This window comes from Sphingomonas cynarae (assembly GCF_039537815.1).
Classification (GTDB): domain Bacteria; phylum Pseudomonadota; class Alphaproteobacteria; order Sphingomonadales; family Sphingomonadaceae; genus Sphingomonas; species Sphingomonas cynarae.
The window spans coordinates 115,344-173,014 of record NZ_BAABBF010000005.1 but is presented as its reverse complement, the minus strand read 5'-3'; the positions used below and the strand labels follow the sequence as shown (position 1 = coordinate 173,014).

General features: G+C 63.6%; 44 protein-coding genes (2 of these 44 cut by a window edge). 19 read left to right on the top strand and 25 right to left on the bottom strand.

All coding sequences use genetic code 11. The annotated features are described in order from the left end of the window. On the top strand, positions 1 to 330 hold the 3' portion of the coding sequence (locus ABD719_RS11945) for a carbonic anhydrase (RefSeq protein ID WP_192126831.1). Its footprint begins 303 nt before the window's first position; only the last 330 of its 633 coding nucleotides appear in the window; its start codon lies off the left edge, out of view; the stop codon is at positions 328 to 330. A gap of 46 nt (positions 331 to 376) precedes the next feature. Here the strand turns inward: ABD719_RS11945 and aspS are convergent, their stop codons facing one another. Further along, positions 377 to 2,200, bottom strand: a complete 1,824-nt coding sequence (gene aspS / locus ABD719_RS11940; protein WP_344693808.1) for an aspartate--tRNA ligase — start codon at positions 2,198 to 2,200, stop codon at positions 377 to 379. A gap of 119 nt (positions 2,201 to 2,319) precedes the next feature. Between aspS and rnd the strand changes: the two genes are divergently transcribed. Together rnd and ABD719_RS11930 are read left to right on the top strand one after the other, a co-directional pair. Continuing rightward, positions 2,320 to 3,495 (top strand): ribonuclease D, encoded by a 1,176-nt coding sequence (gene rnd / locus ABD719_RS11935; protein ID WP_344693601.1) that lies wholly within the window; start codon positions 2,320 to 2,322, stop codon positions 3,493 to 3,495. Next, a complete protein-coding gene (locus ABD719_RS11930; protein WP_344693600.1) occupies positions 3,492 to 3,779 on the top strand; it encodes an I78 family peptidase inhibitor in 288 nt (95 codons plus the stop codon). Before rnd ends, ABD719_RS11930 begins: the two co-directional genes overlap by 4 nt. Positions 3,780 to 3,801: 22 nt before the next feature. Here the strand turns inward: ABD719_RS11930 and ABD719_RS11925 are convergent, their stop codons facing one another. From ABD719_RS11925 to ABD719_RS11910, 4 genes are read right to left on the bottom strand one after another with little or no spacing between them, the layout of a single operon-like run. Continuing rightward, a complete protein-coding gene (locus ABD719_RS11925) occupies positions 3,802 to 5,289 on the bottom strand; it encodes a Ppx/GppA phosphatase family protein (protein WP_344693599.1) in 1,488 nt (495 codons plus the stop codon). After that, positions 5,286 to 7,442, bottom strand: coding sequence for an RNA degradosome polyphosphate kinase (locus tag ABD719_RS11920; RefSeq protein ID WP_344693598.1), 2,157 nt, complete (start codon positions 7,440 to 7,442; stop codon positions 5,286 to 5,288). Before ABD719_RS11920 ends, ABD719_RS11925 begins: the two co-directional genes overlap by 4 nt. After that, positions 7,439 to 8,059 (bottom strand): HdaA/DnaA family protein, encoded by a 621-nt coding sequence (locus ABD719_RS11915; protein WP_344693597.1) that lies wholly within the window; start codon positions 8,057 to 8,059, stop codon positions 7,439 to 7,441. Before ABD719_RS11915 ends, ABD719_RS11920 begins: the two co-directional genes overlap by 4 nt. After that, on the bottom strand, positions 8,056 to 9,276 hold the full coding sequence (locus ABD719_RS11910; protein ID WP_344693596.1) for a heavy-metal-associated domain-containing protein: 1,221 nt from the start codon (positions 9,274 to 9,276) through the stop codon (positions 8,056 to 8,058). The genes ABD719_RS11915 and ABD719_RS11910 overlap by 4 nt, the downstream gene beginning before the upstream one ends. Before the next feature lie 62 nt (positions 9,277 to 9,338). Here ABD719_RS11910 and purM point away from each other — a divergent pair, with 62 nt between their 5' ends. Genes purM through ABD719_RS11895 form a run of 3 tightly spaced genes read left to right on the top strand, consistent with a single transcriptional unit; the run spans position 9,339 to position 11,846 of the window. Further along, a complete protein-coding gene (gene purM / locus ABD719_RS11905; protein WP_344693595.1) occupies positions 9,339 to 10,433 on the top strand; it encodes a phosphoribosylformylglycinamidine cyclo-ligase in 1,095 nt (364 codons plus the stop codon). After that, positions 10,423 to 11,253, top strand: coding sequence for a phosphoribosylglycinamide formyltransferase (purN, locus tag ABD719_RS11900; protein ID WP_344693594.1), 831 nt, complete (start codon positions 10,423 to 10,425; stop codon positions 11,251 to 11,253). Before purM ends, purN begins: the two co-directional genes overlap by 11 nt. Further along, positions 11,250 to 11,846 (top strand): hypothetical protein, encoded by a 597-nt coding sequence (locus tag ABD719_RS11895; protein ID WP_344693593.1) that lies wholly within the window; start codon positions 11,250 to 11,252, stop codon positions 11,844 to 11,846. The genes purN and ABD719_RS11895 overlap by 4 nt, the downstream gene beginning before the upstream one ends. 7 nt (positions 11,847 to 11,853) lie before the next feature. On the opposite strand, the gene ABD719_RS11890 is transcribed toward ABD719_RS11895, so the two are convergent. From ABD719_RS11890 to ABD719_RS11875, 4 genes are read right to left on the bottom strand one after another with little or no spacing between them, the layout of a single operon-like run. Next, positions 11,854 to 12,330, bottom strand: coding sequence for a GNAT family N-acetyltransferase (locus ABD719_RS11890; protein WP_344693592.1), 477 nt, complete (start codon positions 12,328 to 12,330; stop codon positions 11,854 to 11,856). 41 nt (positions 12,331 to 12,371) lie between these two features. Then, the gene (gene ndk, locus ABD719_RS11885) at positions 12,372 to 12,794 is read right to left on the bottom strand and encodes a nucleoside-diphosphate kinase (protein WP_344693807.1); all 423 of its coding nucleotides are present in this window, start codon (positions 12,792 to 12,794) and stop codon (positions 12,372 to 12,374) included. Positions 12,795 to 12,840: 46 nt separating this feature from the next. Then, a complete protein-coding gene (locus tag ABD719_RS11880; protein WP_344693591.1) occupies positions 12,841 to 13,329 on the bottom strand; it encodes a DNA polymerase III subunit chi in 489 nt (162 codons plus the stop codon). A 54-nt stretch (positions 13,330 to 13,383) separates the two neighbouring features. Beyond that, positions 13,384 to 14,859: a leucyl aminopeptidase gene (locus tag ABD719_RS11875; protein ID WP_344693590.1), complete on the bottom strand. Its 1,476-nt coding sequence runs from the start codon at positions 14,857 to 14,859 to the stop codon at positions 13,384 to 13,386. 125 nt (positions 14,860 to 14,984) lie between these two features. On the opposite strand from ABD719_RS11875, the gene ABD719_RS11870 reads away from it, so the two are divergent. The 4 genes from ABD719_RS11870 (at position 14,985) to rsmA (ending at position 20,524) form a co-directional block, all read left to right on the top strand. Further along, positions 14,985 to 17,240 (top strand): LPS-assembly protein LptD, encoded by a 2,256-nt coding sequence (locus ABD719_RS11870; RefSeq protein ID WP_344693589.1) that lies wholly within the window; start codon positions 14,985 to 14,987, stop codon positions 17,238 to 17,240. A 95-nt stretch (positions 17,241 to 17,335) separates the two neighbouring features. Further along, positions 17,336 to 18,676: a peptidylprolyl isomerase gene (locus ABD719_RS11865; protein WP_344693588.1), complete on the top strand. Its 1,341-nt coding sequence runs from the start codon at positions 17,336 to 17,338 to the stop codon at positions 18,674 to 18,676. Between the two features lie 16 nt (positions 18,677 to 18,692). Then, entirely contained in the window at positions 18,693 to 19,682 is a 990-nt protein-coding gene (gene pdxA / locus ABD719_RS11860) for a 4-hydroxythreonine-4-phosphate dehydrogenase PdxA (RefSeq protein ID WP_344693587.1), read from the top strand. Further along, a complete protein-coding gene (gene rsmA, locus ABD719_RS11855) occupies positions 19,679 to 20,524 on the top strand; it encodes a 16S rRNA (adenine(1518)-N(6)/adenine(1519)-N(6))-dimethyltransferase RsmA (RefSeq protein ID WP_344693586.1) in 846 nt (281 codons plus the stop codon). The genes pdxA and rsmA overlap by 4 nt, the downstream gene beginning before the upstream one ends. Positions 20,525 to 20,526: 2 nt before the next feature. Here rsmA and ABD719_RS11850 read toward each other — a convergent pair whose 3' ends face one another. From ABD719_RS11850 to guaB, 3 genes are read right to left on the bottom strand one after another with little or no spacing between them, the layout of a single operon-like run. Further along, complete coding sequence (locus tag ABD719_RS11850) at positions 20,527 to 21,027, bottom strand: tetratricopeptide repeat protein (RefSeq protein ID WP_344693585.1); 501 nt, start codon at positions 21,025 to 21,027, stop codon at positions 20,527 to 20,529. A 33-nt stretch (positions 21,028 to 21,060) separates the two neighbouring features. Further along, a complete protein-coding gene (locus tag ABD719_RS11845; protein WP_344693584.1) occupies positions 21,061 to 22,233 on the bottom strand; it encodes an RsmB/NOP family class I SAM-dependent RNA methyltransferase in 1,173 nt (390 codons plus the stop codon). Continuing rightward, positions 22,230 to 23,693: an IMP dehydrogenase gene (gene guaB, locus ABD719_RS11840; protein ID WP_344693583.1), complete on the bottom strand. Its 1,464-nt coding sequence runs from the start codon at positions 23,691 to 23,693 to the stop codon at positions 22,230 to 22,232. The genes ABD719_RS11845 and guaB overlap by 4 nt, the downstream gene beginning before the upstream one ends. A gap of 133 nt (positions 23,694 to 23,826) precedes the next feature. Here guaB and ABD719_RS11835 point away from each other — a divergent pair, with 133 nt between their 5' ends. Next, a complete protein-coding gene (locus ABD719_RS11835) occupies positions 23,827 to 24,531 on the top strand; it encodes a YitT family protein (protein WP_344693582.1) in 705 nt (234 codons plus the stop codon). A gap of 174 nt (positions 24,532 to 24,705) precedes the next feature. Here the strand turns inward: ABD719_RS11835 and ABD719_RS11830 are convergent, their stop codons facing one another. Next, complete coding sequence (locus ABD719_RS11830; protein ID WP_344693581.1) at positions 24,706 to 25,734, bottom strand: aspartate-semialdehyde dehydrogenase; 1,029 nt, start codon at positions 25,732 to 25,734, stop codon at positions 24,706 to 24,708. A gap of 61 nt (positions 25,735 to 25,795) precedes the next feature. Beyond that, positions 25,796 to 28,081: a S9 family peptidase gene (locus ABD719_RS11825; protein ID WP_344693580.1), complete on the bottom strand. Its 2,286-nt coding sequence runs from the start codon at positions 28,079 to 28,081 to the stop codon at positions 25,796 to 25,798. Between the two features lie 302 nt (positions 28,082 to 28,383). On the opposite strand from ABD719_RS11825, the gene ABD719_RS11820 reads away from it, so the two are divergent. Next, positions 28,384 to 29,049: a DUF6975 family protein gene (locus tag ABD719_RS11820; protein ID WP_344693579.1), complete on the top strand. Its 666-nt coding sequence runs from the start codon at positions 28,384 to 28,386 to the stop codon at positions 29,047 to 29,049. 9 nt (positions 29,050 to 29,058) lie between these two features. Here the strand turns inward: ABD719_RS11820 and ABD719_RS11815 are convergent, their stop codons facing one another. After that, positions 29,059 to 29,784 (bottom strand): RBBP9/YdeN family alpha/beta hydrolase, encoded by a 726-nt coding sequence (locus ABD719_RS11815; protein ID WP_344693578.1) that lies wholly within the window; start codon positions 29,782 to 29,784, stop codon positions 29,059 to 29,061. Positions 29,785 to 30,025: 241 nt separating this feature from the next. On the opposite strand from ABD719_RS11815, the gene ABD719_RS11810 reads away from it, so the two are divergent. Beyond that, positions 30,026 to 30,211, top strand: a complete 186-nt coding sequence (locus tag ABD719_RS11810) for a hypothetical protein (protein ID WP_344693577.1) — start codon at positions 30,026 to 30,028, stop codon at positions 30,209 to 30,211. Positions 30,212 to 30,502: 291 nt separating this feature from the next. Beyond that, positions 30,503 to 32,452 carry an MGH1-like glycoside hydrolase domain-containing protein gene (locus ABD719_RS11805; RefSeq protein WP_344693576.1) on the top strand — a complete coding sequence of 650 codons (1,950 nt, stop codon included), beginning with the start codon at positions 30,503 to 30,505 and terminating at the stop codon, positions 32,450 to 32,452. Between the two features lie 23 nt (positions 32,453 to 32,475). Here ABD719_RS11805 and ABD719_RS11800 read toward each other — a convergent pair whose 3' ends face one another. Both ABD719_RS11800 and ABD719_RS11795 read right to left on the bottom strand, forming a co-directional pair. Beyond that, on the bottom strand, positions 32,476 to 33,222 hold the full coding sequence (locus ABD719_RS11800) for a DUF429 domain-containing protein (protein ID WP_344693575.1): 747 nt from the start codon (positions 33,220 to 33,222) through the stop codon (positions 32,476 to 32,478). Positions 33,223 to 33,296: 74 nt separating this feature from the next. Further along, a complete protein-coding gene (locus tag ABD719_RS11795; RefSeq protein ID WP_344693574.1) occupies positions 33,297 to 34,424 on the bottom strand; it encodes a zinc-dependent alcohol dehydrogenase family protein in 1,128 nt (375 codons plus the stop codon). Between the two features lie 134 nt (positions 34,425 to 34,558). Between ABD719_RS11795 and ABD719_RS11790 the strand changes: the two genes are divergently transcribed. The 3 genes from ABD719_RS11790 (at position 34,559) to ABD719_RS11780 (ending at position 39,539) form a co-directional block, all read left to right on the top strand. Next, complete coding sequence (locus ABD719_RS11790) at positions 34,559 to 34,990, top strand: acyl-CoA thioesterase (protein WP_344693572.1); 432 nt, start codon at positions 34,559 to 34,561, stop codon at positions 34,988 to 34,990. A 67-nt stretch (positions 34,991 to 35,057) separates the two neighbouring features. Further along, complete coding sequence (locus ABD719_RS11785; RefSeq protein ID WP_344693570.1) at positions 35,058 to 35,951, top strand: ABC transporter ATP-binding protein; 894 nt, start codon at positions 35,058 to 35,060, stop codon at positions 35,949 to 35,951. Between the two features lie 6 nt (positions 35,952 to 35,957). Then, the gene (locus ABD719_RS11780; protein WP_344693569.1) at positions 35,958 to 39,539 is read left to right on the top strand and encodes an ABC transporter permease/M1 family aminopeptidase; all 3,582 of its coding nucleotides are present in this window, start codon (positions 35,958 to 35,960) and stop codon (positions 39,537 to 39,539) included. A gap of 329 nt (positions 39,540 to 39,868) precedes the next feature. Here ABD719_RS11780 and ABD719_RS11775 read toward each other — a convergent pair whose 3' ends face one another. The 8 genes from ABD719_RS11775 to ABD719_RS11740 form a co-directional block, all read right to left on the bottom strand. Next, positions 39,869 to 40,351 carry a DUF6438 domain-containing protein gene (locus tag ABD719_RS11775; RefSeq protein ID WP_344693567.1) on the bottom strand — a complete coding sequence of 161 codons (483 nt, stop codon included), beginning with the start codon at positions 40,349 to 40,351 and terminating at the stop codon, positions 39,869 to 39,871. 71 nt (positions 40,352 to 40,422) lie between these two features. Next, positions 40,423 to 42,813: a TonB-dependent receptor gene (locus ABD719_RS11770; RefSeq protein ID WP_344693806.1), complete on the bottom strand. Its 2,391-nt coding sequence runs from the start codon at positions 42,811 to 42,813 to the stop codon at positions 40,423 to 40,425. Between the two features lie 5 nt (positions 42,814 to 42,818). Further along, entirely contained in the window at positions 42,819 to 43,787 is a 969-nt protein-coding gene (locus ABD719_RS11765; protein ID WP_344693566.1) for a FecR family protein, read from the bottom strand. After that, complete coding sequence (locus tag ABD719_RS11760; RefSeq protein WP_344693565.1) at positions 43,784 to 44,407, bottom strand: RNA polymerase sigma factor; 624 nt, start codon at positions 44,405 to 44,407, stop codon at positions 43,784 to 43,786. The genes ABD719_RS11765 and ABD719_RS11760 overlap by 4 nt, the downstream gene beginning before the upstream one ends. Positions 44,408 to 44,418: 11 nt before the next feature. Continuing rightward, positions 44,419 to 47,571, bottom strand: coding sequence for an autotransporter outer membrane beta-barrel domain-containing protein (locus ABD719_RS11755; protein WP_344693564.1), 3,153 nt, complete (start codon positions 47,569 to 47,571; stop codon positions 44,419 to 44,421). A 639-nt stretch (positions 47,572 to 48,210) separates the two neighbouring features. Next, positions 48,211 to 49,257 (bottom strand): acyltransferase family protein, encoded by a 1,047-nt coding sequence (locus tag ABD719_RS11750; protein ID WP_344693562.1) that lies wholly within the window; start codon positions 49,255 to 49,257, stop codon positions 48,211 to 48,213. Positions 49,258 to 49,979: 722 nt separating this feature from the next. Continuing rightward, positions 49,980 to 51,833, bottom strand: a complete 1,854-nt coding sequence (locus tag ABD719_RS11745) for a glycoside hydrolase family 35 protein (protein ID WP_344693561.1) — start codon at positions 51,831 to 51,833, stop codon at positions 49,980 to 49,982. A gap of 177 nt (positions 51,834 to 52,010) precedes the next feature. Beyond that, positions 52,011 to 54,410, bottom strand: a complete 2,400-nt coding sequence (locus ABD719_RS11740; protein WP_344693560.1) for a beta-galactosidase — start codon at positions 54,408 to 54,410, stop codon at positions 52,011 to 52,013. Between the two features lie 308 nt (positions 54,411 to 54,718). Here ABD719_RS11740 and ABD719_RS11735 point away from each other — a divergent pair, with 308 nt between their 5' ends. Next, positions 54,719 to 55,627, top strand: a complete 909-nt coding sequence (locus tag ABD719_RS11735; RefSeq protein ID WP_344693805.1) for a LysR family transcriptional regulator — start codon at positions 54,719 to 54,721, stop codon at positions 55,625 to 55,627. Between the two features lie 101 nt (positions 55,628 to 55,728). Beyond that, a protein-coding gene (locus ABD719_RS11730; RefSeq protein ID WP_344693559.1) for a TonB-dependent receptor domain-containing protein crosses the window boundary here: on the top strand, positions 55,729 to 57,671 show its 5' portion. The gene runs 61 nt beyond the window's last position; the window shows 1,943 of its 2,004 coding nt (coding positions 1–1,943); its start codon is at positions 55,729 to 55,731; the stop codon falls past the right edge of the window.

The window sequence follows — 57,671 nt, the reverse complement described above, 5'->3', positions numbered from 1 at the left end:
GGTCACGGCCAGTGCGGAGGCGTGAAGGCGTCGCTGTCGGGTGCGCTGACCGATGCCAAGCCCGGTGAGGGCGGCTTCGTCGCGGAATGGATCAAGCTACTGAAGGATGCGCGCGAACGCGTGGTGGCCGAGCATGGCACGGGCGCCGAAGGCCAGACCGCGCTGGAGCAGGAAGGCGTGAAGGTTTCGATCGAGAACCTGAAAACCTTCCCGTTCGTTCAGGCGGGCCTCGACGACGGCACGCTGGCGCTGAAGGGTGCGGTGTTCGCGATCGCCGACGGCAAGCTGCGTGTGCTGTCGGACAATGGCACGACCTTCGAGGCGGCCTAAAGAACCTGCCGCACCACCCGACCGGGTGGTGCGGCAACGGCGCCGGTCAGCCGGCAGAGGGCGTGACGATCGCCGTCACGTCCTTTTTCGGCTCGGCGGTCGAGCGCAGATTGAGTTCGCGCAACTGCTTGGGCGTTGCGAAGTTGGGCGCGCCCATCATCAGGTCCTCCGCCTTCTGGTTCATCGGGAACAGCACGACCTCCCGGATGTTCGGCTCGCCCGCCAGCAGCATCACCATCCGGTCGATGCCGGGTGCGGAGCCGCCATGTGGCGGCGCACCGAACTTGAAGGCGTTGATCATGCCGGCGAAATTCGTGTCGACATCGGTTTGGCTGTAGCCGGCGATTTCGAACGCCTTGTACATGATTTCCGGCCGATGGTTCCGGATCGCCCCTGACGACAGCTCGATGCCGTTGCAGACGATATCGTATTGATAGGCGAGAATATCGAGCGGGTTCATCGTCTCCAGTGCGTGCATCTCGCCCTGCGGCATCGAGAACGGGTTGTGGCTGAAGTCGACTTTCTTGTTGTCCTCGTCATATTCGAACATCGGAAAATCGACGATCCAGCAGAACTCGAACCGGTTCTGATCGATCAGCCCCAGCGTTTCGCCAACGCGGGTACGGGCAAGGCCGGCCAGTTTGGCAGCTTGCGCTTCCTTGCCGGCAGCGAAGAATATTCCGTCGTCGGGGCCGAGGCCGAGCGTCTCGGCCAGCTCCGCCATGCCTTCTTCGCCATGGTTCTTGGCGATCGGTCCGCCCCATTCGCCGCCCTTGCGCGTAGCATAGCCGAGACCGGCGAAGCCTTCGCCCTGCGCCCAGGCATTCATGTCATCGAAAAATTTTCGGCTGCGGTCGGCGGTGTTGGGCGCTGGAATTGCACGGACGACGTCACCCGCCTCCACGATCGACGCGAATCGCCCAAAGCCCGATCCCGTGAAGTGATCCGATACGTCCGAGATCAGGATCGGATTGCGCAGATCCGGCTTGTCGTTGCCGTATTTGAGCATCGATTCCCGGTATGGAATGCGCTTGAACGGCAATGCCGACACCTGCCGGCCCTTGCCCTGCCAGTTCGCAAATTCCTCGAACAGACCATGCAGGACGGGCTCGATCGCCTGAAAAACATCCTCCTGCGTGACGAAGCTCATCTCGAAATCGAGCTGGTAAAACTCGCCCGGCGATCGATCCGCACGCGCATCCTCGTCACGGAAGCAGGGAGCGATCTGGAAATAGCGATCGAACCCGGCGACCATCAACAGCTGCTTGAACATCTGCGGTGCCTGCGGCAGCGCGTAGAATTTGCCGGGATGAACGCGGCTGGGCACAAGATAATCACGTGCGCCTTCCGGGGACGATGCGGTCAGGATCGGTGTCTGGAATTCGGTGAAGCCCTGCCCGATCATCCGGTTGCGGATCGAGGCAATAACCTGACTGCGCAGCATGATGTTGGCATGAAGTCGCTCGCGCCGCAGATCGAGGAAGCGATATCGGAGACGGATATCCTCCGGATATTCGGCATCACCCGCCACTGGCATCGGCAATTCGTGCGCCGCGCTCTGCACCGTTACGCCAAGCGCGAAGACCTCGATTTCGCCGGTTGCGAGATTGGTGTTGGTGGTGCCCTCCGCGCGCGCCTTCACGATGCCGTCGATCGTGATCACCGATTCCGTGCGCAATGCCTCCAGCACCGGCAGTGCTGGCGAATCGGCATCGGCCACCACCTGCGTGATACCGTAATGATCGCGTAGATCGACGAACAGCACGCCGCCATGATCGCGCTTGCGATGGACCCAGCCGGACAGGCGGACGGTTTCGCCGACATCGGCGGCAGCCAGGCCGGCGCAGTGATGGGTACGATAGGCGTGCATGGTGTCTTCTCGCATATGCCTGTCCGCGCAAAAGCGGGGGAACGGCCAAGGGGATCGTTGGTCACTCCCCTTCCCGCCCCCTCTTTGTCAACCCGCGCGAGGCCGCTATGGATAGACCGATGCATATCCATCCCCTGATTACTGACAGTGCCACGCTCGCCGATCTGTGCGCGCGGCTTGCCAAGGCCGACTTCATCACGGTCGATACCGAGTTCATGCGTGAGAGCACCTATTGGCCCGAACTCTGCCTGATCCAGATCGCCGACGTGAACGAGGCGGCGGCGATCGATCCGTTGGCGCCGGGCCTCGATATGAAGCCGCTGCTCGATCTGCTGGTCGAGAACGAGGATGTGCTGAAGGTCGTTCATGCCGGCGGTCAGGATATCGAGATCGTCTATAATCTTACCGGCAAGACCCCCCATCCGCTGTTCGATACGCAGGTGGCGGCGATGGCGCTGGGTCAAGGCGAGCAGATCGGATATTCGAACCTCGTTGACAGCTGGCTGGGCATCGTCGTCGACAAGGGTGCGCGCTTCACCGACTGGTCGCGCAGACCCTTGGATGCGCGCCAGATCGAATATGCGATCGGCGACGTCACCCATCTCGCAGCGATCTTTCCGAAGATGCTGGAAAAACTGCGGAAGACTGGGCGAGGTGCCTGGCTAGACCAAGAGATGGAGCGGCTTGCCGATCCATCCAACTATGCGAACGATCCTGATCTGGCGTGGAAGCGCGTGCGGGTGTCGGGGCGCAAACCCGACATGCTCGGGCGCCTGAAGGCATTGGCGCGCTGGCGTGAACTGGAGGCACAAGCCAAGGACTTGCCACGAGGGCGTATCGTCAAGGACGAAACGCTGGGCGATCTCGCCGGTAATCCGCCGCGCAAACAGGCCGATCTTGCCAAGGTGCGCGGTTTGTCCGCCACCTGGGCCGGCAATGATATTGGTGCCCGACTGATGCAGGCGCTGGCCGATGCGACGCCGCTATCGATCGACGAGCTACCCCCGCGCGACGATCGCAAACCGGGGCTGGGCAAGGAAGGATCGCTGGTCGCCGACCTGCTCAAGCTGCTGCTGAAAATCCGCTCGCGCGATATCGATGTCGCGTCGAAGCTGCTGGCCCGATCCGACGAGCTGGAGGCGCTGGCCGCTGGCGTACGAACTGGACTGCCGATGCTGCAGGGCTGGCGTTACGATCAGTTCGGCCGCGACGCGGTCGATCTGGTCGAGGGGCGTCTGGCCTTTGCGGTCAAGGGCGGACGGTTGAAGATGACCAGGGCGGAGGATGACGCATGAGGATGGCGACGATACCGGTATTGTTCGGGCTGATGGCCGGGTGCACGACGACGGATGGGCCAGTCGAACCGGCTGGCCCATGTCGCGTCGATATGAGCTTTCAGATGCGCTATGTCGGTAGCGAATTCAAAATGCCGCTGCGCGAGGAAATCCAGTATGCGGCCAATGCCCGGATCGCTCGCATCCTGCACCCGGATGATCCGGTGACAAAGGATTTGCGCCCTGACCGGCTCAACATCTTGCTGGGTGAGGATGGCAAGATCAACGCGCTGACATGCGGCTGATTTGATTGTCAGAGGGCAGTGGTCAGCTTTTGACCACTGCCCGCCGCCCGAGAAAATTGGCTAGCGCGATATGGCGTTTTTCTGCGGTGTCGGCGTAAAGTGCCCGATCCGCTGGCCGCATGTGCAATGTTACGGTCTGCGGATCGATCGACAGCTTGGTGCGCGTCAATGGCCCCGCCAACCCGCCGCTCAGCCGCTGGCCAAACCGAATCGCCAGCCCCCACGCGATTGCCCGCCGCAAGCCGGTTTCGTCTGTCAGTCGCGGCAGGGGATCGGGAAACGCCAGCCCCCCGCCCAGGCAGGTGAACAACGTCTGGGCCAACTGCCCACGCTCGGAGGGATCGATCGCAACCCATTGGCCGTGCAAGGCGATCTCCAATCCTCGCTCCGCGCGGAACTCCGGATTGGCGCGCCAGCCCACGTCCGCCAACAGGCAGGCGGCATGGCGAACGCGAGACTCTGCCATCGGGTCGTTGGCGAACAACGGCGCGACCCAACGATCGAGCAGGTCGCCGTGCTCGGGAAACCGGCCTAGTACCCGGCCCTCGTCCCGCGTCGCCACAATCAGGGGATCGGCGGAACGGGTTTCCGCATCGAGCATCCCGAACATTAGCCCTTCGCGCAGGCCGAACGCCGAAACGATCGTCGTGCGACTGCCGAGTTGACGCAACAGCACGCCGAGGAGCGCAGCCGCGTCCGCAACCGTACCCGCGCGTGCCGTCGACAGACCGGGTATGCTCCGCAACTTCGGCTTGCCGAGATGCGGGATCGTCCGGCCCAACCGCCGCACCGTATCAGCGGTCATGGTGTACTGATGCGCGATCGGCAGCGGATAATCTGACAGGCCGATATCGATTCGCGCCAGCGCCCGCCAAGAGCCGCCGACCAGATAGAGCGGCAGACCGCTGCCGCGCCCCAGCCAGCCGGCCTGTTCCAGCAGTCGGCCGACCATTCGGTCCAGCGGCTTGCCACGTTTGCCTGCGATGCGCAGCACCCCGAGCGGGAACGACACGCGATCACCGACCCTGCCGTCCTTGATTCGCACAAGCTCGAGACTGCCGCCGCCAAGATCGCCAACGATGCCGTCCGCGTCGGGAATGCCCGACAAGACGCCCTCACCTGCGCCGATCGCTTCCTGCTCCCCCGACAGCAGTTCGATCGACAGGCCCAGCCGCTCTGCCCAGGCAATGAACTCCGGTCCATTGGCGGCATCCCGAACCGCCGCGGTGGCCACGGTCCGCAGTGAGGTGACCTCCATCTCCCGCGCGACGGCGGCAAAGCGCGCCAATGCAGTACGGGCGAGGGTAACTCCCGCTTCTGGCATCCGTCCGGTGGCGGCGAGGCCGCGACCGAGCCCAGCCATCACTTTTTCGTTGAACAACACCGCCGGAATTCGGGCCGGTCCTTGATAGACGACCAGACGGACGGAGTTGGAACCGATATCGATGATCCCGATCCGGGGCAGTCCTTCTGCCGGCTTGCGCCCGAACAGGTTGACGGCAAGGCTCATGGCGCCGCCCTGAGCGACAGCGTCGGTACCTTCTTCAGCGCGGCGCCACGACCAGATAGCGACGGATTGGTCATGAAGTAGCGGTGAAGATTGAACGGGCGCTCACCCGGCGTCACGCGGGTATATTCCCCATCAGGACCAAGCACCCAGCTCTGCTCGTCATCGAGCAACGTAGCGACCATCACCTGATCGAGGATCTGGTCATGAACGGTTGGATTGGTGATCGGCAGCATATACTCGACCCGCCGATCGAAATTGCGCGGCATCCAGTCCGCCGACGATATGTACACCCGCGCCCCGTCATTGGGCAGGCGCTTGCCCGATCCGAATGCCCAGATGCGGCTATGCTCCAGAAATCGGCCGATCACCGATTTGACCCGGACATTCTCGGAAAGACCCGGCACCTGCGGGCGCAAACAGCAAATGCCGCGGACGATCAGATCGACTTCGACGCCCGCCGCGCTCGCTTCGTACAATTTGTCGATGATGGCCGGGTCGACCAGACTGTTCATCTTGGCCCACATTCCAGCCGGACGGCCGGCGCGCGCGTGGCCGATCTCGGCGTCGATCAGTTCCACCAGTCGTGCCCGCAGATCGAGGGGCGACAGGCTGATGCAGTTCATGTCATGCGGCTCGACATAGCCGGTCACGAAATTGAACATTTGTGCGGCATCGCGTCCGATCAAAGGATCGGCCGTGAAGTAGCTGATATCGGTATATATCTTCGCGGTAACCGGATGGTAATTGCCGGTCCCGAAGTGGCAATAGGTGCGGAACTGGCCATTTTCCCGCCGCACGACCAGCGACACCTTGGCATGGGTTTTCCAGTCGATGAACCCATAGACGACCTGCACGCCAGCCCGCTCGAGTTGCGAGGCCCAGAGGAGATTTTGCTCCTCGTCGAAGCGTGCCTTCAGTTCGACGACGGCGGTGACCGACTTGCCCGCTTCCGCCGCCGCGACCAGCGCATTGATGACGGCGGACTGTTTGCCGGCGCGGTACAATGTCTGCTTGATCGCGATAACATCGGGGTCGGCGGCAGCCTGTTTCAGGAAGGCCAATACCACTTCGAACGTCTCGTAGGGGTGATGGACGACGATGTCCTTCGCTGCGATCGCCGCAAAGCAATCGCCATCAAACTCCCGGATTCGTTCCGGAAAGCGCGGCGTAAAGGGCAGAAACTTCAGGTCGGGACGATCTTCATCATACAACGAATCAAGGTCGGTGATGCCCAGCAACTGACCGCTTTCGGTGATGATCGTGCCGCTGGCGCCCAGCTCGGTCTTCAGGACTGCAGCCAGCGGATCGGGCATTCCCGTTTCAAGCTCCAGCCGGATGACCCGCCCACGACGACGACGCTTGATCGCATTCTTAAAGTAGCGGACAAGATCCTCAGCCTCTTCCTCGATCTCGATATCGCTGTCGCGCAACACCCGAAACGCCGCCGCCCCATGGACGATATAGCCGGGGAAGATCAGCGGCGCGAACCGCTTCACCATTGTTTCCACCGCGACGTACCGGGCGACCTCGCCCGGCAACCGTACGAACCGCGGCGTCGCCGCCGGCAGCATGACGAGTTCGCGGATCGGCTCCTTATCGGAAATCCGTTCCAAGTCGAAGATCACCGACAGCCCGCGATTTGGAATGAAGGGAAAGGGATGTGCGGGATCGAGCGCCTGCGGGGTCAGGATCGGGAATACCTGATCGCGGAAATGCTGTTCCAGCCACTCCTCGACATTGTCCTCGATCGCATCGCGCCGCAGCACCCACAGCCCTGTCTCGTCGAGCAACGTGCGTAGGTCAGCCCAGACCGCCTGCTGGCTTTCCATCAGGCGATCCGCCTCGGCGATGATCGCGCCAAGTTGCTGGCCGGGAGTCAGTCCATCGGCAGACCGACGATCGACCTCGTGCGCCTGCTGTCCCTTGAGCCCGGCGACACGAACCATGAAGAACTCGTCAAGGTTCGATCCGCAGATCGACAGGAACCGTAGCCGTTCGAGCAGCGGATGCGCGCTATTGCACGCCTCTTCCAGCACACGTCGGTTGAAGGCGAGCCAAGAGAGTTCGCGGTTGAAATATCGCTCTCCGTCGCCGGCTGGCGAGAGATCGTCTTCGGCCCGGTCTAGATGGGCGATATGCGCTGGGCGGGTCATGCGTCCTCGGCTTTACCGGGAATCAGCCCGGCCTGGATCAACGTGATACGAGCCAGGGGAATGGTCAGCCGACGATGGCGTTCCAGACTTCCCTGATCCAGCGCGTCTACCACGCGTTCGATGGCAAGATGACTACGCTCGATCCGCGCGACCAGCCACTCGATCAGATCGGACCTGGCATCCAGGCCGCGGCGAGCGAACAATCGATCGAGCAGCGCGATGGCGAGGGCATCGTCGGGCGGATGGAGTTCGCCATGAGGGCTGGCCGCCAACCGGGTCCGGAGGTCGGGCAGCGTCACCGACCAGATCGGCGGGGGTTGGTCCGCCACGATGACGAGCGGGCGACGCTCCTCCTGCGCGCGGTTCCAGAGATGAAACAGGTCGGTCTCGTCGACCCGCTCAGCATCGTCGACGATCATGCCACCGCTCTTTGCGGCAAAGATACGGGCAAGCAGGCTGCGGCCCGAACGGCGCGGACCGGTGAGAATCGCGGTGCGAACCGGCCAGTTACCCCAGCGTTCCAGCAACTGCACCGCCTGCGCGTTGGAGGGGGTGACCAGAAAGGCGTCGTCGCGGGGGTCGGCCGGCCAGCCGAGCGGCAGCGCCATCTGGCTCATCCGTCGGGTCCGGCCACCGGCACGGTCGTCGGACGGCTGATCCGAAGCGTCGTGCCCGAGCCCGCAACCTGATAGCCACGCGATTGCAGGTCGGCAACGAACCCTGCCGGATCGCCGGACAGTTCAACCCGCATCAACGACACGCCACCGAGCGCCAGACTGGTGGTCGCAGCACTGCGGACACCCGGCAAGGTGCGGATCAGGGCTTCGGTATTGGCGACACTCGATGCGCCGGGGGTATCGTATTGCAGGGTCACCGTCGCCGTGCTGGCAACGGGGTCGCTCAGTTCTGCAATGATCCCGTCGATCCCTTCTACTGCCACCGGAGTCGGCGTAGCGGTTGGATCAGGCGGGGGCGACAGCGCGATGTCGGGTGACAGCAACCCCTGCCGCAGCGCCTGTTGATACAATCCATCGAGCCGCATGACGCCGGCATCGAGCAATTGCGCCAGCCCCTGCGCACTGCCGACCCTGAGCGAGAAGCGACCGAGCAGCCGATTGTCTGGGCCATGGCGCGCCTCGAACTGGCCGATCACTGGACCATCCGGCCATTGCCGGTAGAGGCGCACCGACGGGATCAGGATGTCCGCCGCCCCATATTGGTCGATGATCGTCCGCCACCAGCCGCGCCCGGGCCGGTTGATCTGCCCGATCGTCAGCAGCAGCGGATCGATTCCCGCCCCGGTCGGCCGAATATAGTCGATGCTGGAATTGCCAGTGCGAAACCGGGCCCAAGCCAATTGCCAGTCGGAGCGCCGTTCCACGACCTGCCCGACCCCGGCAGACCATTGCACCGGCATCACCAGCATCGGTGGCGACCGATCGGTATTCGTCGCCACGCCGAGCAATGCCCCCGCGCGGTTGCGATCGAACAGCACACCCAGCCGCGCGACATAGCGTGTCGTGCCGATCTGCTCGTTCTCGACGACGATGCCCGAGACGAGTTGATCGAGCGTGCCATCCGACACCAACGTACCGCCACCACCCAGCCGCCGCGACAGTTGCACCCATGCCTTACGCTGCGCCAGCCGCCAGCCGCCATAGCGTGCAGCATCGGCGGTCTTGCCCGCGACGTCGACCGCGACACCGCTCACCTCGAACGCGCCGCCGCTGTCTACCGGCGCGACGCCGCGCCCCGATCCTTCGATCTGCGCAAGCGTGGCACTGCCCGCGATGAGCGCCACGGCGGCGAGGGAAACGAGAAGGGCGCGGCGCATGTTGATGTCTTTTGCAGAAGCGGGCGTGGAAATCCAAGCGCGATGTGGCTAGGCGCTCGGGAATGACCGATACGCAACCCTATACCTATGCCGATGCCGGCGTCTCGATCGCCGCGGGTAACGCGCTGGTCCGCGCCATCGCCCCACTGGCCCGTGCGACGCGGCGGCCCGGTGCGGATGCCGATCTGGGCGGCTTTGGCGGACTGTTCGACCTGAAGGCGGCCGGCTTCGTCGATCCCTTGCTGGTCGCGGCCAATGACGGTGTCGGCACCAAGCTCAAACTGGCGATCGAGTGGGACCGGCACGAGGGCGTCGGCATCGATCTGGTTGCCATGTGTGTCAACGACCTGATCGTGCAGGGCGCCGAGCCGTTGTTCTTCCTTGATTATTATGCCAGCGGCAAGCTGGAGGCAGGAATTGCCGAACGTGTGATCGCCTCGATCGCGGAGGGTTGTCGACAGGCGGGTTGCGCGCTGATCGGCGGCGAGACGGCGGAGATGCCGGGCATGTATGCACCGGGGGACTATGATCTCGCTGGCTTCTGCGTGGGTGCGGTGGAGCGGGAACGGCTGCTGACCGGCAGGACGATCGATCAGGGCGACGTGATTCTCGGCCTTGAATCGTCCGGGGTACATTCCAACGGTTTTTCGCTGGTACGTCGACTCGCGGTGGATCGTGGGTGGAAGCTCGATCGGCCGGCACTGTTCGATCAGGATCGGTTGCTGATCGACCATCTCATGGCACCGACCCGAATCTATGTGGCCAGCCTGTTGCCGCTGCTGCGTGAAGGTCGGATCAAGGGGCTGGCACATATCACTGGCGGTGGACTGCTGGAGAACATCCCGCGCGTTTTGCCCGATCATGTCCATGCGATGGTCGATGCCGATGCCTGGGAACAGCCGAGGCTGATGGCGTTCCTGCAGGCGCAAGGTGCAATCGACCCGGAGGAGATGGCACGTACCTTCAACTGTGGCATCGGCATGGCGGTGATCGTCGCAGCGGAGGAAGCGGACACAGTAGCCACCGCGCTGGCGTCGGCAGGCGAGACGGTCGCGACGATCGGCCGGATCGAGCGTGGCACGCGCGGCTGCACCGTCACCGGCTCGGTGGAAACATGGAGCGCCCGGCAGGGTTGGACCGCCACGCATGAGCAATGAAGCGGTCGCGATCCTGATCTCCGGCCGGGGATCGAACATGATCTCGTTGGTGAAACAGGCCAGTGGCTACCGTGTCGCGCTGGTCGCCTCGGACAAGCCGGAGGCGGCAGGACTGGTCTGGGCCGCTGCGCATGGGCTGGCGACATGGTCGCTGAGCCCGAAGGGAATCGGCAAGGCTGCCTATGAAGCCCGTCTCGACGCGGCATTGCACGAGGCTGGGATCGGTACGATCGCACTGGCCGGTTATATGCGGCTGCTGTCGGACGACTTCGTCGCGCGCTGGCGGGGGCGGATCGTCAACATCCATCCCTCGTTGTTGCCGCTCTACAAGGGACTCGACACCCACGCCCGTGCGATCGAGGCGGGCGATGCGGAGGCGGGTTGCTCGGTCCATGTCGTCACCGAGGAACTGGACGGAGGCAAGGTGCTCGGTCAGTCGCGCGTACCGATCCTGCCGAACGATGACGCTGACAAACTTGCCGCCCGCGTATTAGCCGCTGAACATGCCCTGTACCCTCGAATCCTATCGGAGTTCGTCATGACCCCCTTTGACCATGTGCGTGACGTGGCGCTGACGCTGCCCGAAACCGAAGAACTGATCGGTAAGTCCGTCTTCACGGTAGCGAGTGAGGCGTTCGTCAAATTCGATGGCGATGCAACTATGTTGGTGCGCAGCATCGAGGATGATGCAGCCGGTTCGACAAAATGGGTATCGATTGATCTCACCGGCGATATCGACTGGGCTGCGGTGGAAGACCGCATCGCCCGCAGCTGGGAACTGACGGCACCCGCGGATCTGCTGGAAGCGGGCGGACGATGAAGGAGACGTCGGACCAGCAGACCAGGCGGCGCTGGGTCACGTTGGCCGAGGTGCTGGCGGTGGCCGGCGTCGTTATCGCGGGGCTGACGCTGTACAACAGCTGGCAGGAGCGCCGTGACAGCGCCAGTACCAAGATCGAGGAACGCACCGCCGCCGCCCGGGATCGTACGCGATTCGAACTGCGCGGCGTGCCGGCGTCAGGGCATAGCTCGATCCTGCTGACCCGCGACGAGGCTCATCCACTCGGTGATGTTCGCATCAGCTTTCCCACCGCACTGGGCGTTGCGCCGCAGGATGCGGTAGGTCATACGATCGAAGCCGACTGGTTCGAACGCCCCTTGCGCGAGCAGACCGATGGCGGTGAGGACGACGTGACCGGGCGGTTGCCGGTGCTGGTCGATTATTCGTTTATGGCCGACGACAAGCCGATCGCCCGCCACGCGATCTACGACATCGTGTGGAAGACCGAAGGCCAGTTGCTGCGAGGCCGCCGGGTGACACTGATTGATTTCCGATTGCGGGAAGCTGGCGGCAGCCAGCGGCGAATCGATGCCCTGTGGGCGAGGGACAAACCGAAGCCGCCAGTGAAATAGCCGGGGATCAGAGCGATCTGGCGTAGACCAGATCGTCATGCCACGTCGCGCCGACCTTGAACCGGCGGGCTTCCGACACGGTGAAGCCCTGACGTTCGTAAAAAGTGCACGCGCGCTTGTTGCCAGCGAAAACACCCAGCAACATCCGGTTTGCACCCAACGCTCGTGCATCGCTGATCGCCTGCGCCATCAACATGGTGCCAAGACCGGTGCCGCGGCTCAGGTCCAGCGTATAGATGCGACGAAGTTCAATATCCCCGGATATGGTCTCGCCGACCTCGGCGGGCGTAGTCAGCACCGTGTAGCCGACCGGGGCCGCACCATCGGGATGCTCCGCCAGCATCACGACGCTGTAGGGATCATCACTCCAACGGACGAAATCGGCAGGTGAACTTTTGGCGGCCAGATGTGCAACGATATCCGTCGCCGCCAGCACGCCGGCAAAGGTTTCAAGAAAACTCGCCCCCGCGACGAGCGATACCATCGGCGCATCCACCGCGGTCGCCCGTCGCAAGGACCAGCGCATCAGCCGACGAGTTCTTCAGGCTTGAAGAAATAGGCGATCTCGATCGCTGCGTTCTCGTCCGAATCCGAGCCATGAACCGAGTTAGCCTCGATCGATTCGGCCAGTTCCTTGCGGATCGTGCCCGGCTCCGCATTGGCCGGGTTGGTTGCGCCCATGATGTCGCGATTGCGCTTCACGGCGTCTTCGCCTTCCAGCACCTGCACGACGACCGGTCCGGAGATCATGAAGGAAACGAGGTCGTTGAAGAAGGGACGCTCGCGGTGAACGCCATAGAACCCCTCGGCCTGCTCCTTGGTCATCTGGATGCGCTTGGAAGCGACGACGCGCAGGCCGGCTTCCTCCAGCATCTTGGTGACCGCACCGGTCAGGTTGCGGCGGGTGGCGTCGGGCTTGATAATCGAAAAGGTACGGTTCGCGGCCATGATGGTCACGGGCTCCTGAATTGAACGGGATGGGATGCGCGTCGCCCTAGTCGGGCGGGACCGATCTTGCAACGCCGGCGGGGAACCGCCGCCGTGAGGCCGCTTGTTCCCAGCGACCCGCATCGTTCTGCTTCCAGTAGCGTCGCTCGACCCCGTTGCGGTCGGCCAGTGCCTTCCATGCCAGCCGTGCCTCGCGGATGTTGTCGTCGTCGAAAAAGTGGAAAGCGCGATCGAAGGCCAAAGCCTCGTCGCGCCATACGCCATCGACCAGCGCGATATGACGAGCACCGTTCGCCGCCGCCACATCGGCAGTGATCAGGATCGGCTGGCGCTCGTCATCTCCGGCGCCCGCCTGGCCATGTGGAAGGAAACTGTCGGGCGCATAACTCCACAACAGCCGGTCGAGATGCCGCCTCTGCTCGTCCTGCGCCGCCACGATCAGCAATCGCGCGCCGGATGCCACCACCTTTTCGGCGATCTGCGGCAGCGCGCGATCGAGCGGGGTCAGGGAGAGGTGATAGAAGTCGACCTGCATGACCGAGGTGTAGCCGCTGGGATCGCGACCGTCACCCCGACTAAGCCAAGCCGTTCACCCTTCGAAATTGTCGGCGACGAACCGATCAAGCAACTTCACGCCGTAACCGGTAGCGCCCTTGTCCCACGTCGCGCTGGTCTTGTCCGACCACACCATGCCCGCGATATCGAGATGCGCCCATTTCACTCCCTCATCGACGAAGCGCTTGATGAACTGCGCAGCGGTGATCGACCCCGCACCGCGCGGACCGACATTCTTCATGTCGGCGATCGGCGAGTCGATCATCTTGTCATAGGTGTCGGACAGCGGGAAACGCCACAGCTTGTCACCCTCCGCGAGCCCCGCGGCGAGCAACTGGTCCGCCAGTGCATCGTCATTGGCGAACAGGCCGCCATATTCGTTGCCCAGGCTGACGATCATCGCCCCGGTCAGGGTTGCAAGATCGACGATCGTCTTCGGCCGGAACGTCTTCTGTGTCCAGGTGATGACGTCGGCCAGTACCAGCCGCCCCTCGGCATCGGTATTCAGCACCTCGATGGTCTGCCCGGACATGGAGGTAACGACATCACCAGGCCGGGTCGCCGCGCCATCGGGCATGTTCTCGACCAGCCCGCAGACGCCGACGACGTTCGCCTTCGCCTTACGGCCGGCGATCGCTTTCATTGCGCCAACCACCGCGCCGGCACCGCCCATGTCCCACTTCATGTCTTCCATGCCGGCAGCCGGCTTGATCGAGATGCCGCCGGTATCGAAGGTCACGCCCTTGCCGATCAGCGCCAGCGCGGGATCACCCTCACCCGCCCCCTGCCAGCGCAGGGCAAGTACGCGTGCCTCGCGCACGGAGCCAAGGCTGACCGCCAGCAGCGATCCCATCCCCAACTCACCCATAGCCGCCTCGTCCAGTACGGTGATCTCGAGGCCCAGGCCTTCCGTTTCAGCCCGCACTCGCTCGACGAAGCTTTCGGGATAGATGATGTTCGCCGGCTCCGCAACCAGCGTCCGGGTCAGTGCCAGTCCCTTGCTGACCGCTTCCTGCGGCGCCCATGCCGCGTCGATCCCTGACGGGGCGCCGGCAATCGCGACAGTCTTGAGGGTTGGTCGGGCGGTATCAGGCAGCTTGGTACGGTAGATGTCATGACGCCATGCTCGCTGGGTCGCGGCGGCGGCAAAGCGCGCAATCGCTACTGCTGTCGGCGTGGAGGCCAAGGCACCAAGATCAACCGTTGCTTCGATCGCGCCCGATGTGAGCAGCCTGGCGACCAGCGCACCGCCCGCCTTGGTCCAGTCACCCTCCGCACCGGCGCCGATCCCGACCAACAGCACGCGTCGCACGGTTTCGCCCGGTACAAACAGCTCTGCGCTCGTTCCCGCTTCTCCTGAAAAACGGGCAGCGGATGCCGCTGCCGTCGCAATCGGGGCACTACCTTCGCCCACCGAGGTCCAGATCGTGCGTGCCAGCCCGTCCTTGGCCACGGGCATGACGACGAGCGCGGCGTCGCGGGAAACAGCGGGGATGAAATTGATCTGCATGGCGTCCTCTATTTGCCCGATCCATCTAGGGCGCCGGACGCGAACGACAAGCACGGCGTTGCGGGCCGCGTCGCACGATGCGATAGGCGCGACTTCGAGCGGCCGTATCGGGGCGGGCGCGGACCATGAAGGGTCATCACCACGTGTCGCGTATCGGCCTGCCCTTCGGCTGCGCTCTTGCCATCGTCCTTGCCGCGCCCGCGCTGGCGCAGGATCTGGGCGACCGCCCCGTGCCGCCGCCTGCCCCGGCGGAAGCCGATGACGCACCATCGTCGGACGATCAGGTCCGGTTCAGCGCGGCGGCGCTGGAATATGATTACGAGGCCGATATCGTGACCGCGACCGGCGATGTGCGGATGGTACGGCAGGGTGAGCGACTGCGTGCGAACAAGGTCGTGTGGAATCGCAAGACCGGCAAGGTGGTGGCGACCGGCGACATCGCCGTCGCCAACCCGCAAGGCGACATCGCATATGGCGATCAGATAGAACTGACCGATTCGCTGAAGGACGGCGTGGTCGACAATATGCTGGTCGTACTGGAACAGGGCGGACGGCTGGCTGCGGTGCGCGGCACGCGGGAGGAGAACGGCACCGTCCGGCTGGACCGCGCCGCCTATAGCCCGTGTGCGGTCGAAACGGCGGCGGGATGCCCCAAGGAACCGAGTTGGAAGATCACGGCGATCCGCGTCACCTATCGCCCGGACCGGCAGCGGGTGTTCTACGACGGTGCGCGCATCAACCTGTTCGGTCTGCCGACGCTGCCCCTTCCCCGATTTTCCCACCCGGTGGGCGGAGGCAGCGACAGCGGACTGTTGAGCCCCAATGCGCAGTACAGCCGGGTCAACGGGCTGGAGCTGGCGCTCCCCTATTATATCCGTCTCGCGCCGAACCGTGGGCTGACGCTGACCCCGCACATCTATTCGGGCGTGTTGCCGATGGCGGACGTAGCCTACGAACAACTGAGCGAGACCGGCGCCTTCCGCCTGCGCGGCTACCTGACCGAAAGCCGACGCAGCGACGATCTGAACACGACTGATCTGGGCGACACCCAGCGCGCGTTGCGGGGCTACATCGATGGCACGCTGCGCTATCAGTTCACGCCCGAATGGAGTGCCAGCGCCTCGCTGCGCCTGACCACCGACCGGACCTTCCTGCGCCGCTACGGCATTTCGCGCGACGATCGGCTGCGCAACACCGCCAGCCTGCAACGCATCGGCACCAACAGCTACTTCGCGCTGACTGGTTGGGCGGTGCAAACGCTCCGGGTTAACGATGCGCAGGGTATGCAGCCGATCGCGCTGCCGGAAATCGACTGGCGTAACCGCTTTTCGGACGGACTGATCGGCGGCCGGTTCGATCTTCAGGTCAACACGCTCGCGCTCACCCGCCAGTCGGGACAGGATACCCAGCGGGCATTTGCCAGTTTGCGCTGGGACCTGCGTCGGCTGACCACCTGGGGCCAGGAAGTGACCTTCACCGCGTTCGCACGGGGAGATGCTTATAATGCACGGGACACGTTGGCGACCACGGTCGCCAGCTACCGCGGCGATGCCGGTTTCCAAGGGCGCGCGATCGGCGCGGTTGCCGTCGATATCCGATGGCCGTTCATCGGTCGGTTCGCCGGAGGGACGCAGCGGCTGACACCACGGTTCCAGGTCGTTGCCGCACCACGGATCAGGAATTTCTCAATTCCCAACGAGGATTCGCGCGCGGTCGATCTGGATGACGCCAACCTCTTCGCGCTCAACCGCTTTCCCGGATACGACCGGTTCGAGGATTCCACCCGCGCGACCTATGGCGCGCAGTGGGCGGTGGACCTGCCGGGCTTCTCGCTCGATGCGGTGGTGGGGCAGAGCTATCGTCTCACCCAGCGGGAATCGATCCTGCCGGATGGCACTGGCCTGTCCGATCGCTGGTCCGATTATGTCGGGCGCACGGAATTGCGGTTTCGCGACCTTGTGTCGGTCATCCACCGCTACCGTCTCGACAAGGATGGCTTCGCGGTCCGCCGCAACGAGGTGGATGCGACATTGGGATCGCGCAGCACCTATGCGCTGATCGGCTACCTGAAACTGAACCGGGACATCACCACGGTCGAGGATCTGCGCGACCGGGAGGAGGCACGCGTCGCCGGCCGGCTGCAGTTCGCCCGCTTCTGGTCCGTGTTCGGATCCGCGATCGTCGATCTGACCAATCGGGACGAGGACCCATTGTCGCTCGCCGATGGGTTCGATCCGATCCGCCATCGGCTGGGGGTGGAATATGAGGACGACTGCCTGCGCCTCGGCGTCTCCTGGCGGCGGGACTATCGGCAGATCGGCGACGCGCGAAAGGGGAACAACTTCCTTCTGACGCTGGCATTCACCAACCTCGGCCGCTAAGCGACGGTTCAGCATGATGCGGATAGGCGCGTCGGTTTATGCCGGTACGGCTGAGTGGGATCGGGTTTTACGTGAAGCATGATCGTCGACGGGCCATGACGGGCCGATTGCTGGGAATGGCGGCGCTGGTCGCGGTGGCAACCGCCGCCGTGGCGCAGCAGCCTGCGGTCACTGCACCCAACTCCGCAGAAAATCTGGATATTCCGGCCGATGCGCAGATTTTCGGCAAGTTTGATCCCGATGTCCGCAAGCCAACCGCGATCGTCAATGAAACGGTCATCACCGGCACCGACGTCGATCAGCGTGTTGGATTGATCCGTGCCGCGAATCCGCAGGTAGCTCAGCTGCCGCCCGCCGAACTCGATCGCCTGAAACTTCAGGTTCTCCGTCAGTTGATCGACGAGACATTGCAGATTCAGGAGGCGAAAAGCGCCGATATCATAATCACTGCGGACGAACTGAAGCAGAGCTACAACGGCGTAGCACGCAACTTTAACCGCACCCCCGCGCAGATGGCGGTCTATCTGCGCGAGTCGGGATCGTCTGATCGGTCGCTGCGTCGCCAGATCGAAGGCGAGCTGGCATGGCAGCGTTATCTGCGCCGCAAGGTCGAGCCCTTCGTCAACATCGGCGATGCCGAGGTGAAGGCAATTCTCGACCGGCTGGAGGCGTCGAAGGGCACCGAGGAGTTCAACCTTCGAGAGATTTATCTGTCCGCCAACGACGCGACGAAGGCACAGGTATTCGCTACCGCCAAGCAGTTGATCGCCGAAATTCAGAAAGGCCAGCAACCCTTCGGTTATTTCGCGCGGCAATATTCGGAAGCGTCGACCCGCGGGGTCGAAGGCGATCTGGGCTGGGTCCGCGCGGCGCAGCTTCCGGCAGAACTAGCCGCGGCAGCGCAGCAGATGCAGGTCGGACAGGTCGCGGGGCCGATCGAGATACCGGGCGGCTATTCAATCATCTACCTGACCGACAAACGGCAGGTGCTGACTGCCGACCCACGCGATGCGCGACTTAGTCTGAAACAGCTTACCCTGCCCTTCCCGCCCAAAATCACGCAGGCCGAGGCGTCCGCTCGTGCGGCGGCGTTCGGCAAGGCGATCAAGGAAATCCAGGGTTGCGGCACGGTCGAAAAGATCGCTGCATCGGTCAACGCGGAAGTCGTCGACAACGATACCGTTCGCGTTCGCGATCTGCCCCCACAACTGGCTGACATCATGCTTCAGCTTCAAATCGGCCAGTCGTCCCCGCCCTTCGGATCGGCCGAGCAAGGGGTGCGTGCGCTGGTGTTGTGTGGACGCGACGATCCCAAGACCGGCCAGCTTCCGTCGTCGGATCAGGTCGAGAACCAGTTGCAGCAGCAGCGGGTAAACCTGCGCGCACAACAGAAGCTGCGCGATCTGCGTCGCGACGCCGTGGTCGAATATCGCTGACGGGAGGGCGGCCGTCATGACGCTGCCGATTGCAGTATCCTTGGGCGATCCCGCCGGTATTGGGCCAGAGGTGACGGCCAAAGCATGGGATGCGCGGCATGCCCGCAGGCTCCCTCCCTTCTTCGCGGTGGGTGACGCCCGCTCGGTAGCGAGGGTGTGGCAAGGGCCGATAGCGGAAATATCCGATCCGCGCGCCGCCGCGGCGGTGTTCGGCGATGCGCTGCCGGTACTGACCGTGGAGGATGCCGGCGACATCGTACCGGGATCGCCCGATCTGGAAGGTGGCCGATGCGCCCTGCGTTCGCTGGAACTGGCGGTCGGCCTTGTCCGCACGGGTGCGGCAAGCGCGCTAGTCACCGGGCCGGTATCGAAGTCACAACTCTACGCAGTCGGCTTCACTCATCCGGGGCAGACCGAATTCGTCGCCGAGCGGTGTGGCATCGCCTATGAAAATGCGGTGATGCTGTTGGCCGGCCCCGATCTGCGCGTGGTGCCGATAACGACGCATGTGCCGCTGGCGGCGGTGCCAACGTTGCTGACGATTGATCTGATTGTGGCGAAAGCGCGCGCCACCGCACGCGGTTTGCAACGCAACTTCGGGATCGATCAGCCGCGCCTCGCGATCGCCGGACTCAACCCCCATGCAGGTGAGAACGGCGCGCTCGGTCGTGAAGAAATCGACGTGATCGAACCGGCCATCGCCCAACTGTTGGCCGAGGGACTGTCGGTAACAGGCCCGCATGCGGCCGACACGCTGTTCCATCCACGCGCACGAGCGAGATACGATGTCGCGCTGTGCCCCTATCATGATCAGGCGCTGGTACCGATCAAGACGCTGTTCTTCGACGATGGCGTCAACATGACCATGGGTTTGCCGATCGTGCGCACCTCACCCGATCATGGCACTGCATTCGGTATCGCGGGACGAAATATGGCTGAGCCCGGCGCAATGATTGCGGCGATCGTGATGGCGGCAGAGGCCGCAGCACGCCGTTCCATGTCATGAGCATCGACCTGCCGCCGCTGCGCGAGGTCATCGCCCGCTATGGCTTGAACGCATCGAAAGCACTCGGGCAGAATTTTCTGTTTGACGGTCAATTGCTGGCGCGCATCGCCGCCGTTCCTGGCGATCTGACCGATGCCGAGGTGCTGGAGGTCGGCCCCGGCCCCGGTGGCCTTACCCGTGCGCTGCTGGCAGCGGGCGCACGGGTCACCGCGATCGAGCGCGATCATCGGTGCATCCCAGCACTTGCGGAACTGGGCGACGCCTATCCCGGCAGACTGCGCGTCATCGAGGGCGACGCGCTGGCGATCGATGCCCCCGCCCTGTTCGAAGGCCGGCCGCATATCGTGTCGAACCTTCCCTATAACGTCGGCACCGCGCTGTTGATCGGCTGGCTGTCGGCAGACTGGCAGCCATGGTGGCGATCGCTGACCCTGATGTTTCAGCGCGAAGTCGCCGACCGAATCGTCGCAACCGCGAACGACGATGCCTACGGACGCCTCGCTATCCTTTCACAGTGGCGCAGTGCCGCCCGTATCGCGATGCCGGTTCACCGCTCTGCCTTCACGCCGCCACCCAAAGTGATGTCGGCGGTCGTGCATTTTGTACCTACCGACCCTCCTGTCGGGGTTCGCCTGCCGGTACTGGAACGGCTGACCGCCGCCGCCTTCGGCCAGCGGCGTAAGATGCTGCGGCAAAGCCTGAAGGGTGTGGCCGGCGCGGGGGATGCGATGGAAATGCTGGGAATCGAACAGACCCGCCGGGCGGAAACCGTCACGATCGACGAGTTCGTCGCATTGGCGCGGACGATGGATCGATCCGGTCATGGATCAGAAGCCCGATAAGCCTATTGCTTCGCCGCCGTGACCTGTGGTGCCACCTGCGCGGTGGTGACCGGCGGCCCCTTGGCGATCGTCGCCGCCAGACTGGTTGCTTCCGGACAATTGCCCCGGCAAAGCGTCTTCAGCCGCGCAAGATTCTCTTTCGCGCGCACTACCGCGCCCTTTGCGACCAGTGCCTCACCCTGCCCCTTTAGCGCGATTCGATCCGCTGGCTCCAGCAGCAGCGCCTCACGATACAGGCGGATTGCCTTGCCCGGCAGGCCTCGCTGGCTTGCCACTTCGGCCATCACGATGAACGCGGCGCGATTGCGCGGATCAAGTGCGATCGCCGTCTCCAGCGTATCGGTCGCGCCGTCGAGGTTGCCCGCCGACCGCTGTGCCTTGCCCTGTGCCAGCCACTGCAGGGACCGTGGATCGATCTGGTCGTCGGGCCGCTGCCCCTGCAACGCGGTTGTAATGCTGACGGTCGCCAGCGCGGCAGCGATGGCGACGGACGAAAAACGCATGATCGTCTCCAGACGGGGCACAACGTCAGTCGGTTAGCATGGGGCGATCAGCCGCGCGACGAAAAAGCCGTCGGTACCGGCACTGGCCGGATCAAGCCTGATGCCACCGCCATGCACCTGCCCGGCGGGCAGCGTCAGCACGTCGATCGCCCAGCCGGGACGATCCGCCAGAAAACGATTGACCTGATCGCGGCCTTCCGCATCCAGCAACGAACAGACGATGTAGACGAGTTTCCCGCCCGGCCGCACCAGTGATGCCCCCAGAGCCAAAACGTACGCCTGCGTTTCGACCAGCCGGTCCAGCCGCGTCGGATCGAGCCGCCAGCGCGCTTCCGGATTGCGACGCCAGGTGCCGGTGCCCGAGCAAGGCGCATCGACCAGCACGCCGTCCGCCCGCGCCACCCAGTCGGCCAGCGCCACGGCCTCACGGCCGGGATCGAGCAGTTTCGTCTCGATGATCGTCGCACCCGCCCGCTCCGCACGAGGACGCAGACGCGATAGTCGCGCACGATCGGTGTCGCAGGCGAGCAGCGTACCGCGGTTGTCCATCCGTGCCGCCAGCGCCAAAGTCTTGCCGCCCGCACCCGCGCATAGATCGACGATCACGTCACCCGGCGCGGCCGGTAGCGCAAGACCGACAACCTGACTGCCCTCGTCCTGCACTTCTATCGCGCCATCGCGCCATGCAGGCAGCGTCTCGATGTTGGTACCGCTGGGCAACCGCCAGCCATTGGGGGCGGCCGGCAATGGTGTCGCTTCGGGCAGGTCAGGTGCCGGCTTTAACGAGTTGACCCGAACGTCGAGCGGTGCGCGTTCGACCAAAGCCGGGAGCGCCGCCACCGGAACACCCGAGGCCGTCAGCGCCTCGACCAGCCATGCCGGCGCGATGCCAGCCTCCGCCCGGGCTTCGTGCTGGCCGATGGGCACGGGACCGTGCGGCGATCCGTCGAAGCCCGCTGCGACCGCCGGATCGCGGTCGGCCAGCGCCAACATCGCCGCGCGGCCGCTGGCCGGTGGTTCACCTGCCAGTCGGATCGCGGCATAGACAAGCTCCCGCACTGCACGCCGATCCTTCGATCCGGCATAGCGACGGGTCCCGAAATAGCGGGCGATCAGCGTATCGGCTGCCGCACCACCCTCACGGGCGGCGTTGACGATGCCGTCGAGCAGTTCGATCGCCGCCTCGACCCGGGCGCCGGGTGTCATCCGCCGCGCGTCGGATAGTTGGGGGCCTCGCGCGTGATCGTCACGTCATGGACGTGGCTTTCCTTGAGGCCGGCACCGGTAATCTGCACGAACTGCGCCTTTCGCTGGAGATCGCGGATCGTCGCCGCGCCGGTATAGCCCATTGCGGCCTTCACGCCGCCGACGAGTTGATGGATCACGTCGCGCGCAGGTCCCTTGAAGGCGACCTGCCCTTCGATCCCCTCGGGCACCAGCTTCATCTGGTCCTTGATGTCACCCTGAAAATAGCGATCCGCCGAACCCCGGCCCATCGCACCCACCGATCCCATGCCACGATAGGATTTATAGGCGCGCCCCTGATACAGGAACGTCTCGCCTGGCGCTTCCTCGGTTCCCGCAAGCAGCGATCCCACCATGCAAGCGGATGCACCCGCCGCCAATGCCTTGGCGAGATCGCCGGAGGTGCGCAGGCCGCCATCGGCGATCACCGGAACACCCGCCTTTGCGCCGGCTTCCGCGCAATCCATTACCGCCGTCAACTGCGGCACGCCCACGCCCGCAACGATGCGCGTCGTGCAGATGGAGCCGGGACCGATACCGACCTTCACCCCGTCCGCCCCGGCATCGATCAGCGCCTGTGTCGCGGCACCGGTGGCGACGTTGCCGGCGATCACCTGTACCGAGCCGGACAGCTTCTTGACCCGGGCGACCGCGGCGGCGACTTCCGCATTATGGCCGTGCGCAGTGTCGATGATGATCAGGTCGACCTCCGCATCGACCAGCGCTTCCGTCCGCGCGAACCCCTTGTCGCCGACCGTGGTTGCCGCAGCGACGCGCAGACGACCGGTGCCGTCTTTGGTTGCGTCGGGATGGATCGCCGCCTTCTCTATATCCTTGACAGTGATAAGGCCGACGCAACGATAGGCTTCGTCCACTACCAACAGCTTTTCGATGCGCCGCTGATGAAGCAGACGGCGCGCTTCCTCCTGACCTACATCGGTCGAGACGGTGGCGAGGTTCTCATGCGTCATCAATTCGCTGACCGGCTGTCTCGGGTTACCGGCAAAGCGCACGTCGCGGTTGGTGAGGATGCCGACGAGCCGCCCGTCCGCCTCAACCACCGGAATGCCGCTGATCCGGTGCTGGGCCATCAGCCCCTGCGCCGCCGCCAGCGTCGCGGTGGGGGCGATGGTGATCGGGTTGACGACCATCCCGCTTTCGAAGCGCTTTACCTGTCGTACCGCAGCAACCTGTTCGGCCACGGTCAGGTTGCGATGAAGCACGCCGATACCGCCCAGCTGCGCCATCACGATCGCCATGTCCGCTTCGGTCACGGTGTCCATCGCGGCGGACAGCACGGGGATGTTGAGTGCGATACCCTTGGTCACCTGGGTTCGGGTATCGGCCTGGCTGGGCAATACCGACGAGGCCGCGGGGACGAGCAGGACGTCGTCGAAGGTCAGGCCGAGGCGGATATTCATGGGGTGTGCCGAATCCTGCATGAAGGGCAAGTGGCGGGCCATGTAACCAAGATGACGCCGTTGCGCCAGAGGGCGGTTGGTGCGGGGACGACAGCCGGGCGGTGATGATGGACGGGGGCTTGCGCATGGCGGGATGCGCGATAGGAAACGACGGACAGATCGCGTCTTCTATCGCGGCGCAGAGGATGCCTCGTCCAGCCACGAGGAACCGGTATTGCAGCCACGCGAAGACTCCCTGCCGCTCGGTAGACCGCACAGCGTGGCGGAAGATGCCTATGCGCTGGCGATCGGGTGCATTTTGCTGGTCGTGGGATTGGTGTTCCTGAAGGCCGCCGGACTGGTGACCGGGGGCATTGCCGGTATCGCGCTGCTGATGTCCTACCTGGTGCCGTTACCGGCGGGTGTACTGTTCACGATCATCAATATTCCCTTCATCGCCTTCGCCCACCGGGCGATGGGCAGCCGGTTCGCGATCAAGACGATGCTGGTCAATCTGGGCATTGCCGCCTTTTCTGGCGTCACGCGCGTATCGATCCACGTCATCGACGTGCATCCCGCGTTCGCGGCGATCGTCGGCGGAACGGTGATCGGCATGGGCATATTGTGCCTGGCGCGACATCAGGCCGGCGTGGGCGGTACCGGCGTCGTCACCTTATGGTTGCAGCGTACCCGCGGGTGGAATGCCGGTAGGACGCAGATCGCGATCGACGTGCTGATCCTTGCTGCGGCGATCCCTGTCGTCAGCGGCCCCCAACTCGGCTGGTCGATCCTGAGTGCGGTGGCGATCAGCCTGATCCTGATCGCGTGGCATCGGCCGGGACGGTATATCGGGCATTGACGGGGCGTTCAGGCCACCCCGTTTTTCGATCGGCACATACGCGCAGATATTGGCCGGCGTGTACCGTGAGTTTCTACGGCAGCACCCCTACCCTTGCAACTCTTCTTACTTCCACTTTCTCCCGTTGGAACGGGAAGTATCCGAAGTACAGAAAGGCAAGGGTAGGGAAAGCCGTCAGTTCGCCTTCTTCAAATGCCTGCGCCCCAGCAGTTCGGCGATCTGCACTGCGTTCAGCGCTGCACCCTTGCGCAGGTTGTCAGACACGCACCAAAGCGACAGGCCATTTTCGACCGTGGAGTCCTCCCGGACGCGGCTGACATAGGTGGCATCGTCGCCCGCGGCTTCGATCGGCGTGATGTATCCACCGTCCTCGTGCTTGTCGATCAGCATGATGCCGGGGGCCTCGCGCAGGATGTTCTTCGCGTCTTCCGCTGAGATCTCGTTCTCGAACTCGATATTCAGCGCTTCGGAATGGCCCACGAAGACGGGAACGCGGACACAGGTGGCGACCACCTTGATCTTCCGGTCCAGGATCTTCTTGGTTTCGACGACCATCTTCCATTCTTCCTTGGTCGATCCGTCGTCCAGAAAGCTGTCGATGTGGGGAATCACGTTGAACGCGATCTGCTTGGTGAACTTCTTCGCCTCGGCAGGATCGCCGACGAAGATGTTGCGGCTTTGTTCGAACAGCTCGTCCATTCCGATCTTGCCCGCGCCGGAGACGGACTGATAGGTCGCCACCACCACCCGCTTGATCGTCGCGGCATCGTGCAGCGGCTTCAGCGCCACGACCATCTGCGCGGTCGAGCAATTGGGATTGGCGATGATGTTCTTGACCTTGTACCCGTCGATCGCGTCGGCGTTTACCTCCGGCACGATCAGCGGCACGTCCGGGTCCATGCGATAAAGCGAACTATTGTCGATCACCGTGCAGCCGGCAGCAGCGAATTTTGGTGCATAGACCGCCGTCGCTTCCGATCCGATCGCAAACAACGCCATGTCCCAGCCGGCCGGATCGAAATTCTCGATGTTTTGGATTTTCAACATGCGGCCGGTATCGCCATATTCGATCTGCTCGCCCTGGCTGCGACTGGACGCCAGCACGGCGATCTCGTCGGCGGGAAACTGACGCTCGGCAAGGATGTTGACCATCTCACGCCCGACATTGCCCGTCGCCCCCGCGACCACGACCCGGTAACCCATGACTTTCACTCCGATTGTCGCGCTGCCCTAATCGGCGACAGCGCGGCTGACCAGCCAAGCTTTACTTGGGCCCGGTATTCACTGCCGGTTCCGCCGGCGCGGCATTCAGATCCGGCATCGGCGCTGCCGTCACCAGCGTACGGTTCTTCACGGTACGATCGAGGAAGTTGAGGATGGTCTTCCACAGATGCTCCCCGACACCCGGCCCACCAACGCGATGGGTCTGCCCCGGGTAGAACATCATCTCGAACGGGGTACCTGTCTTCTGCATCTGGGATGCGAAGGCCGTCGAATTGTCGAGGAAGACGTTGTCGTCGGCCATCCCGTGGATCAGCAACAGCGGATCGATGATCTTCGCCGCATCGGCGATCGCCGCTGATCCGGCATAGCTCTGTGGATCGAGCCGCGGATCGCCCAGATACCGCTCAGTATAGTGGGTATCATATAGCGACCAATCGGTCACCGGCGCGCCCGAAACCGCAGCGGCATAGACGCCTGGCGTCTTCTCCAGCATCTTGATCGACATATAGCCACCATAGGACCAGCCATAGGTCGCGATTTTGGCTGGGTTCACGAACGGTAGCGACTTCAGATATTCGGCACCCGCCAACTGGTCGGCCACTTCGACCGTCCCCATCGCGTGGTAAATCTGGTCTTCGAACGCCTTGCCACGATTGTACGATCCGCGATTGTCGATCTGGAAGAAGATCCACCCCTGATCGACGAGAAACTGTGGCAGCGCCCCCTGCCAGCCGCGCGTTACCTGCTGGCCGGTACCTGGGCCGCCGTAATGCTGGAAAAATACGGGATAGGTCTTCCCCGGTTCCAGCTTGGGGGTAATCATCTCCCAATGCAGCGTCGTGCCGTCCGCCGCCTTGATCGTGCCGAACTTCGTCGGTTCGTGGCTGGCAAGATGCGGGAAATAGGGGTGGCCGGGCGCGATTGCGTTCTCGTTGATCCAGCGCAGCCGCTTGCCATCGGCATCGGCCAGATAGACTTGGGCAGGCTGGGCGGGGCCTGAGCGCGAGACGATCAGCCGGGTCGCCGATCCATCCATGGTCGCGCTGTTGGTATAACCCCGTTCGGTCAGGCGGGTCACGTCCCCGGGCTTGGCGATGTTCAGTGCGTAGAGATGCTGTTCCAGCACATCGTCGCGCGTGCCGGTAAAGTAGACCCGACGCTTGTCCTCGTCGACGCCGACCAGTCCGGTCACCACCCAGTCGCCCTTGGTCAACTGCGTCCACTTGCCCGCAGCGAAACGGTAGAGATGGCCATAGCCACTGCGTTCGGACCGCCAGATCAGGCTGCCGTCGCGCAGGACGTGATAGCTGTCGGAAAGGTTGAGCCAGCTTTTCGCCCCCGCCTTTTCCGAGAACAGGATCGTCGTCCGCCCCGTCGCGGGATCAACGCGCAAGATGTCGAGCCGCTTCTGGTCGCGCGACTGGCGCTGCACGAGCAGGCCGGATCCGTCCGGCATCCAATCGACCCGCGCCAGATAGATATCGGGTTCCGGCCCCAGATTCACCTTCACCTGACCGGTGCCGTCGGCCTTCATCACATATAGTTCGACCAGCACATTGGGGGTACCCGCGGCGGGATAGCGCTGTTCGAACACCTTTGTGCCCGTCGCACCGATCGCGGCGCGGGTGGCGACGTGGACGGGCGCCTCGTCGAACCGTTCGACGGCGACGTACCGTTCGTCGGGGCTCCACCAATAGCCGGTGCGGCGGTCCATTTCCTCCTGCGCCACGAATTCCGCCTCACCCCAGTGGACGGTGCCGCCCTCCCCCTTGGTCAGGGCCCGCGCCGCGCCACCGGCGATCGGCTGAACGAACAGGTTCTGATCGCGCACGAAGCTGACGAAAGCGCCGCGCGGCGATACGACGGGGTTCAGTTCACCACCGGGGGTGTCGGTCAGCCGGCGGACATTGCCATCGAGCGTGGCGATATACAGATCGCCGTCCAACGGCACGAGGATCGATTTGCCGTCGGGCGCCCAATCATAGGCGACGACTCCCTTCGATCCGCCGATCCGTGCCCGCTCGCGCTGCATCTTCTCCGCTTCGGACAGTTCTGCACCCGAACCGATCTTCGCGGAATCCACCAGCATCCGCTCGGCCCCGGTACTGGTATCCGTCGCCCAGAGGTCGAACCGCTCGCGATCGTCAGGGCGAGGACGAAGGCTGGTCAACAGGGTCCCATCCGGCGACAGCCTCAGCGCGCGTGGCTGCTGCCCGGACAGGTCCGGACTGGCGAACACGCGGGCCAGGGTCAGATCCGCGGTCTCGGCTGCTACCGGCACAGGTGCCGGCGCCTGTGGAACCGGCACCGTCTGGTCAGCAGCCATCGCCGCCGTCCCTACCGAAGCCAAGGCAAATCCCAGCATCCATGCGCGCATCCCGTCTGTCTCCGGCGGATCGTCACTCCCGCACCGTCGCGGAGGCGCCTGCCTTATCGCGGGCAGGAAGGCCGCCTTCAAGAGCCTGCCGCGCCATTTGCTGCGCGTCTGCCATACACTCGATCTTTACGCACCGGCCATAGCGATGCTGACCACGGGTTGAGGGGCGGCAAGGCTGCCCGCCGTGACAGGCCGGGGAAGACGAATTGGATAATGTGACGCGCGAACGGCCGGCAAATACGGCGAGCCTGATGGCGGCGATCGTGGCCGTGGAGGGCAGTGCCCGCCACGGCCATCTCCGCTATCTTCTGGGCCCGCAGCCGTCACGGCGCGACTTGGCCGATGCCGTTCACGCGCTATGCCTGATCCACGGAACCCGACCCGGCCCGGTCGACATGGCGGTCGCGCAACGCGCCCAGCCGGAAGCGGATTCATGGCTGACGGCAGTGGCGGCGGGTTTCGTTGGTGAACGAGCGGCGCTGGTGCGTTTGACGGCGGTGGTCGGCCCCCTGCCCTCCACCCCGGGTCAGGCCGCGTTCGAGGCAGCCGTGACGGGAATTGGCCAGGCACTGTCGACGCTGGCGACGTCCAGTCGAACGGGTTGCGCCACCGGGGCGGTGGCTGCGCTGGTTGGCGACTGGCAGGCGGTGCGTGCCATCCTGGTCGCAGCAGCAGTCGACTGCGGCATCGCCCTTCCTGACCCGATCCTGCCACCCGGTGCGGTCACTGCTGCGGCGATCACGGCATTGGGCGAGAACGCGGCGGCGGAGCGGGCGATGGCGTTTGGCGCTCGCCAGTTGCTCGCTCAGCATCATGGGTTGTGGACGTTGATGCAGACCCGCGCCGCCGCCCGCGATCAGCTTTACCCGCAGGGCCAGGACTATTCACCAAGAATGTTTGCCGGCTCTCCGGCGTAACGCCACCGTTCAGCCACCGGCGGAAAAACCTTGCCTGATTGCCGCCGGTGCGATCGTCGCCAACGGTTCATCGGCGGGATCGGCAACGGCCCGGGAAATGCCCGAACGGCGTAGCATTGCATAGGCATCACCCGGCGTTCGGGTTCGCCCGTTGCCATCGATCGTCGCCGCAACGACCCGATCGAGCAGTTCCTGTCCTTCCGGCCACATCCCCAAGCCGCTGGCCGCGTTGATATGACCCTGCTCGCCGATATCGACGAAGTGACTGCCCCAGTTCGCCGCCAGACTGTGTGCCCGGTCGATGGTGATCCACGGATCGTCGTTGCTGGCGACGACGATCGAAGGAAAGGGCAGCGGCGTATGGGGGCTGGGCGCAAAGCCGCGTAGTTCCTCCTGCACGCCCACCCGGTCTACATCTGCCGGCGCGACGAGCAAGGCCCCCGCGACCGGCCAGCCATAGGGTTGCGGGCTCAGTTCGGCCCACCATGCGACCGCCAGACAACCTAGCGAATGGGCAACGAGGATCACCGGCGCTTCCGCCTGGCGGATGGCGAGATCAAGCCGCGTTACCCAGCTGTTGCGATGAGGCGTATGCCACATACCCAGATCGGCCCGCATCGTACCCGGCCGGCTGCGTTCCCACAGCGTCTGCCAGTGCGAGGGGCCGGACCCCCCGAGGCCGGGCACCGTGAGGAACGTCGGTCGGGTGGTTTCGTGCGGTGCGAATGAACCCATGACACATCTCCCGAGGAACAGGATCGGTCGGCGGTCGATCGTCACCGGTGATCCTTTGTAGTCCTCATCTAATTCCCATCATAATAGTAGACAATAGTGATGCGGTAGGCCGACCGTTCGAAACGCCAGTTCGTGCCGACGACCACGGCATGCCTGCAATCCAATCCGCATCTTTCTGTACCGGGCACCGTATCTCACCAACGACCGGTCATGGGACCGGTCACCAGCCCGAGGGCCGGACATGACCGACGATCCGCCAGACCATCTTCGCTCGCTGATGAAACCCGGTGTCGATCATGAGGCGGAGGCCTGGCGCTGTCGCCGCCTTGCCGCTTCGATCAGCGAGGGGCCGGCGCAACAGGCATTGTATCGTCTTGCCGAGGATCATGCCGCCTGCCAGGCTTTTCTCGACCGACGAGCTATCTGAGCGTTCCACGACGGTCAGACCTTCCGAAGGTGACCGCTTTCGCGTTTACAAGTTGGAACGGGGTTGGATATGTAGGACTAGATAAACACGGTCGGTAGGTTCGGGATCCGTCCTATGACTGGCGACGACGCCGCTTAACCGGTCCGGACATGATAGCCAGGCCGATGACGGTGGCTGAGGGGAGAGAACGACATGATCCGACATCGGACACGACGGATAGCCGCGACCGTGCTAACAGCGGCGACGCTGTTGATCGGAACGACGACTCCGTCGTCCGCTGCCCTTCCCCCGATGGATACGCATCGCATCGCCGTGACCCGGTTCGGCAACGATGCGCCATGGTATGAAGGCCGTATCCCCTTCTTCGAATCCGCAGATCGACGGATCGACGCGGTCTATTATTACCGCTGGTCGCTGTTCCGTGCGCATCAGCGTGATCTGGGAGAGCGGGGGTTCATCTCGACCGAGTTTCTCGACGACGTATCATGGCAACTGGAACCCTGGGCGAGCCTGAACGATGCCACGGGATTTCACATCGGCGAGGGACGCTGGCTGCGCGATAGGCGCTATGCCGATGATTACATTACCCATATGTACAACGGCGGTAACGACCGCCATTTCACCGATTATATGGCTGATTCCGTCTGGAGTCGGTATCTGGTCGATGGGGATCGGGGCGGTGCGACGCGACATCTGCCGGCCATGCGCCGTCTGTACGACCAGTGGGACGATCATCTTGATCGTGGCAAGGGACTGTACTGGGCCGAACCGCTCGCCGATGCGACCGAATATACCATCGCATCGATTGATGCGTCGGGCGGGCTGGACGGCTTCTTCGGCGGTCAGGCGTTCCGGCCCTCAATCAACGCGTACATGTTCGCCAATGCCCGTGCGATCGCCGGCATCGCCCGACTGGCGAACGACGGCGCCACCGCAACGACGTTCGACGACCGTGCCACGACGTTGAAAACGACGTTCCAGCGCGATCTGTGGGATCCGGCCCTACGGCACTTCATCGACCGGCATCAACGGACTACGCCGTTCGTGACGTACTGGCAGCCGATCCGCGGCCGCGAACTCGTCGGCTATGTTCCCTGGGCGTTCGACATGGTGGACGACGATCCGGCCTATGCCGCCGCCTGGTCGCACCTGATATCGCCCGACGAACTCGGCGGTCGGGCGGGAATGCGTACCGTCGAGCCCAGCTATGAGCATTATATGCGGCAATACCGCTACGAAGGCGGCACGTTCGCCGGGGGCTTGCGGGAATGCCAGTGGAACGGTCCGGTCTGGCCGTTCCAGACGACGCAGGTTTTGCTGGGTCTGGCGAACCTGCTCGACCACTATCGGCAGACCGTGGTGACCCCATCCGACTATATGCGGCTGCTGCGGCAATACACGCAGCTTCATTATCAGGGTGAATTGCTCGACATCGAAGAGGACTATTTTCCCGACACGGGCAGGCCGCTGGTCGGGCTGGCGCGCAGCCATCATTACTTCCATTCCGGCTATGTCGATCTGATCCTTGGCGGACTCGTCGGCATCCGCCCGCGCGCCGATGACATGCTGGAGGTGAATCCCACTATTCCGCCGATGGGCGACCCACAGTCGCTGTCGTGGTTCAGGGTGCAGGATGTACCATATCACGGCCATCGTATCGCAGTGACCTGGGATGCGGACGGCCGGCATTACGGGCGAGCTGCGGGACTGACGATCGAGATCGACGGGCGCGAGGTCGCGCATCGATCGACCATGGGTCGGCTGACCGTACCTGTTACGCGTCTGCCGCCCCCGCCGATCGTAAGACCGATCGATCGCGCGGTACAATTGAAACGTGGCGACTTTCCGAAGGGCAGCGCCTCGTCCGCCACCGATCCGGAAAATGTCCACGACGCGATCGATGGACGTGTCTGGTTCTTCTCGGAACTCGGCAACGGCTGGTCATCCGATCCGAAGGACAGGCAGCAATGGTACGCGATCGACTTCGGCAAGCTCACCGCACTGACGCGGGCCGAACTCGCCTTCTTTGCCGATGGCGGCCGTTTTGCCGTACCTGTTAGCTATCGCATGCAGGCCTGGAATGGCAGCGGATGGTACGACCTACCGGCGGTCGGCGATCGGCCACTGGCCAATGGCATCACCCATGTCAGATGGAAGCCGGCCACCACCAGCCAGATCCGCATCATGTTCGACCAGCAGCCCAATCGCGCGATGCGGCTGGTCGAGGCGAAACTCTTCTGACAACGCTGTTGGCCGGGGCTGGCCTACACAGCCACCAAGTCATCCATGACGGAGATCAGGCCATCGGGTGGCACCACCGCTGGCGGGCCATCGGTGGACGCTGCGATCGCCCCGAAGGCGGCCAGCACCGCGTCAAGCGCATCGGGATGGTCAAGCATCAACCCCATCTGCGCGGGGCAGATGCCGATGCGCTGGCTCAGTTCATCGAGGATGATCCGGCGCGCCGTCCGTTGGTCGCGCCCGGCATAGCCGGTGTGCGGCAGGTCCCATGCCCGCAACTGGGCGGCGGGGAAACTTTCGATCAGCATTCCCGGGCCGATCGCCCAAGGCCAACACGGCCGCCCGACACGGGCCAGCAGCGTGAGACACGCCGCAGTGAACGGCGCGCCGCCGCGGGGACCATTCCACAAGGTGGAGCGGGTATTCACGCCGCGTGACGACCAGTGCTTTTCAGTAGTACGAAGGGGTTTCGCGGTTTCGATCGGCGCGACCGCCGCGGCGAGCGCGACCAGCGATGCGCCGGATGGAAAAGGTCGATCCGGTGCATCGGGCAAGGTCGCGACCATCGACAACAGGCCATGATGCCTGCCCGGCGGCAGGTGTCGCGCCGGCAGGCAGAACGGCGCATCGATGCCGGCAGCGACATGATCGCCGGATCGGAGCAGCGTCACCAGCCGGTCGAACGGGCCACCGGAACCGGCAAGTCCCTGCACCGGCACCACGTCGATCAACCGCGGACGATCGGCCACCTCGACGGTGGCGATCCACACGGACGGTCGAGAGCAGCGCGGTCGCCACGCCGCCGCTCCACCGGAAAAGTCTATCCCGAGAAATACCCCACGCTTCATGGCGTCATTCTGACGATCTGCCGTACCGCATGTCCTTCCTGCAATCGATCGAACCCTTCGTTGATGTCGGCCAGGGTCAGATATCCGCTCACGAGGCGATCGACTGGCAATCGCCCCGCGCGGTAGAGCGCGACATAGCGGGGGATATCGCGCACGGGCACGCAGGTGCCGATATAGCTACCTTTCAGCGTCCGTTCCTCGGCAACGAGCGATACGATGTCGACCGGCAGTGCCGTTCCGGCCGGGGGTAACCCGGCGGTGACGGTGATGCCGCCACGCCGGGTCATCGCCACCGCCGCCGCCAGCGCGCGCACCGATCCCGCCATCTCCACGACCACATCGCAACCGCCATCGGTCAACGAGCGTACCGCCGCCGCCGTATCGCCTGCCGCCATCACAGTATCGGTCGCACCGAGGTGCCGCGCCAGCGCCAGCTTATCCTCCAGCAGATCGACTGCCACGATTTGCGACGCCCCTGCCGCCATCGCCCCGAGCACTGCGGCAAGGCCCACACCGCCCAGCCCTACGACCGCCACCGATTGACCGGCGGTGACGCGCGCGGTGTTCACCACCGCCCCGACCCCGGTCAGGACCGCGCAGCCGAACAGCGCCGCCTCGGTCAGCGGCAGCGCCGGATCGATCCTTACCAGCGAGCGGCGTGAGACGACGGCATGTGTGGCGAAGGCGGAGCAGCCGAGATGATGATGGATCATGCCATCCCTGTCACGTAGCCTCGTGGGGCCTCCCAGCAACGTGCCGGCTCCGTTCGCCGCGGCGCCCGGTTCGCATAAGGCGGGCCGCCCTCCCGCACAGGGCAGGCAGTGGCCGCAACTTGGCATGAAGACCATCACCACATGATCGCCGGTTACGAGGTCTTCGACCCCCTCCCCCAAAGCCTCGACGACCCCAGCCGCCTCGTGTCCCAGCGCCATCGGCAATGGCCTTGCCCGATCGCCGTTGATGACGGAGAGGTCGGAATGACACAGCCCCGCCGCCGCTATACGCACCAGCACCTCCCCCCGGCCGGGGGGATCGAGGTCGATCGTCTCGATCGCCAGCGGCCGGCTTTCCGCATAGGGGTAAACCGCATCCCGACGTCGCAGTACCGCAGCTTCGATCTTCATTGCGAGATACCTCTTCAGTCTCGTAATATGTGCGTACCGTGAAGCCGAATATCGCCGGCGACAAGATGTTGCCCTGATTGACGGCAACGGTGCCCGATGGTGAATGTCAAAATGGCTTGAAATGGGAGACTGTCATGACTCGCGAGGCCCTGCGACAGCGCGCGACCTATCGCTGGTGGCGAACGATCACGACGCGCTGGAGCGACAACGACGCCTATGGCCACGTCAACAATGCGATCTATTATCATTGGTTCGATACCGCGGTGAACGCCTGGCTGATCGAGGCGGGGCTGCTCGACGTGACGACGGGCGACCCGATCGGGGTCGTCGTCGAGACGTGCTGTCGCTATGCGCGATCGATCAGCTATCCCGATCCGGTCGAGATCGGGCTGGCGATAGACCGGCTCGGTACGTCGAGCGTGACCTATCGCCTGGGCGCATTCGTGGCGGGTGGCAACGATGCCGCCGCCGAGGCCAGCTTCACCCATGTCTATGTCGATCGTGCCACGCGCCGGCCTGTGAAACTGCCCGATGTCTGGCGTGACAGGATGGCGGCGCTCGCCTGACCCCTGCGTTTATCCGTTGTGCTACCGATACGACCATGTAGTCTGACCGGATATCCGGGGGGACCAGATGCTAGAACTGATCGGCGTAAGCCATGTCTACGCCAACGGCACGCGTGCGCTCGACGACGTGTCACTGTCGATTCCGACAGGGATGTTCGGACTGCTCGGCCCCAACGGTGCCGGCAAGTCGACGCTGATGCGCACGGTGGCGACGTTGCAGACGCCGACCGCCGGCACGATCCGGTTCGAAGACATCGACGTGATTGCCCAGCCGGAACGATTGCGCGAGACACTTGGCTATCTGCCGCAGGATTTTGGCGTCTATCCGCGCGTATCCGCCTACGACATGCTCGACCATATGGCGGTCCTGAAGGGCATCGTCTCCGCCGCTGACCGGCGCGCGACGGTGGAAACGCTGCTCGTGCAGACCAATCTTTGGCCGCACCGCAAAAAGGCGATCGCCGGCTTCTCGGGCGGCATGCGCCAGCGCTTCGGCATCGCCCAAGCGCTGATCGGCAACCCGCGCCTCATCATCGTCGACGAGCCCACCGCCGGGCTCGATCCGGAGGAACGCAATCGCTTCCTGAACCTGCTGGCCGAAATCGGCGAGAACGTCGTGGTGATCCTGTCGACCCATATCGTCGAGGATGTCGCCGATCTGTGCCCGCGCATGGCGGTACTCGCCGCCGGGCGCATCCAGTTGCAGGGGGCACCGCTCGACCTTATCGACCGCACCCGCGGCAATGTATGGGCGAAGACGATCGGCCGTGACGAACTTGACGCCGCACGGACGAACCACGAGGTCATCTCCACCCGGCTTTTTGCCGGTCGCACCATCATCCATATCCTCGCCGACCATGATCCCGGCAACGGTTTCCATCCGGCAACCGGCGGACTGGAGGACGTGTATTTCTCCACCCTCGCACGTTCGCGTCGCGCCGCCGCCGCTGTCGCGGGCTGACCGGCCATGTTCGCCGCGATCGCCCGGTTCGAGTTGCGCTATCAACTTAGGAACCCCGTCTTCTGGGTCGTCACGATCCTGTTCTTCCTGCTGACCTTCGGTTCGATGACGATCGACCAGATCCAGATCGGCAGCGGCGGCAACGTCCACAAGAACGCCGCCACCGCGCTGGCGCGCACGCATATCGTCATGTCGATCTTCTTCATGTTCGTGACGACCGCGTTCGTCTCGAACGTGGTGGTGCGTGACGATGAGAGCGGCTTCGGCGCGATGGTCCGTTCGACCTCCGTCACCAAGGCATCGTACTTGCTCGCCCGCTTCAGTGGCGCCTTCGCTGCGGCGGCCATCGCCTTTCTGGCCGTTCCGTCGGCGATCTGGCTCGGCTCGCTGATGCCGTGGGTCGATCCGGAAACGCTCGGCCCGAACCGGCTGGGCGATTATCTCTACGCCTATGCGCTTCTTGCCCTGCCCAACCTGTTCCTGACTGCTGGCGTGTTCTTCGCGGTGGCGACGACGACCCGATCGATGACCTACAGCTATCTGGCGGTCGTCGTGTTCCTGATATTCTATTCCTCGTTGATGGGGATCGCGACCGGCAAGCCCGAATGGCGCGAGACGATCGCCTATGTCGAGCCGTTCGGCGGCGCTGCGTTCGGCTGGATCACCCGCTACTGGACGGCGGCCGATGCGAATGGGGGCATGCCTGCTTTCATCGGTATTCTGGTCATCAACCGGCTGATATGTCTGTCGATCGGGGCCATCGCGCTGGCCATCGCCTATGCCCGTTTCTCGTTCACCGAACGAGGTGCGTCAAAGCGGCTACTCCGCCGCCAGCAACGCCGTGCCATAAAGTTGGCCGCCCGCGAGCCCGAAGTCGTCGCGGTACTGCCGGCCACCACGCCCGGGAAGACAGGCTGGACGCAACTGGTCTCGCGTACCCGGTTCGAGATGGGTCTGATCTTCCGCAGCCCCGGCTTCGCGATCATGATCGTGATCGGCCTTGCCAATGCCGTCGCCCGGTTGCTGTCCTCGGGTGAGCGATACGGCACACCCACCTATCCGCTAACCTTCGCGATCATCGACCAGCTGACCGGCGCGTTCGCGATCATGCCGCTCATCATCGCCATCTACTATGCAGGCGAGCTGGTATGGCGCGACCGTGAGCGTGGCATGAACGAGATCGTCGACGCGACGGCCCTGCCGAACTGGGCCTATATGGTGCCCAAGACGCTGGCGGTCGCGGGCGTGCTGGTGACGGCACTGCTGGTATCGATGCTGGCGGCGATCGTCGTGCAATTGTCACGCGGCATCACCGATATCCGCCCGGATGAGTATTTCGTCTGGTATGTGGCGCCCTTGACGGTCGACTTCGTCCTGATCGCCGTCCTCGCCGTGTTCATTCAGTCCATCAGCCCCAGTAAGTATCTCGGCTGGGCGGTGATGGTCGTCTATTTCGTCGCGACCAGCGTCTTCACGACGATCGGCTGGGAGCACCCGCTCTATCTGTACGGCTCGGTCGGCTCGACCAAGTTGTCGGACATGAACGGTGATGCGATCGGCGGCGCGCGCGGCTGGTGCTTGAGGCTGTATTGGGTCGGCTGGGCCTTGATCCTCGCGGTGGGCGCGCACCTGCTCTGGCGACGTGGCACCGACGTGAAGCTCGCGCATCGCATGAGGCGCGTACCACGGCGACTGATGGGTATACCCGGTGCCCTGATCGCGGCGGCATTGGTCGTGATCCTTGCGAGCGGCACCTACGCCTATCGTCAGATGGATGTGCTCAACACCTATCGCAGCGAGCCGGAGCAGGAAGCCCGTCTCGCGGCGTTCGAGCGGAAATATCTCCGCTATGCCGCGCTGCGTCAGCCGACGCTCACTGCGATCCGGCTGAACGTGGCGCTATATCCCACGGCATTGCGGATGACAGCGGATGGCGGTTTTACGTTCGTCAACGATACCGGCGCGCCGCTTCGCGATCTCCACCTGCGGATGCAGGACGATCGGACGCGCCTGACCGACGTCGTGGTCCCCGGCGCCCGTGCGGTGATGATCGATGCCGATTATCAGTACCGCATCTATCGCTTCGACCGGGCACTGGCGCCGGGCGCGACCGGTACGCTCCGTTTCCATGCCGATCGGGCGGTGCGGGGCTTTGCCGCCAATACCGACGACACCCGACTGGTCGGCAACGGCACCTTTCTGAACAATTACGAGTTCGCCCCCGTCATCGGGATGGACCGGGGCGGCCTGCTGCAGGATCGCGCCAAGCGCCGCAAACAGGGGCTGCCTGCCGAATTGCGCCTCGCCAAGCTGGAGGATCGCGCGGCGCAGTGGCGCAACTATGTCCATGCCGACTGGGTCCGATCGGACATTACGTTGACGACCGATGCCGATCAGGTCCCGATCGCCCCGGGCCGCAAGGTGACGGATACGATCGCTGATGGCCGCCGCACTGCCCGTTTCGTCTCGGACAAACCGATCCTCGCCTTTTTCTCGATCCAGTCCGCACGCTATGCCGAGAAGACGCGGATGGCGGACGGCATCCGGCTGTCGGTCCATTACGATCCGCATCACCCCTATAATGTCGACAGGATGCTCGGCGCGATGCAGGCCGCGCTTGGCTATTATCGCGCCAATTTCGGCCCCTATCAGTTCGACTATGCCCGGATCGTGGAATATCCTGGCTACTCGACCTATGCGCAGGCATTTGCGGGAACGATCCCCTATTCGGAACGGATCGGGTTCATCGCCGATGCGCGCTCGGCGGATAGCGTCGATTACGTTACCTATGTCACCGCGCACGAAATCGCCCATCAATACTGGGCTCATCAAGTCATCAGCGCCGACATGCAGGGCGGCACGCTGTGGGTGGAAACCATGGCGCAATATTCGGCATTGATGGTGATGAAGCGGCTCTACGGCCCCGATAAGATCCGCCGATTCCTGAAATACGAACTCGATGACTATCTGCGTGGCCGCCGTGGCGAGGCGGTGGAGGAACTACCCCTCATGCGGGTCGAAAATCAGGCATATATCCACTATAATAAAGGCTCGCTGGCGCTCTACCTGTTGCAGGACCGATTGGGCGAGGACCGGGTCAACCGGATGCTTGCCGGACTGCTCAACCGCTATCGTTTCCGGGGGCGCCCCTATCCGCGCTCTACCGATCTGATCGCCGGTTTTACCTCGCTGGCTCGCAATGCAGAGGAACGCACGCTTGTCGCGGATCTGTTCGAGCGGATCACCTTATGGGACCTGAAAGCGAAGTCCGCCACCACACGCAGGCTGCCGGACGGTCGCTGGGAGACACGGCTGACGGTAGACGCGACCAAGTTCGTCGCCGACGGCCAAGGCAATGAGAAGCCGGTTCCCCTCACCGGCCGCTTCGATGTCGGGGTATTCACGACACGGCCGGGCTTCGGGGGCTTCTCGCGGGCCGACGTGCTTGCGATGGAGCTGAAGCCGATCCGCGATGGCGTTCAGGAGGTGCGGATCGTCACCGTTCGCAAACCTGCTTTCGTCGGCATTGATCCCTATAACAAATATATCGATCGGAACGGAGACGACAACATCGTGACTGTGTCGTAGCCGGTCGGTTCGCCCATATGCTGACGGACTTCAGCTGGACGCCCCGCCAGATGAGAACGGAGACAGGGAGGTTGTGCCGCTGTCGGAGGCTCGCGGACCATCCCGCTGCAAGTGAAATGCGGTGAAGAATTGGCCGCGTCATCGTGGCCGGCAAGGCGTTGCCCGGCGTGGACCGTGGCCCCTTTGACGGCAAGCCCGCGCTGAAGTTCCGCAGCAAGATGCTGGCGGCAACCACCGCATCCGATCCCGGGAGTTTCGTGCGGCGCGCTACCATCACCGAAGCGGACGGGACAGGTGGCACGATCGTCACCCATGAAGGTGATAGGCGATCAGCGGTTTCCGATCATCGTCTGTACACCCAGAGCAGCCGGAAGACCGGCCAGCACCTCGTTCAACCGGGTATTAGCAGGTGACAGGCATCCGCGGTCGTGCGTCAGCACCGTCGCCCGGCCATCGCCGCCAGTCCATGTAATCGTGTAAGACGGCTGGTCGCTAACCTGTTGCTCGCACCGGGTGTGGACGACGCTACCCGTGGCCGGTCGAAACACTGCAAGCGATGCCATCAGGTCGCCCTGAGCGGCAACGTCGGCGCGAAAGGATCGCGTGCCGGCGACGGCAACATGTTCCGTGCCCACGAAACGTCCTGCACCATCGGGCTGCAATTCGATCGAATAGACCGGACATGTTCCATAACACGGGCCGACGACGAGCGAGAGGCGCTCGGCCTTGGGCTGATTTTTCGCCTGACGTCCCGTTGCGCACCCCGCCAGAAGGGTAACGCTGATCAACATGAAAACGGCGGCACGGCCCATATCGCAATCCTCGTTCCATGATCCTCGCATGACAAGACGGAGACGTTGCGACCAGCCCTTGGACCACCAAATCAGAGTGGCGCGTCGATACCGATTCTCACGGTGCGTGGCCGCAGCGGCGTCACCTGATCGCGGCCAGTGCTGAACGGCGTTCCCAGCGCGAAGCGGTTGCCGCGTTCGTTGGTGAGATTGGTGATGCTGGCGGTAACACCGAACCCGGCCAGGCCGAGACGGGCGGAGATGCCCGAATCGAGATAGCTGCCCTGCTGTTGCCCCAACACCGGCCCGACTCCGAGCCGTGACGACCCGACATAGCGAAGCCATCCGTCGATGGTCAGGTCGGCATCGTCGCCGAGCCGTCGCCTGTACACGGCGCCGGCCCGCGCAGTTATCCGGGCAATATTCGGTATCTGTTTGAGCCGGGCGAGTATCTCCGCGCGGGCACCGGCGCTGTCCAACCGCGGATCGGTCGTCGCCAACGCGATCAGCGTCGGCGATGGTTCAGCGATACGGCCGTCATTATAGGAAGCCGCCGCCTCGAGCCGCAGTCCGTCCGCTACCCGCGCACCAAGGACACCCTCGATCGTCCATAATTCGCCGTCGCCGATATTGGCCGTGCTGGGCAATCCACTGCCGTCGATGAAATCGGCCTGGATGTCACGCCACGATGCGCGGGCAAGCGTGAAGCTGGCGTCGATCATATCGATGCCGGGTTGGCCATAGCGCACGCCCCCCTCGATCGTCGCGACCCGGTCGTTGCGGAACTGGCGGACGCCATCGCTCTCGATCGCCAGACCACCCGGTCTGAAGCCTTGTTGATAGCGGAGGAACATTTTGGTGCGGGATGTCAGATCGATCAGGGCAGAAGCCGCCGGCAACATGATGGTCTGCGTTCGCCGCGCCGTCACGGCCGCAGGCAGGATCAACCGGTCCGGAACGTCCTCGCCCTCACCCGCAAGCCGCGATCGGGTGGCCCGTAGTCCCCCCGTCGTCAGCAGTCCCGGCAACAGACGAAGGCTGGCCTCGCCATACAGGGTTCGTTCGGTGATCGCGTTGACGACCCCGGTGGTCGGCACCAGCGCCTCTGGCGCACCGTACAGACGGGTCAGGCGCGTCTGGTTGTGGATATAGCTGAATCCGGCGAGCCATCCCGATCCGTCGGGGGCCGATTGCCAAGCACGGGTTTCATTGGCCTGCATCCGCGTGCGGTTCGCCTGCGCGAACAGGCGGGTGAGTCCGTCGGGCGCGGTGGCGTCGTATCGCTCGGTAAGTTCGTGCGCCGTAGCCCCGGTGGTCGAGCGCAAGCGCACGTCACCGATCCGGCCCGCGACGACGAACTGTCCCTGTACGAAATCGGATTGGAACCCCTCCGTTACCATGGCGGAACGGGTCAGCGGCGCGCCGTCACGATCCGCATACTGGCTGTCCGCCCCTCGGATGCGCTGGCCCAACCCGATTAGCTCGACGCTCCACCCGGCGCCCAGATCAAGCCGCGCGGTCGCACGGCCGCCAGCGATGCGGGTCCGGTTTACGTCAACCCGGTCGAGCAGCGGTTTGTCGATATACCCACCCTCGGCCCCGGCATGGGCAACCAGCCGCAGGCCGAGACGCCTTGGCACGACCGGCAGGTTGAGGACGATCTGCGTATCCATCCCCGGCTTGCCCCGCGTCGTCGCAGAGCCGCCGATCGCGGCCGAACCAGACACCATGTCCAGATCAGGCGGGTTGGGTACGAGCCGGATCAATCCGCCAAGCGACCCGGCCCCGTACAAGGTACCCTGAGGTCCTTCCAGCACCTCGACCGTCGCGAGATCGGCCAGCCGCAGATCTGGGTCGGGCGCATTATAGCTAAGCCGCAGGTCGCCATAATATTGGCCGACGGTGGCTTGGGTAGGCCCGGTGAAGCTGGAATCGGCGATTCCCCGAATGAACAGCTTGTTGCGGCCTGCACCAAGATAGGTCGAGGTGACGCTGGTCAGCCGCTGGGTCAGGCGTTCGGTGCCGCCAGCCCCGCCCAGTTCCAGCTCCCGGCCCGATACGCTCGCTACCTGCCCGGCGAAATTGGCGCGCGTCGTATCGCGTTTGCTTGCGGTCACGACGATATCGGGTCCGCCATCATGCGGCATCGCGCCGGGCGGTGCAGGAACCACCCTCGGTGATCGGCGATGGACAACAGGAACGCGCTTGACCAGTCGCCAGCTTTGCGGCCCGATGGCTTCCGCTCGGGCACCCGCTTCTACCGCGATGGCGGCAAGCGCTGCCGACACCGACATCTGCCCGCGCAGAGCGGGTACTCGGCGCGACCACAACCGGGCATCGGGCACGACGATGCTGACGCGCGCCAGCCGGCCGAGTGCCATCACCTGCTGCCGGACGCTTCCCGCCGGCAGATCGATCGACAATGGCCCGGCCGCCGCCGATGCCGCCGCCAGCAGGAAGGCGGGTCCAAGCCCCGCCGCCATCCATCTCACCGACGGGCTTCCAGCATCCAGCCACCCCCCGTTTGCCTTACGCCCACCCCGAGCAGTTCGCCGAGCAGCACCGGATCCGTTCCGAGGTCCCGAACCTCCAGCGTTCCGCGAAACTTCTGTCCCGCGACCGACGGGGCAGCGGCGATCTGCATTCCGAGGTGCCGTGAGAGGTCTTCGGCCACCTCGGCCAGCGTGGCGTCGTCATAGGCCAGCCGCCCCTCGCGCCAGCCGCCGACATCCGCGGCTTCGGCTGGTCGGCGTTCGAGACGGGGTCCGTCGGCGATGACCGCCTGCCCGGGATCGAGCCGGAGCGCCGCGCCATCGGGATCGACCATCACCGCGCCTGCCGCTACCGCCACCCGCGTCCGTCGCCCCAGCATCTGCACGTCGAACACGGTACCCAGGTCGGTCAGCGCCAGATCGCCGACCCGCACGTCGAACGGTCGGTCGGGATCGTGCCTGACACGAAACAGCACTTCTCCACGCTCGACCACGGCAACGCGGGGCGCGCGGCGATCGAGCACCACCTGCGACGCTCCTGCCAACACGATACTGCTGCCATCGCCCAGAGCGACGGTCCGGTGTTCGCCGGCTGCCGTCGCGACGGTGAAGGGATCGCTGCGTCCCTGCCAGGCACCCAGCCCGAGCGCACCGGTCACCACCGCCGCTACCGCACTGCCCAACCAACGACGACGCACCAGCCCGGTGGCATATCCCCCGGCCGGGTGCGGGCCGTCAGGCACCACAAGCGACCCGATAACTGGCGCCTGGGTGACGGCGGTTTCGGCATCGCGCAACGCGGAGGCGGCCTGGTCATAGCGTTCTGCACGTGCCGGATCCGCTTCCAGCCACGCCAGATAGGCGTCCCAGTCCGCCTCGGGTTCCGCCATGCGGATCACCCAGTTCAGCGCATCCGCATCGATCTCCGCCGGACCGGATGCGACGTCGTTGCGATCCTCGCTCATCCTATGTCCTTTTTCAACTGGGCCAGCGCCCGGCATGCGGCCCTCAGGTCGCTTTCCACCGTACTAATGCTGACACCGAGTTCTTCGGCGATCAGCCGCTGGGGAACACCGTCGATCCGCGCCCGGCGGAAAATGGCTTCCTTCCGGGGGCCGAGCTCGCGAAGCGTCCGCTCCACATGCGTCGCCTGCTGCCGGGCGGCGACCAGTCGCTCCGCCTCGGGCTCGACGGCGACGTGGCCCGCCCGTCCTTCCTCCCATGCCTGCTCGCGGAGCCCGGCCTGCCGACTTGAGCGATAGCGATCGATCATCAGCATATCTGCCGCCCGGAATAGATAGGCGAGCGGATTGCCCACCGGCCCGGTTGCCTGTCCGGCCACGCGCAACCACAGGTCATGCACCAGGTCCTCCGCCGCATCGTCCGCGCCGCGCGCCCGCAGAAAACGGACCAGCTTGTCGCGATTGGCCAGATAGACGGCTTCGAGCCCGGTGGGCGGCATGACAGGAACCGGCTGGAGGATCGGGGAAGCCGGTCGTCTAGCCGAACGACAGCCCAGCGGGAAGGCGCTCCCCTCCAGGGCGGGACGGAGCGCCGGTTGGGCGCGCATGTCGTGGATCGCCATGCGCGTGCCGCCTAAAAAGCGAATTGAAGAGCGGCTCGCGCCGACAGAGCCACATCCCCAAGCCGTTGTTCGGCACCTACCTCACCACTCAACCGCACTTCAGTAGTGCCAGTGATCGCGCGAACCCGCCCGGTCCAGCCGCCGCCACGTACCTCGGGATCGAGCGTGAAGGCGGTACCGCTGCCGAAGCTGGCGGTGGTACGGCCCAGCGTCCCGGCGATCCGCTCGCGCCGGCCCCCTTCCACCTCGATGCGGCTCCACTGCTCGTAGCGGTTGTCACCACCGAAATTGATGCCCGCCGCCAGCGCCGCCGTCACGGCCAGTTCGTCGCTGCTACGCTTGCGCACGGTCAGGTCATAGGCAGCGCCGCCACCCGTTTCACGATAGGCGTCCTCGTTGAGCTTGTAGTAATCGACCGCCAGATTGGGCCGCAGGCTGAACCGTCCGACGACATGCTCGTACGACACCCCACCAGATCCGGAATAGAGCATACCGTTCCAGTCGGAATCCGCCCGGCGTTGAACGGTTTCCGATCCGATCGTACCGTCGAACTGGCGGCGCGCATCGAACGACAGGAAGGCGGCCGATCCACGTACCTGCGCCGCGAACCCGCCCCAATGGGCGCGCCAGAAACCGGCAAGTTCGTACTGGCTGTGGTTTACGCGGTTTACGGCGACGCCTTCATTGTCACGGCCGCGTAGATAGGCGAGCGAGACGCCGAAATTGCCTGCCTGCGATTTGTGTTCCAGACCGCCGCTCAGGCCCCAGCCGCGCACATCGTAGCCGGTCGTGCCGCGCATCGCCTTGGACGCATCCCAGCCGACTGGAGTCAGCCACATGCCCCAATCGCCCTCTTCGGTGAATTCGCCCGCCGGCTCGCGCAATTGCCCCGCCGCTGCACGCGAGGCAAGCGTTACGCTCTCGAACACGCCACCGGCATAGTTGGGCAACATCTGGTCGATCGCCCCGCGAAAGGCACCGCCGTCATAGATGCCGCGGATCGCCGCCGCGATCTTGGCATCGCTGCCAATCGCGGTGTCGATCGCATCGAAGGCGCCGGTCGCGGCGGCGTTCAGGCCCAGTTCGGTGCGCGCCTTGCGCACGACATCGACTGTGATCTCGTTCGAAGCAGCCGCAACGATCGCCCCCTTGTAAAGGAAGGGGACGGCAGTGTCGGCAAGCGTCAGGTTAACCGCCCCGGTCAACGTGCCAGAGCGCAGGACGACATAGCGCCCGGCGATGTCGGCACCGCCGGTCACCCGCAGCGCCAGTTGGCTATTAGCGGCGATCGTGGTCACACCCGTTACCTGAATCAGGTTGGCAGCGGGGTTCGCCTTGTCCAGCGCAACGCTGAGGATCGATTGCTCGCCCAGTACCAACGAGCCGATCGTTGCGATGCCGCTTGCTGCGAAGGTGCCGCCGCCTGCAGCGACCGTCACGGTTACGTTGCCCGCATTGACCAGTCGGCCTGCGAACACGCCCTTGCCGGCGATCGCCAGCACATCCTGGCCACCGCCAGTGAAGTCGGCCGTCCCGTCGAACCGTGCCGTGCCGGCGAGGGACAGCGTATCGCTACCACCGCCGAAAACTCCATTGCCGGCAAAGAAGCTCGCACCGCTCATATCCAGTCGGTCGTCGCCAGTACCGAACGACACCTCGCCCGCGACCGAACCGGCCGCTATGTCCAACCGATCACTGCCGGAGCCAAAGCGGATGGCGCCGGTGATCGCCGGGGCCGCCGCACCTGTTGCCGTTGCCGCAGCCTGCCGGACGACGGCACCAATGGTGTTTGCAGAAAGATCGATCGCGATCGAACGCGCGGCGTCGGCGCCCGCCGCAGCGATCGTCCCACTGTTCTCGATCAGCGTAAGGCCGCCGGTGCGGTCCAGCACCGCCACAGCCGTGGCTCCGGGCCCGGCCGCCCGGATCGTGCCGCTGTTGCGGATCGTCGGTACCGATGCCCCCGTGTCAACAAGGATCGCGGCCGACTGCGTCGTCGCGATGCCACCCCCCGTAGCGGTGACCGATCCCGTCACCCGCACCTCCGGCGTGGTCGCACCGGCACCGAAGCGGATCGCGGTAGCGGCCGCGTTCCCGGCGGAGGCCTGTACGCTGCCGCCGATCGCAACCCCCCGAGCGATCGTCACGTCGCCGCCCAGTCCGCCGATCGACAACCCGGTCGCCGCGACCCCGCTATAGACGCCGCTTCCGGTCACCCGGCCGTCGATCACAAGCCCGGCGGCGGCAGGCGTAGCACCACCCCCTGCACCGATCGAGACCGTCCGGTTCACCGCCCCGACCTGGAACGCGGGCGCGGCGCCATAGGATATGATGTCCGCAGTCTTGCCGGTGGTGTTCGTCAGCATGATGCCACCACTCACATCGCCCGCCACGATCAGGCCTGCCCCACCCTGCAAAAGGTCGTCGGCATCCAGTTTCGAGACATCTGCAGGTGCGGTGGTCGAGCGATAGCCGGTCGATCCGATCAGTCCCTCGATGACCAGCGCGCCGCCGACATTGCCGTCCAGCCGCACGCCAACCGCGTCACGCCCGACCGCCGTGGTCGTTCCGCCCAGCGTCACGTTGCCGACGACCGATTCTGCCCGGATACCGACCGCCCGATCGCCGACGACGCTGGTCTTGCCACCATGGGTCAGAGTGCCCGTCAGCGTACCGCCCAGATAGATACCGGCGGAGTCGTTTCCCTCCACGGTAATCTCCCCGCCGTTGGATATCGTGCCGGTAAACATACCGGCGGTACGGATACCCGTGCGGCCTGCCCCCTGCGCTAAGAGGCCGTCCAGATCACCATCCTTGTCGAGATCAATGACGGCATAGGTTTCGTCGATGATGATCTTGCCGGTGTTGACGATCTCGCTGCGCACGCCGGCCTGCGCCAGAATACCGATCGCACCACTCGCATCGGTTACCTGGATAGTGCCGGCGTTCGTCACATTATTGTTGCTGTCGATCGTCACCGCCGGGCCAACCGGTGGTGCGACCCCGCCGGCCGCGACGATACTGACATTGTCGGCCGCGCCGTTGCGGATGGTGGACGTACGAACGGCGGTCGTGCGCTTCGTGTCGATGATCGTCTGTCCCAAAGCGGGCACGGCGCCAATCAGGGCGAGGGTGGCGGAGGATGCAAGCAGTAGGCGGTACACGAATTCGATCCCCTTCGGATGTCTTCTAACACCCCAGACGGAATCGATGTGGCCGGACCTTGGGACCGGCAAAGGTGGCTCAGGGAACCGGGGCAGTAACGGCAGACGCGTCCGGTGTAGAACAGGCAATTACGGAATCGATAGTCAATAAGGCGATATCGCATATCAAGTCCGGCAAACTGTCATCGGTGAGCATTTTCCACCCGGTGGGCAAAGAAATACTGCCCAGGAGTCAGCCTGCCCCCTCACATAAAATTACGACCTGACCATCAACTCACACGCACATCGCCTGCAAGGCCATGGCGTGCGGCTTTGCCGACCTCCGGCACCAATGTGGATCTTCGACGGATTCGGAAAAAATTTTACCCGGCAGTTGCGGGCCTGCCAGGTGTCAGCTTCCATATTAAGACTTAAGAGTGGGTGCCAATCAGCTACGGCAAGCCCCTTATCTTTGGTAACTTTCGAGGGCCACCGCTAATGACGTCGACCTTTATTGCCGTCTGAATATTTTAGCAGATCATTATTATTAGTAACCAGTAATTTTATTGGCACATAGATTTACTATCTCATCACCTGTCGAAATCAGTAAAATGCGTTCGCTCGTATCACACCAACTCGCTTGAGACGTCGCCGACAAATTCAGCCCACCAGACTCCGCCGTTGCCGCAAGGTAAGACGCTTGAACAATTCGACATTCTTCGTGGGCGCCTCGATCAGATGCCAACTCAATGCCCCTGCAAGCAGCGCGAGCGGGACAGTACAGGCTGCCAATGTCCACGGATCAATCAAGGGATAGGCCCACCGGATGTACGTCGCGATAGGCCACCCATATAGATACGTTCCGTAGCTGATGTCCCACCGATCGTTGATCGTTTGCAGCACACCCAGGTCTGCGCGAAACGATACCCAGAACAAGCCGACAGCGCCCAACGTCAGTATGGCGACCTCCCCCATCGCCGGAACGGCAACGATAATGACGACCATAGCGATCGCTGATACGGCAGCGACGTTGCCATGAATTGTCGGCGTTCGGCCATCGCCTCGTACCCACAGGCAAGCGCCGACCAGAAAGGCACTGGTAAGACGAACGACCTGCACCGGATCGCCGATCAGCAGCTTGATGGCATCATGACCTCCACACTTCGCCAGCAGGGTCGCAACCGGTTCGATGCCCGATGTGGCGAACAGGCCGAGTGCGATCAAGGTGATCGCCATCATTACCCCCGGCTTCCGCAAGACACCGCATATGCCTAAGACAAAAACGAGCAGGTAACAGCGAAATTCGTAGGCGATCGTCCACATCGCACCATTCAACAGCGGATAATGTTCTAGGCCGGGAAATTGCCCCGGATAGTAATCGGGCTGACGTAGCAATGCTATCTTTGAGATAGCCTTTGGCAACGCTCCTGATATTTGCGCCTCTACTAATGTCCCCAATACATAGATGCTGAGCAGAGAGGCTACGATGAATGCCGGATAAATCCGCATCACCCGCCGAGTAAGGTATCGCAGCGGGGTTGATCGCGTCATGCTTGCGGTAATCAAATAGCCGCTAAGCAAAAAGAACCCATCGACAGCAACGCTGCCCAAGGTAAGAACGCCGGTCAAAACAGCAAGTGGCTCTCTGCTTATATTACCATCGATCATTTCCGGCGCATGACCAACAATGACGGCACAGGCAAACATAAGCCTCAGAAATCCTACGTTATTCCTGCAATCCACCATGGCGCCGCCCCGCTATCAGCCGTCATTACCTGGCGCCGCCATATATTATTATCGTTGGTTTATAATGCTGAATTTTCTCTTATAACCGTCTCAAATAAGTAAAAGCGGCGTTAAAAAAATTTGCACTGCTTGATCAGATACTTAGAAAACGTAAAACGTTAACCACATCTATTAGTTTTGCGCCAAAGCGTCGATCAAAAATCTCGATTTCAAGCGCTTGGTGGAAACCTATAAATTGTTCATCACTTGAACTAGATAGCGGCGCTTGGATATCGTAATTCTGTGAAATTCTGCATAATCCATCACTTACTTGCCACCCATTTTGCGCGAGCACCCGATAGCGCGGGCTGCATCGCGAAGATGGATGCGCCATAATGATAGACGCTCAAACCTGCCGTTCTGGGTGGCAATGAGCAAGTAGATGCGCGGGAGGTGCATTGGAACGATGTGTTGCAGCTTGCGCACGGTGTTGCATCTGTCAGTGGGCTATCGACCGAGCCAAGCACTGCCATCGTTCATCACCGCACGTCGAATTTTACGTCGATCCCAGCAACCTGAAGGAGAATTGACATTTCCCGAATTTGAAAGGAAAATTCCATCAGCTTTTGGTGCGGGTACACAGCAGTTCAGAAAGTATGAAGATATACGGCCGATTCAGCAGGATCTTCGAAACTTAACTGTGCTCACTGCGCTTCGCGGGTAGTGGTGATCTTGCCGAATATCGGCGTCTTGACCGTCGAAAGGCGATCAGTCGCGTCGCCCATAAGATCGAAGAACGTGATGCGATTGGCACCGCGCTCCATCCAGGGCGCAGGCGTATACAGTGTATGTACCGGGCCAATCGACCAGAAGCGGCCGAGATTGTGCGTGCCGAGCCACAACTGCCCTTTGCGCAGCCCGCGCATGTCGAGATAGGTGTCGGCCGGCCGATCCACCTGCATCTCGACCTCGTAGAAACAGGGACCGGTACATGGCGCGTTCGATAGGCGGAGCCTCGACAGGTCATTCATCGGCAGGCGGAACATGCGCCAGTCGATCAGCGGCATCCCGTCCAGCGTGACCGCACCAGTCAATCCGGTTTGCTCGGTTCGGATGGCGTGCGAGTAGTTTACGCGGCCGGTATTCTCAACGAGGATATCCAGCGTCGCAGGGCCCGCGCGGGAGGGCAGATCTACCGCCTCCTGATCCAGCCGACGATCAAGCGTCCCTACCAGCTTCCGGTCGATATAGACCTGCGCATAGCTGTGCATGCCCTTGAGCAGCAATCGTCCCCCCTGCCCCTTGGGCAGCGCCACGCGGTACAGGACGTACCCGTAATTCTGGTCGAGTTCCTCGAAGGTCAACGGACGCGGGGAACGCACTGGTTCAGGCAGATTGTCCCATAGCGATGCGCTGCGCTGGATCGTGGAAACCGGAAAGGTCGCTGCAACGGTCGACGCCGGAGGCGTCACAGCCGGCTTGCCCGTGACCTCGGCGATCACCGAGGCCAGCAGCGCGTATTTGTATCGCGGATTCCCCGCCTCATCGAGCGGCGCATTGTAATCGTAACTGGTGGTGTCGGGATGATAATCTTTGCCGGTGTGCGAGTCGGCACCGTTCATCCAGCCGAAGGTCGTGCCGCCATGAAACATGTAGAGTGATACCGAATAGCCGCGCTTGAGCATGAACCGGAGTTCCTCGGCTTCCTTACGGCCGTCCGTCTCGTGGTGATCCTCTCCCCATTTGTCGAACCACCCTGCCCAATATTCGCCGACCATTCTCAGCCCGCCGGGGCGAAACGCCTCCAGCTTCGCCACGGCGTTGGCTGCACCGCCCGACCCGAAATTGACGACCGACGGCACATCGGGAAGCGAGCCCTTGGCCAGATCGGATGCTTGGTTGGAGGTGAACAGCACGCCATCGGCCAGCCCGGCACGGCGATAGCTCGCTTTCAGCCCCTCCAGATAGGCTTTGTCCTGACCAAATGCGCCATATTCGTTTTCCAGCTGGATCGCGACGATCGGCCCGCCATTACGCAGGAGCAGTGGCTTCATCTCCTGGCCCAACCGAATCAGCCACCGCTCTACCGCCGCCGTATAGGCCGCGTCGGTCGAACGAAGGACGAGGCGGCGATCCTTCAACAGCCACGCAGGGTAGCCACCCAGTTCCCATTCCGCGCAGACATAGGGGCCGGGGCGCAGGATCACATCCAACCCCTCGGCCTGCGCGTCGCGGATGAAGGCGGCCAGATCGTTCTGCCCGCTGAAGTCATAGACGCCCGGACGCGGTTCATGCGCGTTCCAGAACGCATAGGTCGTGATCGTATTCAGCCCCATCGCCCGCGCCTTGTGCAGGCGATCACGCCAATAGGCGCGCGGGATGCGCACATAATGCATCTCGGCGGATATGACCTGATGCGGCTTGCCGTCCTTCAGGAAGCCGGTGCCGGCGACGGCAAAGCCATGCGCTGGGCCCACCGACTGTGCCACCACCTGTCCGCCGAACGATGCAGACATCATCAGTGCCGGCCCCAGCGCCGACCGGAATAACAATCTCATATACCTTACTCCGTCACTGCACCGGGAATGTAGGGCCGCCACCCCTGAACCGAGCATTCAGTGGCCATCGCACACCCGATCCGTTGAACAGCCTTCAATGACACCGATTTGCGCACACGTTGCCGACGGCTCCACCTTCCGATCCCAAAAAGGCACGGGGCAAGAATTCACCGCCGGTCAGAAAGACACATCCAGACCGTAATCGGTTTCGACCTGCACCGAGTCAAGCGATGCCACCTGATCTGCATCGCCGCGCCTAGCGATGGCGGCTTCGTCCAGATAGATCGGTGCATCCTTGCGCAGCGGCAGGATCGACAGCGTCAACGGCTGGCCAAGTCGGCCGTCGAAGCGGCGCAGGTTCACCTGCCACGAGCGACCGTCGAAATAGCGGTCGTCGATCAGATCGGTGCCGACGAACAGCCGACCGATGTCGCCAGCCCAACGGATTACCAGCCGGCGATCTTCGATCGCAGCCGGGCCAGCCGGCGGCACCGTCAGCGTCCATGCGGCCGCGGTGGTGAAGCTTTCCGGATAGGGTTCGACCGCCGCCTTGGCCGGGCCGCCGATCTGGACAGGCGACGCTACGCCTGCGGGGCGCAGTGGCTTCATCGTCACCCGGTACGTCCGGGTCGGCGCGGTCGTGGTATATCGAGTGAATACCCCGTCCTGTCCCGCCGCACGCAACGGAAGGGTTCCTTTGACGACCGTGGCGGCCGGTAACATCGCAAAGGTGAAGCGTGGATCGCCGCGCGATACCAGATGCATGCCATTTGGCGTGGGCGCGATCTCGTCTTCGGTCATCACCAGCCGGTCGGTTCCCGCCACCGTCACTTTGCTGATCCGTCGTGCCTGTTCCTGTGTCAGGATCAGCACCCGCTCCCGCCGGCCGCGGGTGTCAATGATGTCGATCATCGCATTCGTGCCGGGCTTCAATTCCTCGACGGTAAAGACGTCGCCGGCCCGGTCGATGCGGGCACCGCGGGCACGTACCGCGGCGGCTCTTACCGCGAGGCTGACAGGTATGCCCGGCACCGCGTGCAGCACCGTCACATGTCCCGCCGGGGTTGCGATCGTCGTCAGCGGCTGAGCGGTCGCCCATGCCAGCCGTGCATCGGTTGCGCCGAGGGCCATATCGATCGGCCAGATGAAGTAGCGGTCGGCTGGAATATCGATCGGAGTCGCGGGAAACGTCACCGGTCCTGATGGTAGATCGACGACGAAGCGCACACTGCGCTGCATCGCGGCCGGATATTGGCGGATATGGCTGTTGTAGAACAGGAAGGCGCGGTCGCCGTCGCTGCGGACCGAAAAACGTGGTGTCGTCAGATCGTCCGGTCCGGTCGGCACGCGATCCGGACGGCGGACGGCCATCGGCGCCAGCTTCGTCCCCCATTCCTGCAGGAACAGATGGAATGGCCGGATAGCCGGCAACACCGCATTCGCCATGCCGTATTGGCCGAACGGCGCCTGAAAGTCGTAATCGATGATGGGCAGATCGTTATAGCCGCCGATCGCGGTCTGCTCCTGCAGGGTCGTGCGCCCGATCGCGTTACGGCCGCCGTGATACATGTAATAACCGTAAAGGTTCACCCCTGAACCCAGTTGCACCGGCAGCATCGCGGCGATGTCGTCCGGTTGCATCACGGGCCGGCGCCGGTACATGGTGGGGATACCGCCGCCATATTCCGCGCCCAGAAAGGGCGTGTGCGCGATGTCGCCATCGGCATCGCCGGTCCTCCCGCCCCGGGTCTGCGCACCAAGATCGCCGCTGACCCGGCTGCCGAACCGAAAGGCGTAGGTTTCCTTCGGCGGCAGCTTGCCGGTCGACTTGCCCCATGGTTCGTCGGGATAACCGCCAAACACCGGCATCACCTCACGGTGCGGATAGACCGTCGCATCCCATCCCGTGACTGTATAAAGCGGCACATCGAAACCCAGCTGGACCGCCAGCGCCTTCAGCGTCGCTATATGCGATGCGCCCTGCCCCGGCCCCCGAAGATTATATTCGTTTTCGATCTGCACGCCGATCACGGGGCCGCCGTCCCGCCACAGCAGCCCCTGCACCTGTTTCTGCGCCTCGTGCCAGAACCGCTCGACATGGCGGAGATAGACCGGATCATCACCGCGTGTCGGCATCGACCGGACGGCCCAATCCGGGATACCACCGTAGCGAACCTCGGCATGGACCCATGGGCCAAGCCGCAGAAACACCTTCAGTCCATGCCGCCCCGCCGCCTCGACGAAGGCGCGCAGATTGCGATCACCCGACCAGTCGAAGCGGCCTTCCACCTCCTCATGATAGTTCCACATCAGATAGGTCGCGACGATATCGATGCCCGATGCCTTGATCTTTGCCAGTTCCGCGTCCCATTCGGCCATGGGCGTGCGGACATAGTGGAACTCACCCATCACCGGCAGCCAAGGCTGGCCATCAAGGGTCAGATATCGGCTGTTCGCACCGATAATCGACCCGTTCGACGCGCGGGCGGCGCCAAGCTTCAGGTAGCCCTGCTCAGGTACCGGTACGTCACCTCGAGCATCTACCCGCAGGGTCTGGGCAATGGCCGGCTGAGCCATCACGAAAAGCAGGAGGGTGTGCAGAACCGCACCCTTCCCGACCGGGCACCATGACGTCACCAGCGATCTATGCCGGGATCGTCGCGCATCCTGAGATCCCGCGGCGATAAAAGACGATCTGCTGAAATCCATGGAAGCTCCCTTGCTGGCCCCGGATTATCGTCCGCACCCCGAAAACGCCACTGATGATGTCCTATCTATCTGCCAAGTATCCAACGTCCTTATGCTTCCGGTTCGATTTGCAGTCGCCACCAAGTTAGGATAATAGTTCGCAATAGCTTTCCGTATCCACATGTGAGTGTGACGCCATATATCCGGGACATGTCGACCTGAATCTGCTCGCGACGCTTGCGGTACTGCTACAGACCAAAAGCGTAACTGGCACGGCGCGGCGGCTCGGGCTAAGCCAGCCGACGGTCAGCCGTTCGCTGGCGGAGCTGCGTCGCATCCTAAATGACCCGTTATTGATCCGGACCAGTGCCGGCATGCAGCGCACATCCCGGGCGGATGACATGGTCGAGCCGGTTCAGCGCTGGCTCACATCGACCAGTGCGCTATTGAATCCACCCTGCCAAGAGCCGGAAAGGCTCGATCGCTGCTTCCGTATCGCCTGTACTGATTATGGCGTGCTCACCGTCATCGCACCTGCATTGGCGCCTATCACCGCAGCCGCACCGCAAGTGACGATCGACATCGTACCGTTCAGTGCGGACATGACGCAGAAACTGGCATCGGGTGAGATCGACCTGATCGTCTCGGGACTGAAACCGGATCATGCCGTCGTGCACAGTCGATCGCTTTTCGTCGACAGCTATAGCTGTGTCATGCGGGGGGATCATCCGCTGGCCGAACCGGAAACCCCATTGTTGCTGGATGCGTTCTTCGCGTGGCCACATATCGGTATCGTCGTCAGCGATCTGGCGGTCGATGGGGTCGAGGTCCGACTCGGCACTCGCAGCGTCGAACGTCGGGTGACGGCACGACTGCCCTATTTCCATGCCGCCCCTGCCCTGATCGCGGAAAGCGACATGATCATGACCCTGCCCACGCGGGCTGCGACGCGCTTCGCGAAAAGCTACGGCCTCGCGACCCGACCCGCACCGGTCGAAATAGATTGCCTCGATTACCGCCTGTTATGGCATGAACGGTCCGCCCGCGATCAGGCGACGATCTGGCTCGCCGAAACACTGGCACGGGAGTGCGCATCCGCGGGGTGAATAACGGATATCCGGAATGTGAGGCTGGCTAGGCAGCGCCCTGTCTAGCATAGACATGCGAACGACTTGCAATAGCAAGCGAGAAAGCCGGGACCTTTATCATGCCATCTACTTGCTTCCGCTCCAGTGCGGCGCTCATCGCGCTCGCCTGTTCCCTACCCTTGCCCGCCACCGCGACGGTCGGTGCCCGTGCGAACGATACCGACCCCCAGAACGAAACGACGCGGGCCGATGAGATCGTGGTGACCGCCTCGGGCGGGCGGGAACAACAGGTAAAGGATGCGCCGGCATCGATCAGCGTGTTGACCCGCGAGGATCTGGAGCGGCTGCCGTATCGTGAAATCACCGATGCGCTGTTGGAAATTCCGGGTGTCACGGTGACGCCCGGCGAAGGCAACAGCCGCGATATCTCGATCCGCGGCATGCCAGCGCAATACACGTTGATCCTCGTCGACGGAAAGCGCCTGTCCAGCCGCGAGACGCGCACCAATGGCGGCAGCATTTCCGAAGGCGGCCAGTTGCCGCCGCTGGAGGCGATCGAACGGATCGAGGTGGTGCGCGGGCCGATGTCCTCGCTCTATGGATCAGATGCGATGGGCGGCGTTGTCAACATCATCACCCGGCGGATCGCCACCACGTGGCGCGGCAGCGCGCGGGTCAATGGCACGATGCAGCTGGGGTCTGAATACGGCAACGTCGCCGACGGCAATTTCTACCTGTCCGGGCCGCTTGTCGGATCGGTCGGCATCCAGTTGCAGGGTGCGATGACGCGGCGGGCCGAGGATCGCGTCGTTGGTGGCACACCGGAACGCAAGGACGACAGCCTGGCAGGCAAGATTGGCTGGAACGCCGGCGACCGGCACAGTTTTCTCGCGGAACTGGGCTATTATCGCCAGACGGTGACCTCTACCGCCGCCAGAACCATCGCACCCGGCCCGACGGCGCCGTCCGGTACGCAGAGCACGCAGGCCCAGCGACGCTATGTTGGATCCGTCAGTCATACGGGACGCTGGGGCTTTGCCAGTTCGGAAAGCTATCTTCAGCTGGAAGATGCCGAGAGCCTGCAGGATGGCAAGCGGATCAAGAACACGGTCGCCCAGTCGATCTGGGTGGTGCCACTGCCCGCCAACGCGCTGAGTATCGGCGTCTATTACCGGAACGAGGATCTGTCGGATACCGTCGGCAACCTGCTGGCGGGGTCGACCCGCGATGGCGCCAGCCGGCGGCAGGTCGCCCTGTTTGCGGAAGACGAACTGACGATCCTGCGCGGATTGAGGCTGACCGGCGGCATCCGCATGGACGACGACCAGCAATATGGCACGCACTGGACGCCGCGCGTCTATGCGGTGTGGAACATCGAACGGCGCCTCACGCTGAAGGGCGGCTATTCACAGGGCTTTCGCGCACCGAACCTGCGACAGACGCTGCCCGACTGGGGCCAGTCCAGCCGTGGCGGCACTATCTATGGCAATCCCGATCTGGAGGCGGAGACATCGCGCACCATTGAAGCAGGCCTGTTGTTTGACGGCGGCGCATTCCAGGCGAGCCTGACCGCCTATGATACGCGGTTCAACGACCGGATCACCCGCGTCACCTGCGTGGTTGCGGGCGCGTGGTGCGTAGGCGAGCCGTTGAGCACGATCGGACGGCCTCCCACCACCTATGTCAACGTCGACAAGGCAAAGGTACGCGGGATCGAGGCAACGATCGACCTGCCGCTGACTGCGACGCTGAAGGTGACCGCGACCGGTACGCTGACGGATTCAGAACAACTGACCGGTGCCAATGTCGGTGCCGCGCTAAACGACACGCCGAAGCAACAGGCCAGTGCCTCGTTGAACTGGAAACCCGATGCCCGGTTCGGTGGCTATGTCCGCGCGATCTTTCGCGGCGAGGAGGCGATCACCGAGGCACAGATCAGCGGCAATACGATCGTGGCACCATCCTATACGACGGTCGATATCGGCGGATCGTACAAGGTGTCACCGCGCTTCACGCTATATGGCGGCATCCAGAATATACTCGACAAGCGATTGAGTTATGA

What these genes read in the sequence shown, in the direction of transcription:
- aspS (WP_344693808.1), bottom strand. Translation starts at nt 2,200, where the DNA reads ATGCACGCCTATCGTACCCATCACTGCGCCGGCCTGGCTGCCGCCGAT.
- rnd (WP_344693601.1), top strand. Translation starts at nt 2,320, where the DNA reads ATGCATATCCATCCCCTGATTACTGACAGTGCCACGCTCGCCGATCTG.
- ABD719_RS11930 (WP_344693600.1), top strand. Translation starts at nt 3,492, where the DNA reads ATGAGGATGGCGACGATACCGGTATTGTTCGGGCTGATGGCCGGGTGC.
- ABD719_RS11925 (WP_344693599.1), bottom strand. Translation starts at nt 5,289, where the DNA reads ATGAGCCTTGCCGTCAACCTGTTCGGGCGCAAGCCGGCAGAAGGACTG.
- ABD719_RS11920 (WP_344693598.1), bottom strand. Translation starts at nt 7,442, where the DNA reads ATGACCCGCCCAGCGCATATCGCCCATCTAGACCGGGCCGAAGACGAT.
- ABD719_RS11915 (WP_344693597.1), bottom strand. Translation starts at nt 8,059, where the DNA reads ATGAGCCAGATGGCGCTGCCGCTCGGCTGGCCGGCCGACCCCCGCGAC.
- ABD719_RS11910 (WP_344693596.1), bottom strand. Translation starts at nt 9,276, where the DNA reads ATGCGCCGCGCCCTTCTCGTTTCCCTCGCCGCCGTGGCGCTCATCGCG.
- purM (WP_344693595.1), top strand. Translation starts at nt 9,339, where the DNA reads ATGACCGATACGCAACCCTATACCTATGCCGATGCCGGCGTCTCGATC.
- purN (WP_344693594.1), top strand. Translation starts at nt 10,423, where the DNA reads ATGAGCAATGAAGCGGTCGCGATCCTGATCTCCGGCCGGGGATCGAAC.
- ABD719_RS11895 (WP_344693593.1), top strand. Translation starts at nt 11,250, where the DNA reads ATGAAGGAGACGTCGGACCAGCAGACCAGGCGGCGCTGGGTCACGTTG.
- ABD719_RS11890 (WP_344693592.1), bottom strand. Translation starts at nt 12,330, where the DNA reads ATGGTATCGCTCGTCGCGGGGGCGAGTTTTCTTGAAACCTTTGCCGGC.
- ndk (WP_344693807.1), bottom strand. Translation starts at nt 12,794, where the DNA reads ATGGCCGCGAACCGTACCTTTTCGATTATCAAGCCCGACGCCACCCGC.
- ABD719_RS11880 (WP_344693591.1), bottom strand. Translation starts at nt 13,329, where the DNA reads ATGCAGGTCGACTTCTATCACCTCTCCCTGACCCCGCTCGATCGCGCG.
- ABD719_RS11875 (WP_344693590.1), bottom strand. Translation starts at nt 14,859, where the DNA reads ATGCAGATCAATTTCATCCCCGCTGTTTCCCGCGACGCCGCGCTCGTC.
- ABD719_RS11870 (WP_344693589.1), top strand. Translation starts at nt 14,985, where the DNA reads ATGAAGGGTCATCACCACGTGTCGCGTATCGGCCTGCCCTTCGGCTGC.
- ABD719_RS11865 (WP_344693588.1), top strand. Translation starts at nt 17,336, where the DNA reads ATGACGGGCCGATTGCTGGGAATGGCGGCGCTGGTCGCGGTGGCAACC.
- pdxA (WP_344693587.1), top strand. Translation starts at nt 18,693, where the DNA reads ATGACGCTGCCGATTGCAGTATCCTTGGGCGATCCCGCCGGTATTGGG.
- rsmA (WP_344693586.1), top strand. Translation starts at nt 19,679, where the DNA reads ATGAGCATCGACCTGCCGCCGCTGCGCGAGGTCATCGCCCGCTATGGC.
- ABD719_RS11850 (WP_344693585.1), bottom strand. Translation starts at nt 21,027, where the DNA reads ATGCGTTTTTCGTCCGTCGCCATCGCTGCCGCGCTGGCGACCGTCAGC.
- ABD719_RS11845 (WP_344693584.1), bottom strand. Translation starts at nt 22,233, where the DNA reads ATGACACCCGGCGCCCGGGTCGAGGCGGCGATCGAACTGCTCGACGGC.
- guaB (WP_344693583.1), bottom strand. Translation starts at nt 23,693, where the DNA reads ATGAATATCCGCCTCGGCCTGACCTTCGACGACGTCCTGCTCGTCCCC.
- ABD719_RS11835 (WP_344693582.1), top strand. Translation starts at nt 23,827, where the DNA reads ATGCGCGATAGGAAACGACGGACAGATCGCGTCTTCTATCGCGGCGCA.
- ABD719_RS11830 (WP_344693581.1), bottom strand. Translation starts at nt 25,734, where the DNA reads ATGGGTTACCGGGTCGTGGTCGCGGGGGCGACGGGCAATGTCGGGCGT.
- ABD719_RS11825 (WP_344693580.1), bottom strand. Translation starts at nt 28,081, where the DNA reads ATGGCTGCTGACCAGACGGTGCCGGTTCCACAGGCGCCGGCACCTGTG.
- ABD719_RS11820 (WP_344693579.1), top strand. Translation starts at nt 28,384, where the DNA reads ATGGCGGCGATCGTGGCCGTGGAGGGCAGTGCCCGCCACGGCCATCTC.
- ABD719_RS11815 (WP_344693578.1), bottom strand. Translation starts at nt 29,784, where the DNA reads ATGGGTTCATTCGCACCGCACGAAACCACCCGACCGACGTTCCTCACG.
- ABD719_RS11810 (WP_344693577.1), top strand. Translation starts at nt 30,026, where the DNA reads ATGACCGACGATCCGCCAGACCATCTTCGCTCGCTGATGAAACCCGGT.
- ABD719_RS11805 (WP_344693576.1), top strand. Translation starts at nt 30,503, where the DNA reads ATGGATACGCATCGCATCGCCGTGACCCGGTTCGGCAACGATGCGCCA.
- ABD719_RS11795 (WP_344693574.1), bottom strand. Translation starts at nt 34,424, where the DNA reads ATGAAGATCGAAGCTGCGGTACTGCGACGTCGGGATGCGGTTTACCCC.
- ABD719_RS11790 (WP_344693572.1), top strand. Translation starts at nt 34,559, where the DNA reads ATGACTCGCGAGGCCCTGCGACAGCGCGCGACCTATCGCTGGTGGCGA.
- ABD719_RS11785 (WP_344693570.1), top strand. Translation starts at nt 35,058, where the DNA reads ATGCTAGAACTGATCGGCGTAAGCCATGTCTACGCCAACGGCACGCGT.
- ABD719_RS11780 (WP_344693569.1), top strand. Translation starts at nt 35,958, where the DNA reads ATGTTCGCCGCGATCGCCCGGTTCGAGTTGCGCTATCAACTTAGGAAC.
- ABD719_RS11775 (WP_344693567.1), bottom strand. Translation starts at nt 40,351, where the DNA reads ATGGGCCGTGCCGCCGTTTTCATGTTGATCAGCGTTACCCTTCTGGCG.
- ABD719_RS11770 (WP_344693806.1), bottom strand. Translation starts at nt 42,813, where the DNA reads ATGGCGGCGGGGCTTGGACCCGCCTTCCTGCTGGCGGCGGCATCGGCG.
- ABD719_RS11765 (WP_344693566.1), bottom strand. Translation starts at nt 43,787, where the DNA reads ATGAGCGAGGATCGCAACGACGTCGCATCCGGTCCGGCGGAGATCGAT.
- ABD719_RS11760 (WP_344693565.1), bottom strand. Translation starts at nt 44,407, where the DNA reads ATGGCGATCCACGACATGCGCGCCCAACCGGCGCTCCGTCCCGCCCTG.
- ABD719_RS11750 (WP_344693562.1), bottom strand. Translation starts at nt 49,257, where the DNA reads ATGTTTGCCTGTGCCGTCATTGTTGGTCATGCGCCGGAAATGATCGAT.
- ABD719_RS11745 (WP_344693561.1), bottom strand. Translation starts at nt 51,833, where the DNA reads ATGAGATTGTTATTCCGGTCGGCGCTGGGGCCGGCACTGATGATGTCT.
- ABD719_RS11740 (WP_344693560.1), bottom strand. Translation starts at nt 54,410, where the DNA reads ATGGCTCAGCCGGCCATTGCCCAGACCCTGCGGGTAGATGCTCGAGGT.